Origin of the sequence: Thiohalobacter thiocyanaticus (assembly GCF_002356355.1) — a bacterium.
In the GTDB taxonomy this organism is placed as follows: Bacteria; Pseudomonadota; Gammaproteobacteria; order Thiohalobacterales; family Thiohalobacteraceae; genus Thiohalobacter; species Thiohalobacter thiocyanaticus_A.
The window spans coordinates 2,401,633-2,458,223 of sequence record NZ_AP018052.1 but is presented as its reverse complement, the minus strand read 5'-3'; the positions used below and the strand labels follow the sequence as shown (position 1 = coordinate 2,458,223).

Genomic DNA, 56,591 nt, shown 5'->3' with positions numbered 1-56,591 from the left:
AATGATGAACTGGTCGGCGTCGACGCGCTCGAAGGTCCAGGGCTGGGTGTTGTCGCCGCTCGGCGCCCAGCGGGCCAGGTCCAGGACCCGGTCCAGAGTGGCCTCGGGAGGCGCGGCGGCCGGCGGGCTCGGGGCGTCTGCCAGACGCTGCATCTGCCGCCGCGCCAGGGTCAGGGTCAGCCGCTGCAGCGGATGCCGGTTGCCGCCGGGCCGCCAGGTGCGTCGGGCGCGGTTGCGGTAGGCGTCGTACTGGATGCCGTGAGGAGCGGCCAGGACCGGACCGCGGTTGAGCAGGAGCTTCAGCGCCTGGCTGGCGGCGGCGCCGGCGGCCAGTTCGCAGCCCATGCTGGTCGAGGGGCCGCGGTGGCGGGCCAGGTCGATACTGCGCGGATCCACCAGATAGGCCCGATGCAGGCCGGCCGGGGCCAGTCCGACCAGGAAGCGCAGCAGCTGTTGGGTCTCGTCCCGGCCTTCGAGGCAGAAATAGTCCTCGAAGCTCATGCCGCCGGGCAGAAAGCACAGCACCGCCGTGCCCATGCCCAGCGGGGCGGCGGTTACCGCCGGGATGCCCAGCCGGTGGCAGGCGGCGAACATGGCCCGGCGGATGGCCATGGCAAAGAAATCCAGGCCATCGATATACAGATCGCAATCATCCAGAAAGGCCTCCAGGTCGGCCTCGCCGATGCCGGCCGGGAACCGGCGCAGATCCACTTCCGGGTTGATGTCGGCGGCCATCCGGGCCAGCACATCCACCTTGGGCTGTCCCAGGGTGGAGGACATGGCCCCGGCCTGGCGGTTGAAATTGGCCAGTTCGAAGTCATCGAAATCGGCGATGGAGAAGGCGCCCACGCCCAGTCGGCTGAGGGTGAGCAGGTGGCTGCCGCCGACGCCACCCATGCCGGCGATGGCCACGCGCCGGTCGCGCAGGACGGCCTGCTCCCGGGGCGTGACCCAGCCGAGGTTGCGTGAAACGGCTTCCTGATAGTCGTACGCGGGTGGCGTCATTTGTTATATCCGTTGTCCAGCTGCCGGCCGCGGGGCGGAAATGGCCTATTGTATTCTCTTTTGCGGGCTTTGTGACCCGGTTCACGGTTCCGGCTCAATGAATGCGCCTGTCGGGCCGATTTTGACATCAAAGTCTGGTAGGTTTGGCTGTGACCCGTGACACTCCGGGCTGGCCGATGGGCGTAAATGTGAACGATTTAACGGTTGTCCGGCGTCAGAGGGCGTATGTAGTGCTTGTGACAGGTGTTTGATTTTTTTATTTGAATTTTGGGGGTTGGGCATGGATCTGTTAACCAGTTTTTACCGCTATCTCGAAGGAATGGAAGCCACCACCGAGCCGTTGCGCGAACGGGCCCACCGGGTGCGCTACGAGGTCTACTGCCTGGAGCGCGGCTTCGAGGACCCCGCGGCCTTCCCGGACGGGCAGGAGCGTGACGCCTACGATGCCCGCTCGCTGCAGGCCCTGGTCCAGCACCGCAGCACCGGCTATCCCGCCGGCGTGGTGCGTCTGATCCAGCCGGACCCGGATGACATCGAGACCCCCTTCCCGGTCGAACTGCAGTGCGCCGGGATGCTGGACCAGAAGGTGATTGACCGCTTCGGTGTCGACCGGGCGCACCTGGCGGAAGTCTCGCGTTTCGCGGTTGCCCGCGGATTCAAGCGCCGCCCGGGCGAGTCGGGCACGGTCGCCGGTGTGAGCGGCGAACTGGAATATGCCACCGAACAGCAGATCGAGGATGCGCGACGCATCTTCCCCCACATCTCGCTGGGTCTGATTGCGATGCTGTTCGTCATGAGCCGCCGCCGAGGCATCACCCACTGGTACGCGGTGATGGAGCCTTCACTCAGCCGGCTGCTGACCCGGTTCGGCATCAATTTCACCCCCATCGGTCCGATTGTCGACTATCACGGCCGGCGTCAGCCCATGATTGCCCGGCCCGAGCAGCTGCTCGAGACCATCCAGCGCAAGCGCCCTGACTTCCGCGCCCTGATCGACTCCCTCTCCGGCGACCAGCCGACCCTGCGGGTCCCTGCCTCCCGCAGCGCGGCCGGTTGACAGATTCCCGGTGTCAGCCTTGGCTGACACCGGGAATCTGATTTTCCCCTATACTTTCGCACTGTATTGCCGATGTTCTTTACAGTCCGCCGGTACAGCGCCGGCGGCCGCTCCGGGTAGCCCGTCCACGGGCGAGTCGTTACACTGGCCGGGGTGTCAACAAGATCGCCGGTTCCACCGGGAGGGTGGGCACTGCGGCCTGGACATCGGTTGCTTGATAAATAATCAGAATTCATGATGTTGAAAACGTCAACCTACCGCGTTAAGGGGATTCACTCGTGAAAATGGAACTCAGATCACTCGCCTGCAAGTTCATGGCCCTGGCGGCGGCTGCCCTGCTGGGCGTGGCCGGTTGCGCCACCAATTACGAGCAGCTCGGCGGCGAGCCGCCGGCCGTGACCCAGTCGCCCGATTATGTGATCGGCCCGGGCGATTCGGTCAACATCTTCGTCTGGCGCAACCCCGAGTTGTCCAGCACCGTGCCGGTGCGGCCCGACGGGCGCATCACCACGCCTCTGATCGAGGATATCCAGGCCAGCGGTCGTACCCCGACCGAGCTGGCCCGGGTGATGGAGGAGAAGCTGGGCACCTACGTGAAGAATCCGGTGGTGACGGTCATGGTCACCAGCTTCCAGGGAACCTACGACAGCCAGATCCGGGTGGTCGGCCAGGCCTCCGATCCCAAGATCATTCCCTACCGTGACGGCATGACGCTGCTGGATGTCATGATCGCGGTGGGCGGACTGACCGATTTCGCCGCCGGCAACCGCGCCACCGTGGTGCGCAGGGTCGATGGCGAGTCCAGACAGTTCAATGTGCGCATCGACGACCTGATCAACGGCGGCGATATCCGGGCCAATGTCGGCATGATGCCAGGCGATATCCTGATCATCCCCGAAGCCTGGTTCTGAGCCGAGAGAGAAGGTCGCAATCATGCAGGAGCTGCTCGATCAGCTGATCCGTTATGCGCGCGGTATGTGGCGTTACCGCTGGATGATGATGGCCGTGACCTGGCTGGTCTGCATCATAGGCTGGGCGGCGGTGCTGCGCATGCCGGACGTCTACCAGGCCTCGGCGCGGGTGCATGTGGACACCCAGTCCATGCTGCGGCCGCTGCTGCGCGGCCTGGCCGTCGATTCCGGCGCTGTCGAGCAGGTGGGGCTGATCACCCGCACCCTGCTCAGCAATCCCAACCTCGAGCAGCTGGCGCGCATGACCGATCTGGATCTGCGCGCCGAGAATCCGAAGCAGATGGAGGACCTCATCTCGGGCCTGCGCAGCAAGATCCGCATCGAGAGCACACGCAACGAAAACCTCTACACCATTTCCTACACCGACAGTGACCGCAACCTGGCCAAACGGGTGGTGCAGTCGCTGCTGACCATCTTCGTGGAGAATACCCTGGGCCAGAGCCGGGCCGATACCGATGCCGCGCAGGATTTTCTCGACCGCCAGATCGCGGAGTACGAGTCGCGCCTGCGCGAGGCCGAGGACCGGCTGGCCGAGTTCAAGCGTGAGCACGTCGGTATGATGCCGGGGGAGGGCGAGGACTATTACAAGCGCCTGGAGTCGGCGCTGGCCGAACAGCAGAACGCCCAGCTGCAGTTGCGCGAACTGGAGAACCGCCTGGCCGCCCAGCAGCGCCAGCTGCAGGACTTCGAGGAACAGACCAGTGAGTTCACCCTGTACGGCGCCGGCGAGTCGCCGGAACGGGCGGCGCTGGATGCGCGCATCCGGTCGCTGGAGCAGCAACTCGACGACCTGCTGCTGCGCTATACCAACAAGCACCCGGATGTCATCGAGATCCAGGGCCTGATCCGCAAGCTGGAACGGGAGCGCGCGCAGATCAAGCCGCCTTCGGCCGACAGCGGTCAGCAGGCCAATCCCGTCTACCAGCAGCTCAAGATCATGATCGGCGAGACCGAGTCCCAGATCGCCGGACTGCAGGTACGGGTGAACGAGTACGAGGAGCGCGTGGCCAAACTCCGGGAAATGATCAACACCATTCCCCAGGTCGAGGCCGAACTGGCTCGCCTGAACCGGGATTACAACGTCAACAAGGCAAACTACGAGGAACTGCTGGAGCGGCGCGAGGCGGCCAAGCTGTCCAAGCAGGCCGACATCTCGGCCGATGACGTCAAGTTCCGGGTGGTGGATCCGCCGCGGGTGCCGATCGAGCCCTCCGGCCCGCCGCGCGTGATGTTCATGTCGATCGTGCTGGGCCTGGCCTTCGGCGTCGGGGGCGGGATCGGCTTTCTCCTGTATCAGATCCGCCCGACCTTCGAGGATGCCCGCCTGCTCAAGGAACTCACCGGCCATCCGGTGTTCGGCAGCGTGTGCATGATCTACACCGACGACTATCTGAAGAAACGCCGGCTGGCCCTGGCCGGACTGGCCATGGCCACCGTGGGCCTCCTGTGCCTGTACGGTCTGGTGGTCACCGCCGAGATACTGAACCTGAACCTGTTGCGGGCCTGACGGGGAGAGCCGCATGAGCATAATCGAAAAGGCGATGGAGAAGCTGGGCGGTGCGGAGAAGGTCGATACCCCCGAGCTGATCGAAGACACCGCAGCCGCGCCAGAACCTGCGCCCCGGGAGTCGCGCCGATCGACCCCGCACCAGGATTACGCACAGCCGGCTGCGGAGGCGCCCGGTTTCAACGATACCCGCGACCCGGATGCCCAGATCCGGATCGATGCCCTCTATGCGCATGGTATCCTCGATCCCAGCGCCGATCCCAAGGATAACTACATGGCCGAGGAATTCCGGCGCATCAAGCGCCCGGTCCTGGCCCATGTGATGGGGGAGTCGGCCTCTCAGGTCGAGCATCCCAACCTGGTGATGGTCACCAGTTCGGTGGCCGGCGAGGGCAAGACCTTCACCGCCATCAACCTGGCCATGAGCATCGCCATGGAGATGGACAAGACGGTGCTGCTGGTGGATGCCGATATCGCCAAGCCGGAAGTGACCTCGCGCCTGGGGGTGTCGGCCCGTCAGGGCCTGACCGACGTGCTGCTCGGTGAGTGCCGGGTGCAGGATGCCCTGCTGCGCACCAATGTGCCCAGCCTGAGCCTGCTGCCGGCGGGCAAGCGTCACACCCATTCGACCGAACTGCTCGGTAGCAGCAACATGCGCCGGTTGGCCGACGAGTTGTCATTGCGCTATCCGGACCGGGTCATCATCTTCGATTCACCGCCGCTGATGCTGACCAGCGAGGCCCGGGTGCTGGCCGGGCTGATGGGGCAGATCCTGGTGGTGGTCGAGGAATCCAGGACGCCGCAGCGCATCGTCACCGAGGCCCTGGGCATGCTGAATGACTCCGAGATCGTCGGCCTGGTATTGAACAAGAGCCACCGCACATTCGGAGGGGACTACTACGGTTATGGTTATGGATACGGCCAATAAGAACAAACGTCCACAGGGATACGTGCTGGTTCCGGCCCTGGTCTCGCTCCTGCTCAGTCCGGCGGTTCTGGCCGAGGAGGAGGAGTTGGCGCAGGGCTGGCAGGTGACGCCGCGCCTGACCCTGAGCGAGACCTTCACCGATAACATCGAACTGGAACCGGACGGCGACGCCGACCTGGTGACCGAGGTCAGCCCCGGGGTGAACCTCAGCAAGCAGGGCGGCCGCTCCCGGGTGGAATTCGATTACGAGCTGCAGGGGCTGTTGTTCGCCGATACCAGTTCCAGTAACGACATCAATCACAAGCTGTTCGGGGCCGGCCAGTTCGAGCTCAAGCCGGACTGGTTCTATCTGGATACCCTGGCCACCTACACCCAGCGCAACACCAACCAGTCCGGACGCCTGTCGCTGGACACGGTGACCGGCGCCGGCGATCTGGACGATGTCGGCACCCTGCGCATCAGTCCCTATCTGGTGCACGATTTCGGCGGCCAGGTGGAAGTCCTGGCCCGCTATACCCGCGACGAGATCCGCTATGAGAGCGGCGGCGCCTCCGACTCCAGCGCCGACGGCGCCGATATCAACCTGGCCAGCGGCCGGTTCTGGCGCGTGGTGACCTGGTCCCTGAACCACAACCGCAACCGCATCAGCCGCAGCAGTGCACCCAACGCCAGCTTCGAGTCCACCCGTGCCGATGTCGCCTACCGGCTGACCGACAGCTTCCGGCTGCTGGCCCGCGCCGGCAACGAGGACAACGATTATCCCAGTTCCCGCCAGGTGGAGAACGGCAGCTATGTCGCCGGCGGTGCCCTGTGGCGTCCCAGCCGTTACTACGCCATGGAGGCCCTGTACGGCGAGGAGTACAAGACCGCCACCCTGCGGCTCAACCCCACCCGCCGCACCGATGTGGAGATCACCTATTACGACCGCGACGTCGGCACCCTTCTGGGCGCGGCCTGGGATGCGCGTATCCGCCACCGCGGGCCGGCGCTGACCCTGAGCGCCACCTATAACGAGGACACCACCACGGTGCAGCAGGCGGAACTGGAGCGGGGCTACCTGGATCTCTTCACCGGCGAGGTGAGTTTCGACCAGCCGCAGCCAGGATCGTTTTTCCTTCCCGTCGACGTGCTGGTGTTGACCGACGAGATCATCGAACGTAAACGCGCCAGCGGCACCGCCAGCTACGACACCGGCCGCAGCACCTTCACCGGCCGCATCTTCAACGAACGTCGGCTGTTCCTGACCAGCCGCACCACCGAGCGGGTCAACGGCGGCGACGCCGCCTGGCGCTGGGCCTATGACGGCACCACCGATTTCATCCTGCGCGGCGGTCTGGTCAACACCCTGCGCGCCAGCGGCACCCAGGACGACCGGCTCTGGTTCGCCCAGTGGTCGGTGGAACACGACTTCACGCCCCGGGCCCGGGGCTCGCTGGAACTGCGGCGCACCGAGCAGGAGTCGGATCGCGCCGCCAACGAGTACGAGGAAAACCGCATCACCGCCAGAGTGCGGATGGAGTTCTGATGTACGAGCGCTTCTACAATCTGAAATCCAAGCCCTTCCGGCTGAGTCCGGATCCGCGCTTCCTGTTTCAGAGCCGGGGCCATTCCAAGGCGCTGGCCTACCTGCGCTACGGACTGCAGCTGGGTGAGGGCTTCATCATCATCACCGGCGACATCGGCACCGGCAAGACCACGCTGGCGCGCGCCCTGCTCAACAGCCTGCAGCAGGAAAACATCATCGCCGCCCAGATCGTCACCACCCAGCTGGAATCCGACGACCTGGTGCGCGCGGTGGCCACCGCCTTCGGCCTGCAGAGCCAGGGTGCGGACAAGGCCCAGGTGCTGCGCAATCTGGAGACCTTCATGACCGCCCGCGCCCGCGAGGGCAAGCGGCTGCTGCTGCTGGTGGACGAGTCGCAGAACCTGCCGGCGCGCTCGCTGGAGGAGTTGCGCATGCTGTCCAACTTCCAGGTCGGCGAGAAGGCGCTGCTGCAGAGCTTCCTGCTCGGACAGGGCGAGTTCCAGTACACCCTGCAGTCGCCCGGCATGGAGCAGTTCCGCCAGCGCGTGATCGCCTCCTATCACCTCGGGCCGCTGGAGCAGGAGGAGACCATCGACTACGTCAAGCACCGGCTGCGGCTGGTCGGCTGGCAGGACGATCCGGTCATCACCGAGCCCGCCTTCGCCGCCATTCATGAATTCAGCGATGGCGTGCCCCGGCGCATCAACAACCTCTGCGACCGCCTGTTCCTCTACGGTTGTCTGGAGGAGATCCACGAGTTCAATGCCGATACGGTCCAGTTCGTGGTCGAGGAGCAGCGCCAGGAAACTCCGGACCTTGACCGCATCGCCCGCACCGCCCAGCCGGCCCCGCACAACCGGCTGGCGGAGCCCGCCCCGGAAGCCGACCGTCCCAGCAACACGGTCACCGACACCGAGCGGCGCCTGATCGCGCTGGAGAAGAAGGTCGAGGCGCTGGAGGAACGGGTACGCAAGGACCGCGACCGGATGCAGAAACTGATCATGATGGCCATGCTCTCCGGCGACGACGTCGATTATTCCGAGGCCCTGGAACAGTTGAAGAAGGCCGACAAGGCCTGATCCCTGCGTCGTTCATCCGCCACTGACAGGTCCTGCATCCATGAGTGCCAACGCCCGTCCCAAACTGCTGTGTGTCGTCGGTGCCCGACCCAATTTCATGAAGATCGCGCCCCTGATGGCGGCTTTCCGCAGCGGTCCGCAGCCGCTCACCGCCACCCTGGTGCATACCGGCCAGCATTACGATGCCGCCATGAAGACCGCCTTCTTCGATCAGCTCGGCATCCCGGAGCCGGACATCGACCTGGGGGTCGGCTCCGGCAGCCACAGCCAGCAGACCGCCGAGATCATGCGCCGCTTCGAGCCGGTGCTGGAGGCCGAGGCGCCGGACGCCGTGCTGGTGGTCGGCGATGTGAACTCCACCATCGCCTGCGCCCTGGTGGCGGCCAAGCAGGGCGTGCCGGTGATCCATGTCGAGGCCGGGCTGCGCAGCTATGACCGCGGCATGCCGGAAGAGATCAACCGCGTACTGACCGATCAACTCTCCGAACTGCTGTTCCTGACCGAGGCCGGCGCCCGCGACAACCTGCGGCGCGAGGGCATTGCCGACGAGCGCATCCATTTCGTCGGCAATGTGATGATCGATACCCTGCTGGGGCATCTGTCCCGGGCAGTGCCGGCCGAACAGACCCTGGAACGTGCCGGCGGCATGGGCTTTCTGCAGGATGGCCGCGGGTTCGGCGTACTCACCCTGCACCGGCCCTCCAATGTCGATGAACCGGTCGTGCTCAGACGTCTGCTGGGGGTGATCCGTGAGCTCAGTACGCGCACGCCCATCGTCTTCCCCATGCATCCGCGCACCCGTGCCCGCGCCCGCGATATGGGCCTGATGGAACTGCTCGAGACCCCGGACATCCTGACCCTGGAGCCGCTGGGCTACCTGGAACTGCTGGGGCTGATGTCCCGTGCCCGCCTGGTCCTGACCGATTCCGGCGGCCTGCAGGAGGAAACCACCGCCCTGGGCGTGCCCTGCATCACCCTGCGCGAGAACACCGAGCGGCCCATCACGGTCAGCCAGGGCACCAACACCATCGTCGGCACCGATGTGGCGCGCATTCGCGCCGTGGTCGAGGAGACGCTGGCCACCGGCGGCAAGCGCGGCCGGGTGCCCGAGTTGTGGGACGGTAAGGCGGCCCAGCGCATCAAGCAGATCATCCTCGACTGGCACGACCGACGGGAGGCCGCCAGGGCCGTTTCATGAGTACTGTTCGCTCTGCCTGTGCCAACGCCATGACCGTGGACGTGGAGGACTACTTCCAGGTCTCGGCCTTCGAGCCCTTCATCCGCCGCGACGACTGGGAGCAGTTGCCGCGCCGGGTCGAACGCAACACCGCGCGCATCCTGGACCTGTTCGGCCGGGCCGGGGTGCGCGCCACCTTCTTCACCCTGGGCTGGGTGGCCGAGCGCCATCCGCAGCTGATCCGGCGCATGGTGGCCGAGGGCCACGAAGTGGCCAGCCACGGCTTCCAGCACACCCGGGTGACCCAGCAGGGACCGGAGGATTTCCGCGCCGACGTGCGCCGGACCAAGGCGCTGCTGGAGGACATCGCCGGCGTGCCGGTGACCGGTTACCGCGCCGCCAGCTATTCCATCGGCCGCGACAACCTCTGGGCCCTGGCGGTACTGGAGGAGGAAGGCTACCGCTACAGCTCCAGCATCTACCCCATCAACCATGACCTCTACGGCATGCCCGAGGCGCCGCGCTTCGCCTTCCGGGTCAACGGCGGCGACTTCGTCGAGGTGCCCGTCACCACCCTGCGTCTGGGCGCGCGCAACCTGCCCTGCGGTGGCGGCGGCTATTTCCGGCTGCTGCCCTACCGGATCTCGCGCTGGGCCATGCGCCGGGTCAATCAGGATGACGGTCAGCCGTGCGTGTTCTATTTCCATCCCTGGGAGATCGACCCGGACCAGCCGCGTCAGCCGGGGCTGAATGCACGGACCCGGTTCCGGCACTATCTCAATCTGCGGCGCATGGAGGCGCGCTTGCAACGGCTGCTGACGGATTTCGCCTGGCAGCGCATGGACGAGACCTTCACCCCGGCAGCGAGGTTCCCCGCATGGAACGCGCCGTGAGCGACACCGTACAGATCCGCGAACTGGATGACGCCAGCGCCGGGCGCTGGGACGCCTTCGTGCAGCAGTGTCCCGAGGCCACCTTCTTTCATCGCGCCGGCTGGAAGCGCGTCATCGAGCGCACCTACGGCCACCCCATGACCTGCCTCTACGCCGAGCGCGACGGCGACATCCAGGGCGTGCTGCCGCTGGGGCAGCTGAAGAGCCTGTTGTTCGGCAATTCGCTGGTCAGCACCCCCTTCTGCGTCTATGGTGGGGTGGCCGCCGCGGATGAAGCCGCGCGCCAGGCCCTGATCGCGGCGGCGGTCGAGCGGGCGGAACGCCTGCAGGTCGATTTCCTGGAACTGCGCCACCCGCGCGCGACCTGCAGCGACTGGCCGACCAAGGATCTGTATGTCACCTTCCGCAAGCCGCTGGATCCGGATCCGGAGGTGAACCTGCAGGCGATTCCACGCAAGCAGCGCGCCATGGTGCGCAAGGGCATCCAGGCCGGTCTGGTCAGCGAGATCGACGCCGACGTGGAGCGGCTCTACGACGCCTACTCCGAGAGCGTGCGCAACCTGGGCACGCCGGTGTTTCCCCGCAGCTTCTTCGAGAATCTCAAGCAGGAATTCGGCGACGACTGCGAGATACTGACCGTGCTCAAGGACGGCGAGACCGTGGCCGCGGTGATGAGCTTCTATTTCCGCGACCAGGTGCTGCCCTACTATGGCGGCGGCAAGGCCAGCGCCCGCCAGCTCAAGGGCAACGACTTCATGTACTGGGAACTGATGCGCCGCAGCTGCGAGCGCGGCGTGCGTCTGTTCGATTACGGCCGCAGCAAGCAGGGTACCGGTTCCTACAGTTTCAAGAAGAACTGGGGCTTCGAGCCCGAGCCGCTGTATTACGAATACCACCTGGTCCGGGCCACGGACATGCCCAACATCAGCCCGACCAACCCCAAATACAAGCTGTTCATCGACCTGTGGTCGAAACTGCCGCTGGGATTGAGCCGTTCGCTCGGGCCCTATCTGGCCAAATACCTGGGATAGTGTGTCTCATGGAACGGATTCTCTATCTCGCTCACCGCATTCCCTACCCCCCGAACAAGGGGGACAAGATCCGGTCCTATCACGTCCTGCGTTATCTGGCCGAGCGCTATCAGGTCTATCTGGGCGCCTTCGTCGACGACCCGCGCGACTGGCGCTATGCCGAAACGCTGCAGCGCTGGTGCCGCCAGTGCCGGCTGCTGCCGCTGCCGCCGCGTCGGGCACGACTGCGCAGCCTGCGCGGGCTGCTTACCGGTGCGCCGCTGACGCTGCCGTACTACCGCGATGCGCGCATGGCGGACTGGGTGCGGCAATGCGTGGCGGAGCAGGGCATCGAGACCGCCTTCGTGTTTTCCTCTTCCATGGCCCAGTATCTTGACGCTGATGAGTTCACCGGCCTGCGGCGGGTGATCGACTTCGTGGACGTGGATTCGGACAAGTGGGAACAGTACAGCCGTGCCCAGCGCTGGCCCATGAGCTGGGTCTACCGGCGCGAGGGACGCCGGCTGGACCGCTACGAGCGCCGCATCGCGCAGTGCTTCGACGCCAGCGTGTTCGTCTCGGCCGAAGAGGCGGCCCTGTTCGCCCAGCGGGTGCCGGCCGCATGCAATATCGGCTATTACGACAACGGCGTGGACTGGGGCTATTTCACCCCGCGGCCGGAGATCGACAGCCCCTTTGATCCCGGGGCCCGGGTGCTGGTGTTCACCGGCGCCATGGATTACTGGGCCAACGCCGATGCGGTGAACTGGTTTGCCAGCGACATCTTCCCGGCCGTGCGCGAGCAGGTGCCGGATGCGCTGTTCGCCATCGTCGGCGCGCGGCCGACCGAGGCGGTCAGGCGGCTGGAGCGCCTGCCCGGGGTGCGGGTGACCGGGGCGGTGGAAGACATCCGGCCCTATCTCGAGCATGCCCATGCCGCGGTCGCGCCGCTGCGGATCGCCCGCGGGGTGCAGAACAAGGTGCTCGAGGCCATGGCCATGGCCCGGCCGGTGATCGCCAGCCCGCAGGCGCTGGACGGCATCGATTATCCCGTGGGCGCGGACCTGCGCCGGGCCGAGACCGAGGCGCAGTTCGTGAGCGCAGCGGTGGAGTTGCTGGGCGAACGCCAGACCGCGCCGGCTGCGCGCGACTGGATCCGGCGCCGCTACGACTGGGACATCAACCTGTCACGTCTGCAGGCGATGCTGGATCCGGGGACAGGGCGGGCAGCGGACGCGCTGCTCGCAGGGGCCGTACCGGGGGGATGATGAATCAGTCGACGAGCATGCAGATGCAGGCGTCGGGCGTGCAGCAACAGCTGCTGCTGTTCGTGGTCGCGCTGCTGTCCCTGCTGGCGTTCTATCACCAGACCCTGGCCGGGATGATCGATATCTGGTCGCGTTCCGAGACCTTCGCCCACGGCTTCCTGATCTTTCCCATCGTGCTGTTCCTGGTCTGGCGCCGCCGCGAGCACCTGGCCGTGACGCCGGTGGCGGCCGACGCCCGGGCGCTGTGGCTGCTGCCGCTGCCGGGGCTGCTGTGGCTGCTGGCCGAGGTGGTCGATGCGGCCGTCATCAGGCAACTCGGCTTCATTGCCATGATCCCGCTGCTGGTGTGGGCGCTGCTCGGCTGGGCGGTGGTGCGCCAGATCGCCTTTCCGCTGTTCTTCCTGATCTTCGCCGTGCCCATGGGTGAGGGCCTGATTCCGCCGTTGATGGACTTCACCGCTGTGTTCACGGTGAGTCTGATCAAGCTCAGCGGCATCCCCGTCTACGTGGAAGGAACCTATTTCAGCATTCCCAGCGGTAACTGGTCCGTGGTCGAGGCCTGCAGCGGCATCCGCTACCTGATCGCCTCGCTCACCATGGGGGCACTGTATGCCTATCTGAACTACACCAGCCTGCGGCGGCGGATCCTGTTCATCCTGTTCGCCATCGCCCTGCCCATCCTCGCCAACGGCCTGCGTGCCTACATGATCGTGATGATCGCCCATCTCAGCGACATGAAGCTGGCCCTCGGGGTGGATCACTTCATCTATGGCTGGGTCTTCTTCGGCATCGTGATGCTGCTGATGTTCTGGATCGGCAGCTTCTGGCGCGAGGAACCCGAGCCGGTACCGGCACCGGCCGGGCGTGCGGGGGCGGCTGCGGGCGGCGCTCCGCGTTATGGCCTGTTCGCGCTGCTCATCCTGCTGCTGGCCGCCTGGCCGGTGGCCGCGCAATTGCTGGAGCGCGATATCGGTCTGGAGCGGGAGCGCATCGCCCTGACGCTGCCCGAAGCCGCCGCGGGCTGGCAGCGGGTCGAGCCCTTCACCGATTGGCAGCCCGACTATCGGGGCATGGACGCCGAGGCCCTGGGCTTCTTCGCGCAGGGCGAGGCCAGCGTGGGCGTGTATCTGGCCTATTACGCCCGGCCGCGCCAGGGGGCGGAGCTGATCAATTCGCAGAATGTGATGATTGCGCAGAAACACCCGGTCTGGCATCAGGTGGGCGAATCCCGGGTCAGCGTCGAGGGCGGCCCCGGCCGGGTCATCCAGACCCGGCTCAAGTCCGCCGCCCAGCGGCTGCTGATCCACGACTGGTACCGGATCGGCGGCCACCACACGGCCAACCCCTACCTGGGCAAGCTGCTGGAGGCCTGGGAGCGGCTGCGTGGCAACGGCCGCCCCTCGGTCGGCATCGTGATCTTCACCGAGGAGGATCCGGCCGGCAGCACCGACCGCGAGGCGTTGCGCCGGTTCCAGCGTGACCTGCTGCCGCGGCTGGAGGCGCGCATCGAACTGGCCTGGCAGCGCAGCCGGGAGGGTGACGGATGAGTCGGGCGGCCATGCCGCCCACGTCCCTGACCATACTGCATGTCGTTTATCACTTTGGCGTGGGCGGTCTCGAGAACGGTGTGGTCAACCTGATCAACCGGCTGCCGCGCGAGCGCTTCCGGCACCATATCGTCAGCCTGACCGACTACACCGATTTCAGCCGCCGCATCGAACGCGACGACGTGCAGATCCATGCCCTGCACAAGCGTCCCGGCCACGACTGGCGCATGTATGTGCAGCTCCATCGGCTGTTCCGGCGCCTGCGGCCGGACATTGTGCATTCGCGCAATCTGGCTGCGATGGAGGCGCAGCTGCCGGCCTGGCTGGCCGGCGTACCCTGCCGCATCCATGGGGAACACGGTCGCGATGTGCTGGATGTGGATGGCACCAACCGCAAGTACATCCTGCAGCGGCGACTGCTCCGGCCCTTCATTCACCACTTCATCCCCCTGTCGCGCGATCTGGAGCGTTATCTCGACACGCGCATCGGCGTGCAGCCGGCGCGGCTGACCCGTATCATCAATGGTGTGGATATCGGGCGTTTTCACCCGGACGGCGCGCAGGCGCGGGCCCGGCTGCCGGCTGGTTTCGCTGCTGCCGACAGCATCCTCATCGGCACGGTCGGGCGCCTGGCCGCGATCAAGGACCAGCACAGCCTGGTCCGGGCCTTTGTCCGGCTGCAGCGGCTGGCGCCGGAGATCAGTTCGCGCCTGCGCCTGGTGCTGATCGGGGAGGGCGGTGAACGCGCCCGGCTGGAACAGGCACTGGAGGCGTCCGGCCTCCTGGCGCAGGCCTGGCTGGCCGGGTCACGCGACGACGTGGCGGAACTGCTGCCGGCGCTGGATCTGTTCGTGCTGCCCTCGCTGGCCGAGGGGATTTCCAATACGCTGATGGAAGCCATGGCCTGCGGCCTGCCGGTGATCGCGACCGATGTGGGAGGCAATGCTGAACTGGTGCTCGACGGCGAGACCGGCGCCCTGGTGCCGCGCGCCGATCCCGAGGCGTTGGCACAGGCATTGAAGCCTTATGTGCAGGATGCCGCTATGCGGGAACGGCACGGCCGCGCCGCCCGCCGGCGCGCCGAGACCGAATTCAGTCTGGAGCGGATGGTGGAACGCTACCGGGCTGTGTATGAGCAGCAGTGCCCGGGTAACTCATAATGAATGGATTGGAGTATTTCGTGGCGATTTTTTCAGGGTCAGCAACATGTGCGGCATAGCCGGTATATTCGATACCCGGGGAATGATGTCCATCGACGAGGGTCTGCTCTCGCGCATGAACGAGTTGCAGTTCCATCGCGGCCCCGACGAGGGCGGCGTGCATGTGGAGCCCGGCGTCGGTCTGGCGCACCGGCGCCTGTCCATCATCGACCTCTCCGGCGGTCATCAGCCGCTGTTCAATGAGGACGGCAGCGTGGCCGTGGTCTACAACGGCGAGATCTACAACTTCCACGAGTTGACCGATGAACTGATCAAGGCCGGGCACCGGTTCCGGACCCGCTGCGACACCGAGGTCATCGTGCATGCCTGGGAGGAGTGGGGCGAGGCCTGCGTCGAGCGGTTCCGCGGCATGTTCGCCTTCGCCATCTGGGATCGCAATCACCAGACCCTGTTCCTGGCCCGCGACCGGCTGGGCATCAAGCCGCTGCATTATGCGCTGCTGCCCGACGGGCGCCTGCTGTTTGCCTCCGAGATCAAATCGCTGCTGTGCGACCCGGTGCTGTCGCGCGAAATCGATCCCTATGCGGTGGAGGATTACTTCGCCTTCGGCTATATCCCCGATCCGCGCAGCATCTTCAAACAGGTCAGCAAGCTGCCGCCGGCGCACTGCCTGACACTGCGGCGCGGCGAGGCCCCGTCGGCGCCGCGCGCCTACTGGGACGTGCCGTTCCAGGACAACGGCCTGCGCAACCCGGAGGAGGCCAAACGCGAACTGGTCGAGCGGCTGCGCGAGGCGGTCAATATCCGCATGATCGCCGAGGTGCCGCTGGGGGCCTTTCTTTCCGGCGGGGTCGACTCCAGTGCCGTGGTCGCGCTCATGGCCGGCCTGTCCGACGGTCCTGTCAACACCTGCTCCATCTCCTTCGGCGATCCGGCTTTCAACGAAAGCGAGTATGCCGCCCGGGTGGCCGAGCAGTATCACACCCGGCACCAGGTCGAGGAGGTCAATCCGGACGACTTCGAACTGATCGACCGGCTGGCTACCCTGTATGACGAGCCCTACGCCGACAGTTCCGCCATGCCCACCTACCGGGTGTGCGAACTGGCGAAGCGGCGGGTGACGGTGGCGCTGTCCGGCGACGGCGGCGACGAGAACTTCGCCGGTTACCGTCGCTATCGCTGGCATATGGACGAGGAGCGCTTCCGCGGCCTGCTGCCGGGCTGGCTGCGCGGGCCGCTGTTCGGTACTGCCGGGCGCCTGTACCCCAAGCTGGACTGGGCGCCGCGCTACCTGCGGGCCAAATCCACCTTCCAGGCGCTGGCGCGCGACAGCCTGGAGGGCTATTTCCACAACTTCTCCATCCTGCCGGATGCGCTGCGCCGCCAACTTTACAGCACCGAACTGAACCGGGACCTGGGCGGCTATCGCGGCATCGAGGTGTTCCGGCGCTACCTGGACAACGCGCCCGAGCATCCCCTGTCCCGGGTCCAGTACCTGGACATGAAGACCTATCTCGCCGGGGATATCCTGACCAAGGTGGATCGGGCCAGCATGGCCCACAGCCTGGAGGTGCGGGTACCGGTGCTGGACCACAAGTTCGTGGAATGGGTCTCGGGCCTGCCGCCGCAGCTGAAGCTGCACAAGCGCGAGGGCAAGCTGATCTTCAAGCGGGCCATGGAGCGCTACCTGCCCGATGACATCCTGTACCGGAAGAAGATGGGCTTCGCCGTGCCGCTGGCGGCCTGGTTCCGCGGCCCGCTGCGGGAGAAGGTCCGCCGCAGCCTGCTCGGTCCCGACCTGCTGGACACCGGCCTGTTCAATCCGGACTTCATCCGCCGGCTGGTCGATCAGCACCAGTCGGGCCAGCGCGATCACAGCGCCGTGCTCTGGTCGCTGCTGATGTATGCCTCCTTCCAGCGCCAGGTCATGAACGCATGAAGATCCTGCATGTGCTCGACCATTCCATCCCGCTGCACAGCGGCTATACCTTCCGCACCCGGGCCATCCTGACCCAGCAGCACCGGCTGGGCTGGGAGACGGCACACCTGACCAGCCCCAAGCACAATGCCCCGGCCGGGGTCGACGGCGGCGAGGAGGACAGCGACGGGCTGCATTTCTATCGCAGCCGCACGCCGAGCGGGCCGCTCACACGCATCCCGCCGCTGGATCAGTGGGCGGTGGTGCAGGCGACCCTGGCCCGGCTGCGCGAGGTCATCCCGCGCGAGCGGCCCGATATCCTGCATGCCCATTCACCGGCCCTGAACGGTCTGGCCGCCCTGCGCGCCGGGCGCGAGTTCGGACTGCCGGTGGTCTACGAGATCCGTGCCTTCTGGGAGGACGCCGCGGTCGATCACGGCACCAGCCGCGAGGGCGATCTGCGCTATCGCCTGACCCGCGCCCTGGAGACCCATGTGGTGCGCCGCGCCGACGCCGTGACCACCATCTGCGAGGGGCTGCGCGGTGATCTGGTCGCCCGTGGAGTCGCAGCAGGAAAGATCACCGTCATCCCCAATGCCGTGGATATCGAACGCTTCGCGTTCGATCTGCCGCGGGACGCGGGACTGGCTGCCGAACTCGGCCTGGAAGACAAAGTCGTGCTGGGTTTCATCGGCTCCTTCTATGCCTACGAGGGCCTGGCGCTGCTGCTGGAGGCGATGCCGGGCCTGCTGCGGGCGCGCGCCGACATCAGATTGCTGCTGGTGGGCGGCGGACCGCAGGCGGAGAAGCTCAAGGCCCGCGTCGCCGGACTCGGACTCGAGGCGCAGGTCATCTTCGTCGGCCGGGTGCCGCACGACCAGGTGCATCGCTACTACAGCCTGGTGGATGCCTTCGTCTATCCGCGCCTGCCCATGCGCCTGACCGAGCTGGTCACGCCGCTCAAGCCGCTCGAGGCCATGGCCCAGGGCAAGCTGGTGGTGGCCTCGGACGTGGGCGGGCACCGCGAACTGATCGAGGACGGGGTGACCGGGCAGCTGTTCCGCGCCGGTGATCCGCAGGCCCTGACCCGCGCCGTGCTGGCGCTGCTGGATGACCGCCACAACTGGCCCGGAAGACGCCGGGCGGGCCGGGACTTCGTGGAGCAGGAACGCAACTGGGCCGTCAGCGTCGGGCGTTATCAATCCGTGTACACGCGCCTGCTCCAGGGTGCGGCGGGATGAGCGGGGGACCGCGGCTGCTGGTGTTCACCACCCTGTTTCCGCACCCCGGCCAGCCGCACGCCGGCCTGTTCATCCGCGAGCGCATGTTCCGGGTCGCCGCCCACTGCCCGCTCACCGTGGTGGCGCCCGTGCCCTGGTTTCCGCTGCAGGGGCTGATCCGCCGCTTCCGGCCGCATTACCGTCCGCCCGCCCCGCGGCACGAGATCCAGCAGGGCATCGAGGTGTACCATCCGCGCTTTCTGGCGCTGCCCGGAATCGGCCGGCGCTTCGACGGCCTGATGCTGGCGCTGGGCAGCCGCCGGCTGCTGCGCCGTCTGGACCGGCAGGGCCGGGTGGACCTGGTCGATGCCCATTTCGGCTATCCCGACGGCTATGCCGCCGTGCGTCTGGGACGCTGGCTGCGGCGTCCGGTGACCCTGACCCTGCGCGGCACCGAGCCGCGCCACAGCCGCACCCCCGGCCTGCGGCCGCGGCTGCTGCAGGCGCTGCGGGGGGCGAGCCATGTCATCAGCGTGTCGGATTCCCTGCGCCGGGTGGCGATCGGACTGGGGGTATCACCGGACAAGGCCACGGTGGTGGGGAACGGCGTGGACACCGACCGGTTCCAGCCGGTGGACCGGCACGAGGCGCGCCGCCGGCTGGGTCTGCCGGCGCAGGCGCAGGTGCTGGTTACCGTGGGCGGGCTGTGCGAACGCAAGGGCTTTCACCGGGTGATCGAGCAGCTGCCGCAGCTGCGCGAGCGGTTCCCCGGGTTGCGCTATCTGGTGGTCGGCGGGCCGAGCGCCGAGGGCGACTGGAGCGACCGACTCAAGGCGCAGGTGGCGACTCTGGGGCTGGAGGCGCAGGTGCAGTTTCTCGGCAGCCTGCCGCCGGAGCAGCTCAAGGGCGTGCTCAGCGCCGCCGATGTGTTCGTACTGGCCACCCGCAACGAGGGCTGGGCCAACGTGATCCTCGAGGCCATGGCCTGCGGCCTGCCCGTGGTGGCCACCGACGTGGGCGGCAATGCCGAGGTGGTCAATGCGCCGGAACTCGGCCGCATCGTGCCCTTCGGCGACGGCGAGGCGCTGCGGGCCGCGCTGGCGGCGGCACTGGAGCATGACTGGGATCGCCAGGCCATTATCGACTACGCCCGCGCCAATCGCTGGGAGACACGGGTCGAGGCCCTGCTCGGGATCTATGCCCGGGTGCTGGGGAAGGTGTGACAGGACGCTGGGGATGGGACGACGCGCAACAGCTTACTACCTCGGCCGGCTGGAACTGGAGTTCTGGCTGCGGCTGAAATGGCTGGTGCAGCACGCCTGGCACGGGCCGCGCCGGCGCGGCCCGGCGGCGGTGAGTTTCATCGCCGGGGTGCAGCGCTCGGGTACCAACATGCTGATGGATGTGCTGGAACAGAGCCTGCTCACCGATGTCTATCACGAGCGCGATCCCCGTGCCTTCGACAACTACAGTATGCGCGAGACCGATATCATCGCCGCCCTGCACGCGCGCTGCCGGGCCCCGCATTTCATCATCAAATCCCTGTGCGAACTGCAGCGGCTGCCGCAGCTGCGCCAGCGCTTTCCCGGGACACGTATCGTCTGGATCGTGCGTCACTACGACGACGTGGTCAATTCCATGCTGGTCTCCTTCCGCAATCACGCCAGCCAGATCCGGCGCCTGGCGCAGGACAAGCTCGCTGTCGACTGGCGCGGCGAGGGCATGTCCGATGCCACCCAGGCCCTCCTGCGGCGCTTTGCGGGTCCGGAACTCAGTGATGCCAGCGGTGCCGCCCTGATGTGGTATCTGCGCAATGTGTTGTTCTTCGAGCAGGGTTTCGACCGGGACGAGAAGGTGCTGCTGGTCAGCTACGAGCGACTGGTGGCGATGCCGCAGGCCGAGTTCGCCCGCATCTTCGCCTTCCTCGGGCTGCCGTACCGGCCCTGGCACAGCCGCCGGGTGGTGGCCAGTTCGGTCGGCAAACGCCAGCCGCCGGCGATCGAGCCCGCAGTGCGGGCGGAATGTGATGCCCTGCTGGCACGGTTTCACGCACTGCTGCCGGCTGCGCCCGGGGAGGCGGCATGAGCGGCGTCTACACCCGGCTGGTCTCCGGCCTGCTGTTTCCTTTGCAGGAACGGCTCAAGGGCCACAGTACGGTGGCGGTGCGCCGCGCGCTGGAGGCCTCGCAATGGTGGCCGACGGCACAATTGGCCGAATACCGGCTGGAGCGGCTGCGCGCGCTGCTGCTGCATGCCGGCCGCCGGGTGCCCTATTACCAGAGACTGTTCGCCGACCACGGTTTTGATCCGGCGACGGTGACCGATGTCGCCGACCTGCAGTCGCTGCCGCTGCTGGGCAAGGCCGACATCCGCGCCCATCTGGACGGGCTCAAGGCGCGGGATGCCCGCGGCCTGGCCCGGTTCAACACCGGCGGTTCCAGCGGTGAGCCGTTGATCTTCTACATCGGAACCGAACGGGTCAGCCACGATGTCGCCGCCAAGTGGCGCGCCACCCGCTGGTGGGACGTGGATATCGGCGATCGCGAGATCGTCATGTGGGGCTCGCCCATCGAGTTGGGCGCACAGGATCGCCTCCGCAGGCTGCGTGATGGCCTGATGCGCACCCGGCTGCTGGCGGCGTTCGAGATGTCGCCGGAGAAGGTGGCGGGCTTCATCGACCAGATCCGTCGTTTCCGTCCGCGCATGCTGTTCGGCTACCCGTCGGCGTTCGCCCATATCGCCCGCCAGGCCGAGGCCGATGGCAGCCGGCTCGACGATCTCGGCATCCGGGTCGCCTTTGTGACCTCGGAGCGCCTGTATCCGGATCAACGCCAGCTGATCGAGCGCGTGTTCGGCTGTCCGGTGGCCAACGGCTATGGCGGCCGCGACGCCGGCTTCATTGCCCACGAGTGCCCCGCGGGCGGGATGCACATCACCGCCGAGGACATCATTGTCGAGACAGTGGACGCGAACGGTGAGCCGGTCCCGCCGGGCACGGCGGGCGAGGTCGTGGTGACGCACCTTGCCACGCGGGATTTTCCCTTCATCCGTTATCGCACGGGCGATGTCGCCGTGCTCGGCAGCGCTGCCTGCAGCTGCGGCCGGGGACTGCCGCTGCTGGAGGAAATCCAGGGGCGGACCACGGATTTCATCGTCGCCCGTGACGGCACGGTGATGCACGGGCTGGCGCTCATCTACGAGGTGCGTGACCGGCCCGGCGTGCAGGCCTTCAAGATCGTGCAGGAGTCGCTCGATCTCACCCGGGTGCTGCTGGTCACCGATGCCGGTTTCGATCCGGCCGCGATCGGGCAGATCAGGGCCGCCTTCGGTCAGCGGTTGGGTGAAGGGGTCGAGATCCGGGTGGAGCAGGTCGACAGCATCCCGCCCGAGCGCAGCGGCAAGTACCGTTATGTGGTCAGTCAGGTGGACTCGCAACAGGGAAGGAACGTCTAGATGCCGATTCGCGATATCGCTGTCACCGTGGCCGTGCTGGCACTGCTGCCGTTGATCCTCCGGCGTCCTTACATCGGCATCCTGGCCTGGTCCTGGATCGGCTACATGAACCCGCACCGTCTGGCCTATGGTTTCGCCCGCGAGGCACCCTTCGCCATGATCATCGGCGCCACCACCCTGGTCGCCATGCTGTTCATGAAGGAGAAGATCCGCCTGCCCTGGAGCCGGGAAACGGCTGTGCTGCTGTTATTCGTGCTGTGGATGTGCCTGACCACCGTATTTTCATTGCAGCAGGAGTATTCCGTCCTGCAGCTGGAGAAGGTGGTCAAGATCCAGGTGATGACCTTCGTCACCATGATGCTGATGCTGCATCGGGACCGGCTCGATCTCCTGGTGTGGGTGATCGTGCTCTCGCTCGGATTCTACGGGGTGAAGGGGGGTATCTTCACCCTGATGACCGGCGGCGGCTATCACGTCATGGGGCCGCTGGGTTCCTTCATCGGCGGCAACAACGAACTGGGGCTGGCCATGATCATGACGCTGCCGCTGATGCGCTACCTGCAGCTGCAGCGGGACAGGAAATGGCAGCGCAACCTGTTCACCGCGGCCATGGCGCTGACCGTGATCGCCATCCTCGGGACCCAGTCGCGCGGTGCCCTGGTCGGGCTGGCGGTCATGGCGGTGGTGCTTATCCTGAAGAGCCGGCGGCGCTTCGCCCTGCTGCTTCTCGCGGCTCTGATGGTGCCGGTGGCGATGACCGTCATGCCCGAGAGTTGGTTCGAACGCATGCATACCATCAAGGAGTATGAGGAGGATCAATCCGCCCAGGGCCGGATCAATGCCTGGCACTTCGCCGTCAACCTGGCGCAGGACCGCCCCCTGGTCGGCGGCGGCTTCGAGGCCTTCCACTGGCGCAATTTCCGCTACTATGCCCCTGATCCGCACGACGTCAAGGATGCGCACAGTATCTACTTCGAGGTGCTGGGCGAACACGGCTTTGCCGGCCTGTTGATCTACCTGCTGCTGGGTTCCTTCACCTGGCGATCGGCGACCTGGATCATCCGCAATACCCGTGAGCGAGGGGATCTGCTCTGGTCGCGGGACCTGGCGGCGATGATCCAGGTGAGCCTGGCGGGGTATGCCAGCGCCGGCGCCTTTCTGGGGCTGGCTTATTTCGATCTTTATTATCACCTGATTGCGATGATCGTCATCCTCAGGGTGCTGGTGCGGCAGCAGCTGGCACAAGTACCGCAAGCGCAACCGGAGGCGCAATCGGCGAAAGGAGGGCGGCGCCGGCAACGCGCGGCCCCGTCAGGCGCATAGGAGACAGCGGATATCGTCGGCTGTCATGGGAGCTGCGCGGCCAGAGGGCGAATGGCATCTGCCAGCCGATCACCGTCATTCCGGCGCAGGCCGGAATCCAGTCACCGCCGCGATCCCTGGATCCCGGCCTGCGCCGGGATGACGGCAGCGGCGAGTTCAAGTGAGCGAGTTTCTGCTAAGGGCCCGACCTTCGCCACTTGTCGCGGAAGGCCCGGATCTGCTCGGGCGTATAGAAATGCCGCATGTACTCGGAATCGTACAGGCGCTCGATGTAATCCTGCGGCAGTCGGATGCGTGAGAGCATCTCGCGGTAGGCGGTGCCGGCCCGTGCATCGTCGCTGCTGATGTGGGTATGCACGGGCCGCGCCGGCGCCGGTCGGCCGAAGAAGGCCTCCAGCCCGGCCTTGAACACTTCGTCGAAACGCTCCAGCTGGAAGATCAGTACATGCACATTGTCGCGGTGCAGGATCTGGTAGCCCTGCGCCGGATCGAACGGCTCCCGATAGACATCAAGGCCGAAATTGGCGTTGAGTTCGTCGCGAATCCAGTCGGTGTGGGCGTCGTGGTTGAAGTCCCGGAAGAAGACCTCCAGCGCCTGGTCAACGCCGATCTCGCCCCGTTCATAGCGGCGGAAGAAACCGGGGATGTGGAAGCGTTCGATGTCGAGGATGAAGTTGGACAGGTTGCGCCCGACGGGTTCGCGTATGGTGGATACGATATACCACTGGCGGGCATCGAGACGATGGGTGATGGCCGCACTGAGCAGGCGGGCCACTCGCAGGTGTCGCTGCCAGACAAACCACTGCACCTTCTGCCGGCGCTCAATGTTGCGGGCGAGATTGTCCGGGTTCAGGTAATGAGTGTGATAGATCGGCCAGGGCAGCTGCATCGCGCGCAGCGTGTTGACCAGGGTCATGGAGCCGACCCGACCCATCTGATGCACCAGCAGCAGGGGGGTGTCGGTTGCAAGTTCGCGGCGCAGGCCGGACAGCAGCCGCCGGGTGTTCACCTCGGAGCGCAGTGAATACAGCAGCGACCGGAGCATGCTCAGGCGTGTTCCTGCAGCCAGAGTTCCAGCATCATGATGACCCAGATCATCACGCCGTAGTAGGCGGAATGGCCGTCGCGGTGGGCGTCGGTCAGGCGGTCCAGGTAGCCGGGATTGAGATAGCCGCGGCGGCGGAATCCGGCCAGGGAGTCATAGGCAAGTTCGCGCAGCTGTTGGTCCTCGGACATCCAGACGCCGAAGGGCAGTCCGAAACCGTGCTTGCTCTTCTCCAGCGTCGCAGCCGGCAGGAAGTCCCTCAGTGAACGTTTGTAGAAGGAACGCAGTTCCAGGCCCCGCATCAACAGCCGGTCGGGGATGCCGGTGCTGAATTCCACCAGTTCCTGGTCCAGCATGGGATAGCGGACCTCCACACCGGCCAGTTGGCAGGTATGGCTGACCTTGCGCAGGTCATTGTCGGCCAGGGTGATCTTCCAGTCCAGATGCAGCATGCTCTTGAGCATGGAGTCCGAGTCGGCGCGCTGGTAGGCCTCGCGGATGTTCCGGATCGGGTCGTCCGGGGCAATCCCCTCCAGGAAATCGGCGGTGAAGATTTCCTGCAGCGGGGTCCGATGCAGAAAGTTGTAGCTTTCCATGCGTTCGGGCATGGGCAGGCGGGCCTGTTCCACATAGCTGCGGAGCTTGCGCAGCGGCGGAACCCCCTGCGGCAGATGCAGCGCCAGCGGCTCGATCAGGGACCGCTTCAGGATGCCGGGCAGGGCATCATAGACGGCGAACACCTTCTGCTTGGCGTAGCGGGCGTTACCGGCGAACAACTCATCTCCGCCGTCGCCTGCCAGCAGGCAACGTATGCCCTCATCACGGGCGAAACGGGCGCAATAGTAGGCGCCGACGGCGGAGGCGTTGCCGAAGGGCTCGTCATAGGCGCGTGCCAGCAGGGGCAGGGCGCTGGTGACATCCTCCGGCGTGACGTAATAGGTGTTGAGCCGGGCGCCGAAATGATCGGCGCTGGTGCGGGCGAAGGGGGTTTCGTCATAACCCTCGGCCTCGAAGCCGATGGAATAGGCCTGCACCGGACTGTCGGTCAGACCGGCATAGACACCGGTCACGGTGCTGCTGTCCAGACCGCCGCTGAGAAAGGCGCCGGTGGGGGCGAGGGCGGGATCCAGACAGCGCTCGACGGCGTTGTGCAGATGCGTCTTGAGTTCCGTCGCCAGCGCAGCTTCCGGATCATGGCGGTCCCGGTACTCGGGATGCCAGTAGAATCCGGCATCGAAACGATCCGCCTCGATCAGCACGTACTGGCCGGGCAGGAGCTTGGAGGTATGGCGGTAGATGGTGACGGGGCTGGGCACCATGTGGAAATAGAGATAGTCGAACAGGGCCTGGGGATTGATGTCGGCGATGAAGTCCGGGTGCCGGCGCAGGCTGTTGAGGGAACTCCCGAACACCACGCCGTCGGCGGTGATCTGATAGGCCAGCGGATGGATCCCCAGCCGGTCAGTGGCCAACAGGACGGTGGCGCGGGCCGGGTCGATGATCGCGAGTGCAAAGTGACCATGCACCTGATCCAGACAGGCCGGGCCGCGCTCGAGAAAGGCGCCGGCCAGACGCTCGGCGAGGGCCTTCGCCTCCAGCGTCTCACGCTGCCAGCGGGGCTGGCCGGCCAGGGCGATGAGCAGTCCGCGGCTTTCCACCACCTGCCCGGCCGGTCCGGCCGTGGCGCAGAAGGCCGGCTCGCGGACACAACGATTCACAGGCGTCAGCGGACAGGCCGAGAGCATGGCCTCGGCCATTTCCGTGGTCTGGGCCCGGCCGGCCGTGAAGCCGATCCATCCGCACAGGTTGGTCATTCCGGAACAGGTCCTTCTAAGGTATGGTTGCAGTTGTTGCGGGCGTTCTAACCGGTCGAATGTCGATTGCGGTATGATCCTGGAACTGTTGACAAAAGTCCACTTGCCGCCGCCGCGGTCCGTATTGGGTTTTTTCGTCAATTCATTATGCTAAAGTCGATCGGCGCGATCTGTACAAACTTTAAAGGGCCTAGCATGCACTGGTTGAAATGCCTGCGGATTTTCCTTGCCGCGCCCCTGCTGCTGCCGGCGGGCGTCGGCGCCATTGGATCCTTCAATCCCTCGGCGGCGGAGCTCAGCCTGCTGCCGCCCTACTGCGTCCCGCGTGCCCAGCGCTGGGGCAATGACCTGGCGCATCCCGAGGTCCAGCGCTGGCGTTCCGTGTTCGGCAGTGACTATTTCCACATGCATCACTATTGCCAGGGCATGCTGCTGCTGCTGCGGGGCGATCGTCAACCCCTGGGCTCGCGTCAGGCCTCAGGTGAATACGAAGCGGCCCTCAACAATCTGGAATACATGGAAAGCCGGGCCTCAAGGGGGTTCGTCCTGATGCCGGAACTGTACCTGAAGAAGGCACGGGTGCTGCAGCGCCTCGGCCGCGACCACGAGGCACAGCGGGCCCTGCGCCATGCCATCGAACTCAAACGGGATTATGTGCCCGCCTATGCCGCGCTCAGTGATTTCTATCTGGATCGCGGCAAGGCGGAGCCGGCTCGCCAGGTGCTGCAGGAGGGGCTGGCGGTTGTTCCGGATGCCGTTATTCTGCAGCGCAGACTGGGTGAGATGTCCCGGCGCCAGGATCAGACGCCCGAACCCGGTCAGGCAGAACAGGAGGGAGCGGCTGCATCAGCGCCACCGCCGACCGTTCCGGGCATGGATGCAGCGCCCTAGGCCGCGCGGCCTGGACCCCGGGATGCAGGCATGAGCCAGTTACAGGACAAGGCCGCCTTGGTCATCAGTGAATTGTTCCTGCCGACCAAGGGCGGCACGGCGGTCTGGTTCGATGAGGTTTACCGGCGTCTGGGAGGGAAGAATATCCATATCCTGACGGCAGAGGTGCCGGGCAGCCGGGCGCATGATGCCGATCATCCCAACTCCATTCACCGTGTCAGCCTGACCCGGCACTGGTGGTTGCGGCCTGAATCACTGGCCATGTACGCCAAGCTGCTGTGGCGGGCCTTTGCGATCACATTGCGGCAACCGGTGGCCACGCTGCACGCCGGGCGGGTATTGCCCGAGGGGATGGTGGCGCTGCTGGTCGGTCGCCTGCTGGGCAAGCCGGTGGTGATCTACGCCCACGGCGAGGAGATCACCACCTGGAACACGCCGCTGAAGCAGCGCGTGCTGCGTTTCGTCTACCGCCATGCCGATACCGTGGTCGCCAACAGCCGTTTCACCCGGGATCTGCTGCTGGTCAGGGGAGTGGATGCGGCGCGCATCCGGTTGATCTATCCCGGGGTGGATACCCGGCGTTTCCGGCCCGGCCTGGAGATCGGAGATCTGCGTCGCGGCATCGGTGCCGAGGGCGCCAAGCTGATACTCTCAGTGGGCCGGCTGACCCGGCGCAAGGGATTCGACCAGGTGATCCAGGCACTGCCGGCGCTGCACGAGCGTGGCATCGACGTGCACTATGCCCTGATCGGGATCGGCGAGGACGAGGATTACCTGCGCCGTCTGGCCGCGGAACAGGGGATGAGCGAGCGGGTGCACCTGCTCGGGCATGTGAGCCCGGAGGATCTGCCGCGCTGGTATAACGCGGCGGATGTGTTCGCCATGCCCAACCGCGAGATCGGCGGCGACACCGAGGGCTTCGGCATGGTGTTCATCGAGGCCGCGGCCTGCGGTACGCCAGCCATCGCCGGTCAGGCGGGCGGCACCGGATCGGCGGTGCTGGACGATGAGACCGGGCTGCGCATCGAGGGTGCCGACCTCAATCAGGTGACCGAAGCGCTGGCGCGCATCCTCGGCGACGAGGCGCTGGCGCGTCGTCTCAGTCGCAATGCCCTGGAGCGGGTGCAGCGCGAATTCGCCTGGGAGGCGGTGGCGGAGAAGACCCGGCCGTTGTTGTGAGAGACAAGAGCGCCACGGAATACACGGAATACACGGAAAATATATTGGTAAAAACTGAACAGGGCCCGCCTGACTCGAGGCTCGTCATTCCGGCGCAGGCCGGAATCCATTGACCACAGTGGTTTCTGGATTCCGGCCTGCGCCGGAATGACAGGGAATCTCAAATATTGCCCTCCGACTTGTCATCAATTATGTCCGTGCTTTCCGTGTATTCCGTGGCGCTCTTGTTCTTGCCCCTGTTCCTGTTCAGATCAGTCCGCGAACTCCAGCCGCATCTCGTATTCCTTCACCGCATTGGCCGCGCATTCCTCGTCGATGTCGCCGCCCGGGGCGCCGCTCACGCCCACCGCGCCGATCAGGCTGCCGCCGGAGCGGATCTCGACCCCGCCGCGCATCATGATCAGACCGTCGATATGGTTGAGCTCGCGGGCGATGTCGCCGCGGTTACTGATCAGGGTACCGGTATCCACGCCACCCATGATGACGGCGTTGGCCTTCTCCTCCGAGATCTGCAGGGTGAAGCGCGGGGCCAGGTCGTCGCGCAGGGCCGCACGCAGGTTGCCGTTGCGGTCAACCACAACCGCGCTGACCTGGTAGCCCTTTTCGCGGCAGTCCATGACAGCGGTGTTGGCGATGTCGCGGGCCAGATCCAGGCCGATGTTCTTCTGGGTGAGCATGTCCTCGGCGCCGGCGCTGGCCGTGATGCCGAGACCGAGCAGCAGGGTGAGTCCCGTGGAATTCTTCCGCTTCATATCGACCTCCTGTATTGGTGGCGCTTGTATCAAGCCGTTTCGACGTACCTGACTGTCATTCCCGCGCAGACGGGAATCCAGTGTATCCGGATCCGGATGCAGTTCCGGCCCGTCTCTGTGACAGGGATCCCTGAAAGAAGGACACGCCGGCCTGGCATTAGTTCCGGCCTTCAACTGACTATAGTGACGGTGCAGGGGGGTGTCGATATTCCATTCGCCGCCCTTGCGGCGCCCGGTTCAGGCCGGGGTTGAGGCGTTCTGCTGAGCCGCCCTGGCCTGGTTCTTCATCATTTCGAACAGGGCATAGACGCCGATATGGCGGTTGGGGGAGAGCTGCTCGTCGAGCTGGAGTTTTTCGAAGATCTCGTCCATGTCGAGTTGATTGATCTCGGCGGCGCTGCGGCCGCTGGAGAGCTGGATCAGCAGGGCCAGAACGCCCTTGATCACGGCAGTGTCGCAGTCGCCATGGTACTGGATCGCACCCGGCTGTTCCGGGTCGGGGTAGGCATGTATATGCACGGTGCTCATGCAGCCCTTGACCCGGTTGTCCTCGGTCTTGAGTTCCCCGGGCATGGGCGGCAGCTGCTCGCCCAGTTCGATCAGGTACTGGTAACGCTGGTCCCAGTCGCCCAGCAGTTCGAAGGTGTCGACGAATTCCTGTAGGTCGGTCATGCCTGTCCCGTTACTGCCCGGTGTGAATGGCCTTCAGACGCTGAAGGATTCGCCGCAGCCGCAGCTGTCCTTGACGTTGGGGTTGTTGAACTCGAAACCCTCGTTCAGGGCATTCTGGCGGACATAGTCGAGCTCCATGCCGTCGAGCATGGGCATGCTCCTGCTGTCGACTACGACCTTCACGCCATGGCATTCGAATACCTGGTCGTCGTCACCGATCTCGTCGGCGTAATCGACCACGTAGGCGAAGCCGCTGCAGCCGCTCTTGCGGGTGCCCAGGCGCAGCCCGAGGCCTTCGCCGCGTTTGGCCAGCATGGTGCGGACGCGTTCGGCGGCCGCTTCGGTAAGCTGTATGGACATCAATTGCCTCCCGTCAAAACTCGTAGTGCGTAAACTGGGGTCAGAGCATGCCCAGTTCAAGCCGGGCCTCGTCGCTCATGCGGTCCATGGTCCAGGGCGGATCCCAGACCAGTTCCACGTTGACCTCGTTGACCTCTTCCAGGCGCCTGACCGCCTTGGCCACCATGCCCGGCATGCTGCCGGCGACCGGGCAGGCCGGGGCGGTGAGGGTCATGTCGATGTCGACCTTGCCGCTGGCCTGGTGGATCACGATCTTGTAGATCAGGCCCAGGTCATACAGATTGACCGGGATTTCCGGGTCATAGACGGTGCGCAGCGCGGCGATGACACGCTCCTCAAGGGTGTCGCCCTCGACCTCCAGCGGCGTGTCCTGATCCGGCTCGCTGTGGCCCTGACCGGCCTGGTCGAGTTCCTCTTTGTCGATGAAGCGGGCGATGCGTTCAAACATGGCCTTGTCTCCGTGTTTCCAGGTGGTTAACCGCTGGCGGTCGTGTCGATGTTCACATCGGCCAGCCGATGCTGCAGCTTCTGGTCGACCCGCTCGATGAAGGCAGGTACCGTACAGCTTTCCAGCACCTCGTCGGCAAAACCCAGGCACAGCATCTTGCGGGCGGTGTCGGCATTGATGCCGCGGGCGCGCAGGTAGAACAACTGCATCGGATCCAGCTGACCGACCGTGGTGCCGTGACTGCACTTGACGTCGTCGGCGAAGATCTCCAGCTGTGGCTTGGTGTCGACCTCGGCGCTGCGCGACAGCAGCAGGGTGTCGTTGGACAGGTGCGCCTCGGTCTGCTGGGCGTCCTGGATCACGCGGATGCGACCGTCCAGCACCGCCTTGCCCCTGCCGGCCAGGATGCCCTTGAACTTCTGCTCGCTGTTGCAGCGCGGCACCGGGTGGCGTACATCCAGATGGATGTCGGTGAGCTGGCCGTCGCCGGCGAAGTAGAAGCCGGCCAGTTCGCAGTTGGCTTCCTCGGCGCTGAATGCGGTGTGGTACTCGGTGCGCGCCCAGGTGCCGCCGAGGCTGGCCACCATGCCGCGATAGCGGCTGCGCGCGGCCTGGGCCAGGTGGATCACGCTCATGTGATAGGCCTGGGCGGCCTCGTCCTGCAGCCGGTCATGCTCCAGTTCGGCGTCCTCGCCGAGCATGATCTCGGTCAGGCCGTTGTTGAAGTAGGCCGCGTCGGTGGTACTGGCGTACTGCTCGACCAGCCGGGCGCTGGCGCCCTGGTCCAGCACGATCAGGTTGCGCGGCGTCATCACGCTGGGCTCGTCCAGGCCCACCGACAGGTACAGCACCTCGATGGGCTGTTCGATGGCGACCCCGGCCGGGATGTACAGGCACATGCCGTCGTTGAGCAGGGCCGTGTTCAGGGCCTCGAAGGTCTCCAGGTCATTGTCGATGATGGCCTTGCCCAGCCACTGATCGACGAAGTCGCTGTCACTGTCGATGGCATCGCGCAGGCTGATCAGGCTGACGGCGCTGTCCAGGCCGCCGGTGGCCGACAGGTGCGGCACCAGCCGACCGTTGGCGAACACCAGCCGGGCCGCGGGCTGTTCCACCAGCAGCAGCTCGTCGATGTCGGAGTCGGTCAGGGCCTCGAAGGCCTCGTCGCGGTAGCGGAACGGCTGTTCCAGCACCTGGCCGATGTTGCTGTAGCGCCACTCCTCGGCCTTGCGGGTGGGAAAGCCCTGTTCCTCGAACCGGGCGGCCGCGGCCTGGCGGCGCGTCTCCAGCCACTGCTGGCCGGCGCCCGGCAGCGTCGACCGCGCGGCGTCGATCAGCTCGCGGTAGTGCTCGACAGGCTTGAGGGCCTCGCTCATGCCGCGGCCTCCTCGAGGACCCAGTTGTAGCCCTTCTCTTCCAGTTCCAGGGCCAGCGACTTGTCACCCGAGCGGATGATCCTGCCGTTGGCCAGCACATGGACGAAGTCCGGCTCGATGTAGTCGAGCAGACGCTGGTAGTGGGTCACCAGGATCATGCCGCGCTCGGGGCTGCGCAGGGCGTTGACCCCGTCGGCGACGATGCGCAGGGCGTCGATGTCCAGACCCGAGTCGGTCTCGTCCAGGATGGCCAGTTTCGGCTCCAGCACGGCCATCTGCAGGATCTCGTTGCGTTTCTTCTCACCGCCGGAGAAGCCGGCATTGACCGAGCGCTTGAGCAGGTCGGGCTTCATCTCGACGATCTTGAGCTTCTCCTGCATCAGCTTCATGAAATCAACGGCGCTCAGCGCCGGCTCGCCGCGTTCGGCGCGGATGGCATTCAGCGATTCGCGCAGGAACACGGTGTTGTTCACGCCGGGCAGCTCCACCGGGTACTGCATGGCCAGGAACAGGCCCTTGCGGGCGCGCTCCTCGACCTCCAGGTCGAGCAGGTCCTGATCCTCGAACCTGACCTCGCCGCCGGTGACCTCGTAGCCGTCGCGGCCGGACAGGACATGGGCGAGGGTGCTCTTGCCGGAGCCGTTGGGGCCCATGATGGCGTGCACCTCGCCGGCGTTGACCTCCAGGTTCAGGCCCTTGAGGATGGGCTGGCCGTCGACGTCGACCGTGAGATCCTTGATAGAAAGCAGCATGTTGATAATCCTCCTGCGTTAATCCGGGTTCGGTTCAGCCGACAGCGCCTTCCAGGCTGACACTCAACAGTTTCTGGGCCTCGGCGGCGAATTCCATGGGCAGCTCCTGGAACACTTCCTTGCAGAAGCCGTTGACGATCATGGAGACGGCGTCCTCTTCCGACATGCCGCGCTGGCGGCAGTAGAAGAGCTGGTCCTCGCCGATCTTGGAGGTGGTCGCCTCGTGCTCGACCTTGGCGGTCGGGTTGCGCACCTCCATGTAGGGATAGGTGTGGGCGGCGCACTTGTCGCCGATCAGCAGCGAGTCGCACTGGGTGTGGTTGCGCGCGTTTTCGGCCTTCGGGGCCATGCGCACCAGGCCGCGATAGGCATTGCTGCTGTGGGCGGCCGAGATGCCCTTGGAGACGATGGTGCTGCGGGTGTTGCGGCCCATGTGGATCATCTTGGTGCCGGTATCGGCCTGCTGGCGGCCCTTGGTCACGGCCACGGAATAGAACTCACCGCGCGAGTCGTCGCCGCGCAGGATGCAGCTGGGATACTTCCAGGTGATGGCCGAGCCGGTCTCGACCTGGGTCCAGGAGATGTGCGAGCGGTCGCCGCGGCAGTCGCCGCGCTTGGTGACGAAGTTGTAGATGCCGCCCTTGCCCTGCTCGTCGCCCGGGTACCAGTTCTGCACCGTGGAATACTTGATATAGGCATCCTCCAGCGCGACCAGCTCGACCACGGCGGCGTGCAGCTGGTTCTCGTCGCGCATGGGCGCGGTGCAGCCCTCGAGGTAGCTCACCGTGCTGCGGTCGTCGGCGATGATCAGGGTGCGCTCGAACTGGCCGGTATTGGCCGCGTTGATGCGGAAATAGGTGGACAGCTCCATCGGGCAGCGGGTGTCCTTGGGGATGTAGACAAAGGTGCCGTCGGTGAACACGGCCGTGTTCAGGGCGGCGAAGTAGTTGTCGCGCGCCGGCACCACCGAGCCCAGGTACTGTTTGACCAGCTCGGGATGCTCCTGCACCGCCTCGGAGATGGAGCAGAAGATCACGCCGGCCTCGGCCAGCTTCTCCTTGAAGGTGGTCGCCACCGAGACGCTGTCGAACACCGCGTCCACCGCCACGCCGGCCAGGGCCTTCTGTTCCTCCAGCGGGATGCCCAGCTTCTCGTAGGTCTCCAGCAGGGTGGGGTCGACCTCGTCCAGGCTCTTGGGCCCGTCCTTCTTCTTGGGCGAGGAGTAATAGGAGATGGCCTGGAAGTCGATGTCCGGATGATGCACCGAGGCCCACTCGGGCTTGGTCATGGTCAGCCACTGCCGATAGGCCTCCAGCCGCCACTCGAGCAGCCACTCGGGCTCGTTCTTGCGGGCGGAGATCTGCCGGATCACGTCCTCGTTGAGCCCCGGCGGAATGGTCTCGGATTCGATTTCGGTGACAAACCCGTGCTCGTATTCCTGGCGGATCAGTTCGTCGACTTGTTCGGTTCCGGTACTCATCGATTGAGCTCCTCTCCCGGCAGACCCGATGCGTGTTCGGTGCTGCCTGCTTTAAGATGCTGGCCCGGGCCCGGCCTGGTTCAGGGGGGCCGTTGCGGTCGGCGGCGCGGTCCTGTCGTCTCGCGACGACGGTGAATCCCAGCCGGATTGTACAATTTTTGCCACTTTCCGGTGGGTTCCCGGGTGTCGGGCCCCGACGAATTTCCTTAGCTAATTGGTCGGGTATTCTAATAATTGTTGACCAAAATAGTCAACATTATTTCCGGTGGGGATTGGGTGTCGGAAAAACAGTGACTTGGACCTGCGGGAGACGGGCTTTCCCGGCTGGCTGGGAGTTTGTTACCCCTGAGCGGGCGGGACCGTGCCGGTAACTTTATTATATTAACGCTGTCAGCCGCAGTATCGCAAGCTGTCGGACGTCGGTCGGGGAGTTGATTGTCCGGTTTTCACCGGATGGGGTAGGATGGCCGCACGATCGGGTGCCCCGATCCCATTGTCCGAAAACCAGCGAAGGAGAAACAGCGTGGCGAACGAAGGTTACCATGAACCTGTCGAGGAACTGGATGACGAGACCCGCGATATGCATCGCGCCATCACCTCCCTGATGGAGGAACTGGAAGCGGTGGACTGGTACAACCAGCGGGTCACCGCCTGCAAGGACGACGAGCTGCGCGCCATTCTCAAGCACAACCGCGACGAGGAGAAGGAACACGCCGCCATGGTTCTGGAATGGATCCGCCGGCGCGATCCCAAGTTCGACGAGGAACTGCGCGACTACCTGTTCACCGACAAGCCCATCGCGCACGACTGATCCTGAATCCGCGGCGGCCCGTCCGGGCCGCTGTCATCCCTATCCGTTCCCCGCCGCCCGCGGCTGCAGCAACTGGCCGTCCCATTCCATACCGGGTTCCAGCGACATCCATTCGATCAGTTCCCGCTTCAGCCGGGCCGCGACCTGCGGATATTCGTCGATGACGTTGTCATAGCACAGCGGGTCGTTCTCGATGTCGAACAGCCAGTACTCGGCGCCGTCGCGCATGGGCAGGTAGACCAGTTTCCATTTGTCGGTGCGGATCATGCGGTCCTTGGCCTGAATCACCCGGCTCCGGTACTCCGGCTTGATCGCGAGCGTGCCGGTGTGCTTGTCCGGCACCTCCAGCATCTCCAGCAGCGGCGGATATTGCAGGTGATTGTCCTGCAGTCCGGGGATCTGTCCCAGCCAGACGCCGGTCTCGTGGAAGGCGGGCAGGTCGAGATCGAAATCCGCCTGCTGCAGGTAGCCGGCAAGCGAGACGCCGTCCACCGATTCAGGTACCGGAAGCTCAAGCAGTTCCAGCAGGGTGGGCATGAGGTCCACGCTGCGCACGGTGCGGTGTACCGCCCGGCCGTCGCGGTGGCGTGGATCCAGGATCAATATCGGGATGCGGGCGCTGGGGTCGTCCCCGACCACGCTGTTGCCCTGGCCCCAGGTGTGGCGCTCGAACAGGTCGGTGCCGTGATCGCTGTAGATGACGATCAGGGTGTTGTCGCGCAGGCCCAGTGATTCCAGGTGCTCGACAATGGCGCGGACCTGATCATCGAAGCTCCTGACCGCGCCGTCGTAGAGGTCGATCACCTGCTGGATATCGAAGGCCTCCTTGCCCTGCTCCTGGCGCTTGATGATGGAGGAGGGGTCGGTCAGGCCGGACAGCGCGAACTTGGAATCGCCGTAATAGTCCCCGGCCGCAAACATCTTGTAATAGGGGTATTCCGAGCCGAAGGGCGCATGGGTCGCACCCATGAACACGTTCAGGTGAAAGGGGCGATCCCCGGCGGCGTATTCGCTCAGCAGCTGCCTGGCCTTGTAGGTGATCTCGGTATAGATGGGAAAGCCGGCGAGGTAATAGATCTCGGGCAGCAGGCGCTTGCCCAGCGGGTTGTGGGCGAACAGGCTCAGGAACAGCCGGATGTCCTTCGGGCCCTGGCGGATGAGAAATTTGATATTCCACTGGTCCTCCGGCAGGTCGGTCTTCCGGTAGCCGAAGCTGAGCTTGGCCAGATCGCCGCCGGCCCAGTCGCCGACGGCGGCGGTATGGTAGCCGGCACGGCTGAGCAGTTCGGGCAGACCGGTCGCCGGAAGCCGGGTCTCGGGATCCCCGATGTAGTTGCTGCGGATGCCGGTGCGCTGCGGCCAGGCGCCGGTGAGCATGCTCGCCAGGCTGGGCGCGGTGCGGGCGACCGGGACATAGGCCTGGGTGAAGAAGGTGCCTTCGCGGGCCAGGTCGTCGATGTAGGGGGTGAGTTCGCGCGCGTAGCCGGTGACGCTGAAACGGTCGGCGCGCAGGGTGTCCGAGCCGATCATCAACAGGTTCATGCGCGGCGTCGTGGTGCCGGCCTGCAGGCCGTGGCTGACCGGCTCAGGGTGATAGTTCAACCCCAGGTACAGGGCGGCGCCGGCGATCGCGTAGGCGGTCAGAAAGCGTGCGGTGCCCACGGCACCGCGGCGGCGTCCGGCCATGATGCCGCTCAGCAGGGCCAGTCCCAGCAGCCCGATGATCAGGATCTGAAGCAGGGTAAGCCGCGTCGGGGTGAGCAGATCCCAGACCGGGTACAGCCTGGCCGGATCGTAGAGGAAGGAGGCGATGATCCCGGAGGGGTTGTAGAGCAGCAGATGCAGGAACAGGGCACCGGTGATGATGCTCCAGGCCAGCCCGGCCCAGATCAGTGCCGGCAGGAAACGGACCGGGCGGCCATGGCTCTGGCAGCGGGCGAGATGGATTACGCTGCCCACGCTGGCCAGGGCGAATGAGATCAGCCAGGTCCAGGCGGCCAGCCGCAGCATGGCAAGGGCGGCATAGCTACTGTAGGAGTCCAGGATCTCGCCGCGGATCTCGGGCCCGGTGCGGGTGAAATCGAGCAGTGACTTGGCTGTCAGGACCAGGGTGACCAGGGTGGCGACCACGGCCGCCGCCGCCAGCAGTTTCCAGTATTGTCTGTGTTCGCGCATATCTTGAGTACCAGCCGCGGCTCGTAACGGCCGCTTCCTCGGTCAAACCCTGAGCTTAGCGCCGCTCCGGTGTGGCCGGCAATAGCCGGAGGCTTACAAGGCCGGCTCAGAGACGCGCCACCGGGCGCTGGTGAAAGGTGCGGTTGAACCATTTGCGCACCCGGTTGTGCAGCCGGTAGCCGGCGCGCAGGGGCAGGGGCAGAGGCGCGACGGTTGCCGACAGCGGGTAAGCGTATGCGCGCAGCAGGTCCGGTACCGCCCGTTCGAAGGTGGCGATCTGGCGCGGCGTCATGCGCTCGCGCCACTTCCCGACGTTGCCCTGCTGCAGTCCCTGCGAGACCAGCGGCGTGGTCTTGAGCAGCTTGCTGTCCATCTGGCCGGGACGTTCGAAGTCGAGGATCTCCTCGCTGTAGGGTTCGTGCAGGAAATCGCACAGGCGTTCGAGCTGCTCCTGCGGCGCGTCCAGCAGGTCCTCGTAGCGCAGCTCCAGGTAGCGCTCCGGCCCCAGCCGGCGGCCGCTGCGCCGGCCCGCCTCGACGCATTCCTCCCAGTAGCGGGCGGCGTGATAGATGTTATAGACATCGAAGTCGTGGCGCCGCGCCAGCATGGACAGGGCCACGTCGCGGCCGTCGCGGATCAGATGCACCACCTGGCAGTTCGGGAACAGGGCGTCGATGGTGTCCAGGTGCTGGACATAATAGGGGGTCTTGTCACCCCAGCGCACCTTGCCGGCGCGCCGGGCCAGATGCCGGTAGAGAGCGTCGATGAGCCCGGCCAGGCCGACGGGCCGTTCTGCGGCCAGGGCCCGGGCCAGTCCGGCCAGCTGCGGGTCGCCGGCCTCGACAAACTCGCGGAAGAACACCGGCCGCAGCTTCTGCATGGCCTGGAGCAGGTCCTGAATCTGGTCGCTGCGGTCCAACGGCGGTTGCGGGCCGTAGCGGCGGTACAGGGGGATGAAGAAGTGCGATTCGTCCCCGGGCAGGAACAGCCGCGGATGCGAGCGCAGCATGTACAGCAGCAGGGTGGTGCCGGAGCGGGGCGCGCCGACGATGAACAGGGGCCTTTCCGGATTCATGGAGACAGCGATACCTCGGCAACGACACGACAGCCAGCGCGTAGGATGGGTGAAGGCGCTCTGCGCCGCAACCCATCAGCGGCGGGGATGATGGGTTGCGCCTCGCTCTGCCCGGCCGGCGATTCAGCCACGGCGCAGCAGCCAGCGCCGCCAGCGCTGCGCCTCGTCGCGGATACCCGCCAGTGGCAGCGCCAGAAACACCAGCAGATAGAACAGCACCGCCGCCGCCGCCATCCCGAACAGATAGGGCCAGCTCAAGGTGCTGCCCAGCTGCTGCTGCCAGAGGCCGTCCAGCCCGGCCAGGAAGCCGAACAGCAGCAGGTTCAGCAGCACCGGGGCGGCCAGGGCCGCCGGCAGATCCGACCAGCGTGCGTCCAGGCTGCGCCGGGCCAGGGCGAAGAAGCGCAGCGCGATCCAGGCCTGGCAGGGCACCATGGCCCAGGCCACGCCGACCATGCCCCAGCGCAGTCCGATCAGGCAACCCACGGCAATGACCAGCGCCGACTCGACCTGCAGCGCCAGTTCCCGCCCCAGCCAGTTGCGCGCCGCGGTCACCGCCCGCGACGGCCGGATGATGCACTGGCTGAGGCCGATCAGGGACAGGATCTGCAGCGGCAGCGCGGCCGGGCTCCAGTTGGGACCGTAGACCAGGGTGATGAAGGCCGGCGCCAGCCAGAACAGGCTGACATAGATCGGCAGCATGTACAGGGTGACCAGGCTGAGCGTGCGCCGGTACAGCCAGCGCGACTGGTCGGCGTTGTCCTGCAGCTTGGACAGGGCGCGGAAGGTGGTGGCGTAGGCCGGGGTGCCGATCATCTCGGCCGGGATCTGGAACAGGCTGCCGGCCTTGTTGTACAGGCCGAGGAAATGCTCGCCCAGGGTGCGGCTGATGAGAAAGTTTTCCACCTGGCGGTTGATGTGGAAGGCGACATTGTTGGCCTGGATTCGTACCCCGTAGCGGCCGAGGTCGCCCACTGCCCGGCGGTCCAGCTGCAGGGTCAGCGGCAGACGCACCACCCGTTTGCTCAGCAGGATCTGGATGAAGGTGCCGAGCAGACCGCTCAGCACCAGGCTCCATACGCCCATGCCGTGCCAGGCCATGGCGATGCCGGCCAGCCCCGACAGGAACATGCCGCCGAAGGAGACCAGGGCGAAGGCCTTGAAGCGCATCTCGCGGTGCATCCAGGCCGCCTGGGTGTTCATCAGCGGCCGCAGCAGGAAACCCACCGCCGCCGTCTGCAGCAGCGGCCGGTACAGCGGGTCGTCGTACCAGGCGGCGAAGGGCCAGGCCAGGAGGTAGAACAGCAGAAACAGGCCGGTGCCGATCAGCAGCTGCAGGGTGAAGGCGGTATTGTAGTGGCGCTGTTCCACCTCGCGGGCCTGGACCAGCGCCTTGGACATGCCGCCCACCGCCACCACCGTGGCCAGGCCGGTGAAGATCTGGATGGTGACCATCATGCCGAATTCTTCCGGCACCAGCAGGCGGGCCAGGATCACGCCGAACACGAATTGCACGGCGAAGCTGCCCGTGCCCTTGGTGATCAGCCAGGTGGTGCCGGAACGGAGCGAATCCTGCAGGGCCATGGTCAGCGGGTCAGTGGGCGTGACGGGCGGAGCCGTCGTTAACGGATGATGCGACGTTCAATCTCGCCTTCCTTGTCAAAGCGTACAAGCTCCACCTGCGAGCCGTCGCGCGCGAACCACCACTGGCTGCGGCGTTCGCCGCTGCGGATCTCGCAGCCGACGGCGTTGTCGCGATCGGGCAGGCGGCGGACCTCGGTCGCCCGCCCTGCATCCAGCAGCGAGGGCAGCATCACCACCAGATAGTGGTCCAGCCGGGCCGGTGCGGACGGGCTGACCTCCAGGCGCCAGGCGCCCGGCTCCAGGGTGCGGCCGCGCTCGTCGCGTTTGGCGATGCGCGTATAGACGGCGCCGTCGTCGTCATAGTTTCGGTCGCCCAACCGGAACTCTTGACCCTCACCGCCGATGCGCTGGATGCGCGGCTGTTCGGGCAGCAGGATATGACCTTCCAGGCGGCCGCCGGCGTGGCCGGGACGATCCTGCCCGGGTGGCAGTTCGATCAGGAACTCGCTGCCCTCGACCCGCGGCTCGGTCTGGCTGTGCAGCAGCCAGCGCTTGGTGAAGTCGGCGCGGGTGGCCTCGACCCGGTCGAACACGATGACGGCATCCTGCACCCGGTCGTAGACGAAGGCCCGGCGCAGCGATTCCACCCGCCGGGTGCGGTGGGCGAAGGTGCCCTTGCCCGACAGGCGGTTGGTGTAGGCCGGGGTGAGGTCGGCCAGTTTGACCGCTGCGCCGGCATCCCGGTACACGGCCAGGGTCTCGGCGGTGTGGTAGAGGTCGTACTGTTCCCGCCAGTGTTCCAGGTCGAGCGGAGCGGCCAGGCCCCAGCCGGAGCCGATGCGACGCTGGCCGCCGTCGTTGTGGATGTGGCGGATCCTGTCGCCCTGGTGCCGGGGCACGGTATCGGCCGGATCCGTCACCGTGATCACATTGTGGGCGATGCTCTGGTAGGCATAGTTCAGGTGATGATCGGAGCCGTACTGCTGCGGATAGATGCCGCTGTCGATGGCCAGGGCGCCGCCCTTGTAAATGGTGAAGGCGCCCTGGTCGAGGTGCATGTGCGACCAGTAGTTGTCGCCGGCCTTGAAGCTGACGAAGGTGGCCTCGGGCGACCAGTCGCTGCGCGCGAGCAGCAGGCCGACGCCGTCGGCGTAATGGCTCAAAGGCAGTTGCTGCCTGGCCCCGGGCCGGCACAGGCCGGTATCGGGCAGCGGTCCCCAGGGCCAGCTCAGGGGCTGGGGGCGTTTCGGGTTCGGGCAGCCGTCCAGGCTGTAGACCGCCGGATGGTTCAGTTCCACGCCCAGGGCGGCGGCGTCCGGCACGCTGTTCTCGTACAGTCCGCCATCGCCGAGATGGATGTCCTCGCCGTCGGGCCGCTTGCGGTGGACCAGAAAGTCGGCGAAGCCGCGCAGTCCGGACTCGCTGGCGAACAGGTCCTCGCCGGTGGCGGCGCGCCACATATTGGGCAGCTGGAACACGGCGTCGCCGATGCCGATGGCGACATACTCGGCACCCTCGTGCCAGCCGCCGTTCGCGCCCATCACCTGCCGCCAGACCGGCAGCACGCTGTCCTTCCAGTAATGGTGCGTAAAATTCATCACCGCCCCGGCGCGCGGGTGGTCGCCATGTACGGCGATGGCGCAGGCCATCAGGGCCTGGAACGGGCTGTTGTACAGATACACGTTATAGGGCGAGAGTTGGTTGCGGCGAATGAAGCGGATCTGGTACTCGCACGCATCCAGGGTCTTCTCCAGCAGACTGGCGCGCTGCGCCTCGCTCCATTTGTCATACAGCCAGTCGTAGGCCATGGCCAGCGGCTTGGTCTGCTGATTGCCGCGCCAGCGCAGTTCCAGTTCGAGCAGTTCGGCGTGCAGCTGGTCGAGATCCTGGCTGCCCGGGACCAGCACCTCGGCCATCACGGCGTCGAAGACGCGGTGATGGCGCCGGTTGGCGTCGCTGGCCCGGCGCTGCAGATGCTCCAGGTAGTGGGGGTTTTCCGCGCGGATGATCTTCAGCTGGTCGGGTGTCGGGTAGGGCAGGCGCGGATGCGCCATGCGGAAGCCGGGCAGTTCGGCCGCCGGCAGGCTCTCCGGCGCCGGGATCTCGCGCACCTGCAGTTCCTGCCCGGCGTTGCCGGCCTGGGGGCGGATCAGCAGGGTGGCGGCCAGGCTGGCAGCGAGCAGGATGCCGAAGGCGTACAGGGCCTGACTGGCGGCCAGCGGCCGGAGCGGGCGTGGGCGCGGCTGCGGGGCGCTCAGCAGCCAGGCCAGCAGCCAGCCGAGCAGGGCCAGGATCACGTCGGTGATATCGCCCTGGCGCCCGGGCAGGCCGCGCTGCTGCCACTCCAGTCCGAAGGAGAGGGCCGCGATGGCCAGCACCCCGGACCACAGCAGCAGACCGCCGGCACGGGCCAGCGGCGTCTGCCGCAGGAACAGGCCCAGGGCCAGAAACGGCCAGAGTTGGGCCGCGACATCGGTCAGCCCGAAGCCGTGGCTGATCTGCGGGGAGAAGGGCCGCCAGTTGAACGGGTGCAGCCGGGCGGCGCCGGGATCGACCTGGCTCTGGGCGAGGATGTAGCCGCACAGCGCCGCGGCCGCGCCGACCCAGGGCCACAGGGTTTCACGCCGCCGCAGCAGCAGCACCAGACCGAAGCCGAGCAGGGTGCCCAGCACCAGATCGAGTGACAGCTGACTGCCACTGATCAGTACCCGGGCGGCCAGCAGTGCCGGCAGCAGCAGCGCCAGCAGCCGCAGACGCGGCTGTTGCGGTTTCAGCAGCTGCAGCAGGGCCAGGGCGAAGGCCAGCACCAGGCCCAGCCGTGCCAGGGCGGCCGGCAGGTCCAGCAGTGCCGGGTTGCGCAGCCCGTTGTACAGCGGCAGCAGGCTGTGGCGGATGCCGCCCGGGCTGAGATCGGGCAGCAGGGGGCTGAGTTCGATGAACAGCCACAGCAGCACCGTCAGCCCGGCCGCCGCGGCGGGGGCGTCATCCCGCAGCCAGCGCAACCGCTGGCGTTGCAGCCAGCCCGGCAGGCCGGTCCGGGTGCCGGTGGCCAGCAGTGCGCCCAGCCCCGCGCCGGTGATATTGAGCAGGCTGTCCAGGCCCGAAGTGGTGCGCCCGGGCAGAAAGTGCTGCAGGGCTTCCAGGCCGAGACTGGTGCCGGCCGCCAGCAGCAGCACGGGGGCCAGGCCCGTGCGGCCGCGGCGACGCCGGTGGCCGGCCCAGAGAAAGCCGAACGGCATGTAGACCAGCAGGTTCAGCAGCGCGTCGGCGCCGTTGAATCCCGGCAGCAGACTGTCGGGCAGCCAGCCGGCGGCCGGCAGCCGCCAGCCGCTGAGCGGATACAGGCTGCCGTAAGCGATCAGCAGGGTATAGCTGAGTGCCAGGACAAGAAGCAGGCGTATGTCGCTGCGTGAACGCATGAGGGCATCGCGGGATCGTTGTATTTGTCGGCCGTTTGGGTATTGTAACGCCTAAACCTCATCCGGCTCGATAACAACAAGGCACAGTGACATGCGGTTTACCTGGCTGAAGCTTCTGGCCGTGCTGACCCTGTTATGCAGCGCTCCGCCAGCGCTCGCCGCCGCGGACTATGCCGACATCATCGATCGAACCAAGCCGGCCATTGTCGGGATCGGCACCTTCCAGAAGACCCGGCGGCCGCCGGTCCGGCTGCTGGGGACCGGCTTCGGCGTGCTGGACGGGCGTCACGTCCTGACCAACCTGCACGTGATCCCGGACGAACTCGATGCCGTGCACCATGAGTATCTTACCGTGATGGTCGGCAGCGGGCGTCGTCCGGAACTGCGCCGGGCCAGGCTGCATGCCTCCGATCCGAAGCATGACCTGGCCGTGCTGCGGATCGAGGGCGCCCCGGTCCCGGTGCTGGAACTGGCCCCGCAGGCGCGGGTGCGCGAGGGCGGCATCTACCTGTTCACCGGGTTCCCCATCGGCGCCGTGCTGGGGCTGTATCCCGCCACCCATCGGGCCATGATTGCCGCCATCACGCCCATCGTGATCCCGGCCGACCGCTCCAGCCAGCTCGATCCGGCCACGGTGCGGCGTCTGCGGGCTCCCTATGATGTCTATCAGCTCGATGGCACCGCCTACCCGGGCAACAGCGGCAGTCCGCTGTATCAGCCGGAGTCGGGCAGGGTTGTCGGAATTATTAACAAGGTATTCGTCAAGGAGACCCGGGAATCGGCCCTGAGCGATCCCAGTGGCATCAGCTACGCCATTCCGGTCACGCATGCCGCGGCCTTGCTGCAGCGCATCCGGCAGGCACAGAACTGAACCGGAATCATGCGCCTGTGCTATCTTTCCAGGAACGCGCAAGACAGACCGGCCGCGAAACCGCCGGTACCGGGAGGCGTCAAAGAATTTTACATATCCGGGATGACTGCCGCTGTCCTGCGGACACGGGGCTTCGTGTCGGACCACAGCTGTTTGATTTGGCAATGATAAATTCTGTATGGCATGGCATGTGCTTAGCTTAAGGTATGAATCTGCCCGTTCCAGTCCGGGCACTGTCCAGGATGCAGCTTAAAATGGCCACTGAAAAAGACACAGAAAAAACCGAAAATCAGATAGTTGAATCAGAATCTGCAACGCCCGTCGGCAGCGGGACCCGGCGCCGCATCCTCAAGGGTGCGGCCCTGACCCCGGTGCTGCTGAGCCTGAGCAGCCGGCCGGTGCTGGGCGCGGAGTGCACCATCTCCGGCTTCATGTCCGGCAACGTGTCCGATCACGGCCACGACGACTGCGCCTGCGGTTTCACCCCCGGGGCCTGGAAGACGCCCGACAGAGGCGACGGCAACTGGAACCACACCCCCTTCGATCCGGGCACCTGTGCCAACAGTAAGGGTAAGGGGAAGGGTCAGTGCAACAGCTACAACAGCGACGGCACTCCCTTCTTCGGCCCCAGCACCTTCAGCGGCAGCGACCCGCACTACGCCGGCAAGACCCTGATGCAGGTGCTGTGGCTGCAGGGCAACCAGGACCCGCACCAGTTCGGCGCCCATATCGTCGCCGCCCTGCTCAATTCCTATGCCATCCCGGGCTACGGCATGAGTCCGGCCGATGTCCAGGCCATCTACGCCAACGTCGATGCCAACGGCGGTGCGGCCGCCGGCTACTACATGGGCAACAATGGCAAGATCCTCACCGTCGAACAGGTCGTCGCCTTTATCCAGAGTACCCTCTGCGCCTATCAGTGATGTCCGACCGCCGTTGGCAGGTCTGCGGTCCGTCCGGGCTGGCCCGGGTGGACTGGGACGGAGAGGTCGCGATCTATCACCGCGGCAGCGGTGACACCCATCTGCTCGATCCCCTGGCCGCCGAACTGCTCCGGGCCCTGGAGCAGCAGCCCCGCAGCGACGCGGATTTGGTTTCCCTCCTGAGTGAGTTAGTATCCCCGGAACCGGCGCGGCCGCCGCAGGCGCTGGTTGAGACCATCCTGGGAGAACTCAAGCGATTGAACATTATCGAGCAGGTCGAGCCTTGACCCTGGCCGCCATCGCCCCGGGGCGGCTGCCGGGGCAGCTGGCCGGTCCGGGGATCTGTGTCAGAACCGGCCCCTTCGTTTCGCGCATCCAGTCGCGCCTGCCCGCCGTGGCGGCCGGCCTGGCGCTGCTCTATCCCGATTATCCCCTGGCCGACCCCGACGGATTCACCGACTTCCGGGTGCGATTGTTCAGCCCGAACCCACTGCGCCGCTGGTGGCGGCCGCAGGTGCAGTTCGCCATGGACGGCCGGATTCCGTTCAAGCCGCTGCCCCTGAGCCAGGCCTACCCGCTGCTGGAATGGGGGCTGAACTGGTGCATCACCAGCCATATGCATCACTATCTGTTGATTCATTCGGCGGTGGTGGAGCGGAACGGCCTGGGCGTGATCCTGCCCGGCGAGCCGGGGGCGGGCAAGAGCACGCTCTGCGCTGCGCTGGTGCTGCGCGGCTGGCGGCTGCTGTCAGACGAGATGGCGGTGATCGATCTGGACCGCCTGGAACTGATCCCGGTGGTACGGCCGGTGAGCCTGAAGAACGCCTCCATCGAGGTGATCCGCCGCTTTGCCCCCGAGGCGGTCATCAGCCCGCCGGCGCTGGACACCCTCAAGGGCACGGTGGCCCACCTGCGGGTACCGCGTGCCAGCATCGAGGGCATGGACGAACCGGTCCGGGCCGGGGCCATTGTGTTTCCCCGCTACCGCCCCGATGCCGTGCCGGCGCAGGCCGCGTCCGAGACGCCGGGACGCACCCTGCTGCGCATCGCGCAGAACACCTTCAACTACAGCCTGCTGGGCGAGCGTGCCTTTCAGGCCCTCACCGCCGTGGTGCAGGGAAGTCGCTGTCACGACCTGAGCTATGCCGATCTCGACGAGGCCATCGCCTGGTTCGACCGCCTGAGCGGGGGCGCCCATGCCTGACACCGGCCTGCCCCTGCTGGTTCGGGTGCTGCGGGCGCCGGAGGTGGCTGCCACGCTGGATGCGCCCGCCTGGGAACGGCTCATCCGCCAGGCCCGGCATGCCAACCTGCTGGCCCGGCTGGCGCACCAGGTCGCCGCCGTCTGTGAGCCGGCGGCGCTGCCGCCGCCGGTGCAGCGGCATCTGGATTCGGCCCGCAATTTCGCTGCCGCCCATGCCCGGGTGGTGCGCTGGGAGGTCAACCGCATCCGCCGTGCCCTGGCGCCGCTGGGCGTGCCGGTGGTGCTGCTGAAGGGCGCCGCCTATCTCATGAGTGGGTCGCCGGTGGCGATCGGCCGGGTGTTCAGCGACGTGGATATCCTGGTGCCGCGCGCGCAGCTGGATGCGGTGGAGGAGTCGTTGTACTGGGCCGGGTGGTTGACCACGCATCACGACGCCTATGATCAGCGCTACTACCGCCAGTGGATGCATGAGTTGCCGCCGCTGCGCCATGTCCGCCGCAGGACGGTGCTGGATGTCCATCACAACATCCTGCCCGAGACGGCACGACTCAGCCCGGATCCGGAAAAACTGCTGGCGGCGGCCGAGTGCATCGACGCGCCCGAGCTGCATGTCCTGTCCGCCGAAGATCGTATCCTGCACAGCGCCACCCATCTGTTCCATGATGGCGAGTTCGAGCATGGGCTGCGCGACCTGGTCGACCTGGACGGACTGCTCCGCGCAGCGGCCGGGACGAGCCCGGATGTCTGGGAGCGCCTGCCGGTGCGCGCCGGGGAACTGCAGCTGTCACGTCCGCTGGCCTATGCCCTGCGCTACTGCCGGGAGATCCTGGGCACACCGGTGCCGGACGCGCTGCTGCAGTGGACGGATCGGGCTCTGCCCGGTCAGGGTGTGCGCGGTCTGATGGACGCCCTGATGGCACGCGCCCTGCGTCCGCCGCACCCCGACTGCGATGATGCCTTCAGCCCGCTGGCGCGCTGGTTGCTGTATCTGCGCGGCCATGCCCTGCGCATGCCGCCGCAGCTGCTGTTGCCGCATCTGGTGCGCAAGGCGGTGAGGAGTGAGGAGTGACGGGGTGTTCTCCACCCATCCTACCTGTCCGGGGCGGCAGGTCGTGCGGTGTGTAGGATGGGTGAAGGCGCGTGCGCCGTAACCCATCGTCTCCAGCGGTGTGATGATGGGTTGCGCTGAGCTTCACCCATCCTACCCGTTGCAACGCGAATTGCGTGGCTGTGTTCAGGCCCCGTAGGCCGTGCCGGCGGCGAGCTTCTTTTCCCACTCCAGCGAGGTCTGCACGATGAAGTCCAGGTCGTCGTAGCGCGGGGTCCAGCCAAGGACTTCGCGAGCGCGTTCGGAGCGGGCGATGAGGGTCGGCGGGTCACCGGGGCGCCGGTCGGTCTCTTCCACTGCAATGGGATGGCCGGCCACGCGTTCCACCGCCTCGATCACCTCGCGCACGCTGTAGCCGTGGCCGTAGCCGCAGTTGAGCGTGGCCGAGTCACCGCCGTCGCGCAGGTAGTCCAGCGCCTTGAGGTGGGCGTCGGCAAGGTCCTCCACATGAATGTAATCGCGCACCCCGGTGCCGTCAGGGGTGGGATAGTCGGTACCGAAGACGTACATGCGGTCGCGTCGGCCGGCGGCGACCTCGCAGGCGACCTTGATCAGCAGGGTGGCGCGCGGCGTTGACTGGCCGATGTCGCCGTCGGGGCTGGTGCCGGCGACATTGAAGTAGCGCAGCGCCACATGCCGCAGATCGCTGGCGCGACTGAGGTCGCGCAGCATCATCTCGCTCATCAACTTGGAGGCGCCGTAGGCGTTGATCGGATCGGTCGGGGTATCCTCGGTGCAATAGGGCGAATCGGGGATGCCGTAGACCGCCGCCGTGGAGGAGAAGATGAAATGCTTGACCCCGTGATGCTGGCAGCAGCTGAGCAGGCTGCGGGTGTGGCAGGTGTTGTTGCCGTAATATTTCAACGGATTCTCAACGGATTCCGGCACCACGGTATGAGCGGCGAAGTGCAGGACGGATTCGATGCCATGCTCGGTCAGCAGCCGGCCGACCAGGGCGGCATCGCCGGTGTCCCCCACCACCAGTTCGGCGCCCTGGACCGCCTCGGCAAAGCCGGTGGAGAGGTTGTCCAGCACCACCACCCGCTCCCCGCGCCGGACCAGCTGGCGTACCACATGGCTGCCGATGTAGCCGGCGCCGCCGGTGACCAGGATCGCACCTGACTGCATTGAATCATCTCCCATATCGCAATGTTTTCAATCTTTTGGTTTAATTTCCGGCAATCTTAACAGGATGCCGGGAACAAAACGACGCCTTCCCGCATTCCGCGGCCACCGAAAAGGATAAGCCATGCGAACACTACTCCTGGCGCTGGGACTGCTGCTGTGCATGACCGCCAGGGCTGCCGATCCCCGGATTCATTCGGGGGAGCAGTCACTGACCTTCGCGGATTACCTGGAACTGTACGAACGCTGCAAGGCCCGGGAGGAATTCACCCCGCCGCGCGGCGAGTACGAAACCCGGGAGGAATACCGGCTGCGACTGGAGCGGCTGCGCGTGGGCTGCGACCGCCACCGCCTGATCGAACGGGCGCAGCTGCAGGTGCCGGTATTCCTCGACTACCAGGCCGATCAGCAGCGGTTCGTGTTCGAGTTGCCGCAGGCGGAGGCCTTCCGCATTCATTACCAGCCGCTGATCTGGGACGATTTCCCGGCCTTTCTCGGCAAACTGCCGCGCGACAAGTGGCATGTGGACGACCCCACCGCCAAGGCCAGCGTCTACAAGGAGTGTCAGCCACGCCGGGTGGTACTCAACGAGGACTTCTTCACCGGGCTGGAGCCCTTCCGCGCCGATTCCTGGCGCGGCTGCATGACCTATTACGAACGCGGTGAGGAATTCGCCTGGCGGCGGGACGAGAACACCTTCTATATCGAGGATGTCACCTTCCATGTACAGGCATCGGTGGATCGGGCCCGCATGCTCAAGGAGCAGGAGGCGCAGCTGTACTTCGTCATCGACGGCCGGCTGAAGGTGCCGGAGCGGGAATTCGTGGCTCAGCGGGTGCGGCTGCGCAATACCGCCACCGGTACCGATTTCCTGCAACTGCTGCCTGAATGAGGTCGCCGGCCGGGCTGCGGTCAGTACTGCGGGACGGTCATTTCTGGCTGGCCCATCTGGCAGCGGTGCTGCTGTGGCTGGCCGGGCTGGCCTGGTTGCGGCCGGAACCCGATCCGCTGTGGCCGCTGCATGCCGTTCAGGCCTTCGTCCTGCTCGGGCTGGGCTATCCGGTGGTCGAGGAGGTCCTGTTCCGCGGCCTGCTGCAGGGCTGGTTGCGTGAGCGGCCGCGGCTGCGGGTGTCCCGCTTCGGCATCACCCCGGCCAATCTCATCACCAGCCTGGTGTTCACTGCGCTGCATTTCATCAATCATCCGCCGCTGGCCGCGGCCGCGGTGCTGGCGCCGTCGCTGGTGTTCGGTTATTTCCGCGACCGGCACGACAGCCTGATCGCGCCGATCTGGCTGCACTGCTTCTACAACATCGGCTATTTCTGGCTGTTCGCTGCGTAATTTTATAATGGCCACGGAAAACACGGAAAGCACGGAAAGCACGGAAAGCACGGAAAGCACGGAAAGCACGGAAAGCACGGACACCTTAATGCTCAAGAAGTCTGTGATATCCCTCTACCCGTCATTCCCGCGAAGGCGGGAATCCATAGACCTCGGTGGCTTCTGGATTCCCGCCTTCGCGGGAATGACGGGGAAGCGCTGTAGGTTGATTAGCCCGCAGGGCGTAACTCAACAGCCTTGACCGTATTCGTTGGGTTACGGCGCTGTCGCGCCTAACCCAACCTACAGGTTGCCATCACTAATCATTATCGTGGGGTTTCGTGGCCGACAAAAACTCAGGCCGTGTCCTTCGCCCGCTCGCGCACGCCGCCGGCCCACCAGATGCGGCACGCACCCTCGTCGGAGACCATGCAGGGGCCGATGGGGTGGCGCGGGGTGCAGGCCGCGCCATAGAGGATGCATTCATTGGGATAGATCTTCCCCAGCACCACCCGGGCGCAGTCGCAGCCGGGCGGCATCTGGCCGGCGCGCTTGCGCGCGCTGTCCTGCTGGGCGGGATACAGGCGGCGGGCATCCTGGGCAGCATAGGCCGCACGCAGGTGAAAGCCGGAGTCCGGAATCACGCCCACGCCGCGCCAGTTGGCGTCACCCACCTCCATGACCTGGTCGAGCAGCCGGCGGGCGGCCGTATTGCCGCCGGGGCGCACCAGTTCCGGATAGCAGTTGTCCAGGAAGGGCCGGCCCTCGCGGTACTGGCGCAGGGTGGAGTACATGGCCGCCAGCAGCGACTCCGGGCTGAAACCGGCCACGGCGGCCGGAATGCCGTGGCGCTGGACCACGAACTCCCATTCCTCCGGACCCATCACGGTGCTGACATGGCCGGGGGCGACCAGGCAGTCGAAGCCGGCCTGCTCGGAGTCCAGCAGCATGGCCACCGCCGGCCAGGTCAGTCGGCCCGAGAGCAGTACGCTCAGGTTGTCGGGCACGCCCTCGGCCAGCATGGCGGCCACCGGCGCGGTGGTGGTCTCGAAACCGGCGGCGAAGAAGACCACCGGCCTTCCAGGCTCGGCACGGGCGATGCGCACGGCCTCGGCGGGTGAGGCGATGGGGCGGATGTCGGCCCCGGCCGCCCGGGCCTGTTCCAGCGAGCGCGGGTCCTTCTTCGGGGCGTTGACCGGGACCCGCAGCATGTCGCCGAAGGCGACCAGGATGACATCCTCGTTCAGGGCCAGCTGGATGGCGTGATAGACGTCCTCTTCCGGGCATACGCACACCGGACAGCCCGGTCCGGGAATCAGTTCGATGTTCTCCGGCAGGGCGCCGCGCAGCCCGGCCTGGGTGATGGAGCGTTCGTGGCCGCCGCAGACGTTCATGATGCGCACCGGCTCGCGGATAGCCAGGTCGTGGATGCGCTGCAGCCAGCGGCGGGCGGCGGAGTCGCTCATGGTGATGGCCTCAGGGGTGTGGGCGCGGGCCGCTGTGCAAAGCCGCGCCCTCGGGCTGAATCGCCGGGCGCAGGGTTTCGCTGCGCGCGCGGCGTTCGCGCTGGGCGTCGACCTCGGCGCGCAGCCAGTCCAGCCAGGCGTCCAGACCCTGCCCCTTGCGGGCCGAAAGATTGAACACGGGCGCGGGATTGGCCAGTTCACGCAGGCAGCGGGTGGCGCGGTCGGGGTCGAAATCGTCCAGCACCGCCAGCAGGTCGGCCTTGGTCAGCAGCATCAGGTCAGCGGCGCGGAACATCACCGGATACTTGGCCGGTTTGTCGTCGCCCTCGGTCACCGACAGCAGGGTGACGTTGCGATGATGACCCAGATCGAAGCTGGCCGGACAGACCAGGTTGCCGACGTTCTCGATGAACAGGATGTCCAGGTCGTCGAGGTCCAGATGATGCAGGGCGTCATGCACCATGTGGGCATCCAGGTGGCAGGCGGTGCCGGTGGCGATCTGGAAGGCCGGCACGCCGCGGGCGCGGATGCGCTCGGCGTCGTTCTCGGTTTCCAGGTCGCCCTCGATGACGCCGATCCGCAGTTCATTGCCCAGCGCATCGATGGTCGCCTCCAGCAGCGCCGTTTTGCCCGAGCCGGGTGAGGACATCAGATTGACCGCCAGCACGCCGTGGCGGTCGAAGTGTTCGCGGTTGTGGGCGGCCTGGCGGTCGTTTTCCGACAGCAGGCCCTGCAGTACCTCCACGCTTTCGTGTCCCTGACGGGTGAATCTGAGCTTGCCGTCGATTTCCAGCAGGTGACGGTTGCCGGGAGTGAGGTTGCAGCCGCAGGTGTCACACATGGTGTAAGTTCCCGTTATGCGTTCAGTTCAGATAAGCGGATTCGGTTTCGGGCATGATGAACTCCACGCTGGCCAGCAGCAATTCGTCCCCGCTGATGAGCCGGGTCTGCCAGGAGCCGCATTGGTTGCACAGCAGCCGGTTGGGTCGGACCTCGGATTCGGTGCCGCATTCGTTGCAGTGCACGCGCAGGGCGTCCGTCTCCACGACCAGATCGGCACTCGCGGCCAGGGTGCCGGCGCTGGCAATGGGAAAGGCCTGGCGCAGCAGTTCGGGTTCCACCCCGGCAAGCGGGCCGATGCGTACCACGATGCGCGAGACCCTCTCGGCGCGGTGACGGCGGGCCAGGTCGCTGACCTGGCGCAGCATGCCCTGGCACACGGACAGCTCATGCATCGACGCCGCCGCCTTCCAGTTGCCCCAGCATCTCATCGTAGAGTTCCCAGGCCGAACGCGCCTCCTGTGCGCTCATCTTCTGGATGGCGTAGCCGACGTGCACCATCACGAAATCGCCCGGGGCCAGAGGTTCATCCTGAAGCAGGAACAGGCTGACATCGCGCTGTACCCCCTTGGCCTCGCACTGGGCGACGAAACCGTCGACATTGAGAACCTGCATGGGTATGCCCAGGCACATGGGCGGGCCTCCGTGATCGGGCGTTTGGGCCGGTGTTTCCCAGTATAGTCCTACGATTGGTTCATGCATGCAAGGCACCGCCTTGCGCCGCGTCATATGGCTGTCATACTCAGTCCATAACTTCGATAAGGGAGTGGCAGCGGTATGCACGACAGGCGAGTGGCGACGGCAGGCTCTGCCGCGCGGGCGTGGCTGGGACTGCTGATGCTGGGTGCGGGCGTCAGTGCCTGCTCGTCCGGGACGGCAACCGAAACGGGCAGGGCACTGTATGAGCAGAATTGCCAGTCCTGCCATCGATCCATATCAGTTTTTGCTGATATGGAGCCGGCCCGGCTGCAGGCCGAACTGGCCGCGCCCGCGCTGCGCAAACACCGTTTCCGGCTGTCGCTGGAAGAGCAGCAGGCATTGCTGGATTACCTGCGCAGTGGCCGATAGACAGGTATTTCACATTCTGCTATATCCTGTCCGCAGGGCGCTTGATATGCGTCAATCCATTACCTGTTGACCTGTGGCGCACAGGGGCAATAATAGGGTCCATGGAAGCGTCCATACAAAGACACGCTCAAGAATGAATAACAACTGCCTTGTACTTGGACTCGGCAATACCCTGCTCAGCGATGAAGGGGTCGGCGTCCATGTCGTAAAACGGCTGGAAGAAGCTGCCCTGCTCGACGGGAACGTGACCTGCATGGACGGCGGCACCCTGAGCTTCACCCTGGCCGAAGCCATCGAATCCACCAATCGGCTTATCGTTGTCGATGCCGCCGAACTCAATGCCGCGCCCGGTACCGTTCAGGTCTACGAGAACGAAGGCATGGACGAATTCATCGGCAGCAACCGCAAGCGCAGCGTGCATGAGGTCAGTCTGCTCGACCTGCTGGCCATCGCCCGCCTGACCGATTCACTGCCACAGCGCCGCGCCCTGGTCGCCATCCAGCCGGAGCAGGTCGACTGGGGCGATATGCCCACCGAAGCGGTGCAGGCGGCCATCGAGCCGGCCTGCGAGGCCATCCATTCGCTCATTCAACGGTGGCGTCAGTGGGCGGCCTGAACGATATCCCGGTCGTCACTGTTGCGGATGAGGTCGTGTCGGACACGGACATCACGCCGGCGGTACAGGCCCTGTTGATGGAACTGGCCGAAAGGCTGGAGATATTCCGCCGGACCGGCGAGACCCATGTCATCGACCTGCGCAGCCTGCCGATGCCGGTGGCCGAGCACGAACTGCTGCGTGAATGGCTGGGGGTGGGTGAGGTGCGTATCGAACTCGACTCCCTCGGCCCCACGGCCATCCACGAGACAGCCTATCCGGGGATCTGGTGGGTGGTGCATCGCAACCGCGACGGGGAAATCATGACCCAGCAGGTCGAAGTCACCGCCTGTCCCGAGATTATCCGTTCCCAGCAGGAAGACATCCATGAAGGGCTGCAGCGCCTGCACGAGGCGCTGCCCACAGGAGAATCCGCATGACACGACCGACGCTTGCCCAGCAGCTGGCCCGACAGGGCATCAGCCGCCGCGCCTTTCTCAAGTTCTGTGCGGCCACCGCCTCCATGATGGCGTTGCCGCCGACCATGGCGCCGGCCATCGCCGAGGCCCTGGGCAAACGCACCCGCCCCTCGGTGATCTGGCTGTCGTTCCAGGAGTGCACCGGCTGCACCGAGTCGCTGACCCGCTCGCACTCGCCGACGGTGGAGAACCTGATCTTCGACCTGATTTCGCTGGACTATCACCACACCCTGCAGGCCGCCGCCGGCGAAGCCGCCGAACTGGCGCGCGAACAGGCCATGGAGGAGGGCGGTTATCTGGTACTGGTCGACGGTTCCATTCCGGTTGCTGACGGCGGTGTCTACTCCACCATCGCGGGCATGACCAACCTGGACATGCTGGCGCATACGGTCAAGGATGCCGCGGCCGTGGTGGCCATCGGTTCCTGCGCCGCCTTCGGCGGTATCCCCAAGGCCGATCCCAATCCCACCGGGGCGAAGAGCGTCGCCGCCCTGATGGCCGACGGCAGCATCGCCAGCAAGCCGCTGATCAACGTCTCCGGCTGCCCGCCCATCCCGGTGGTCATCACCGGCGTGCTGGCGCACTACCTCACTTTCGGCAGCGTGCCCGAACTCGACGATCTGGGCCGGCCCAAGGCCTTCTTCGGCGACTCCATCCATGATCGCTGTTACCGCCGGCCCTTCTACGACGCCGGCAAGTTCGCCAAGACCTTCGACGACGAGGGCGCGCGCAAGGGCTGGTGCCTGTACGAACTGGGCTGCAAGGGCCCGACCACACACAACGCCTGTGCCACCGCCAAGTGGAACATGGGGACCAGCTTCCCCATCGAATCCGGTCACGGCTGTATCGGTTGCTCGGAACCGGATTTCTGGGATGCCGGCAGCTTCTACAAACCGCTGAGCGCGGCCACCGGCGACCTGTCCGGTCTGGCCGGCGGGGCGATCGCCGCCGGCGCTGTGGCCGGCGCGGCCGCCGGGCTGTATGCGCGTAGTCAGAAGCATAAGGCGGCCGCCAGCCGGGAGAAGATGACGGTGGATGATCTGAAGGACTAGATATTCATGGCCACGGAAGCACACGGAACAACACGGAATGCAATCAATTCAGTGAACAGGCTCTTGCCCCAGCCTCGTCACCCCCGCGCAGGCGGGGATCCAGTGTGTATCTGCTCTGCCGGACACTGGGTTCCCGCCTTCGCGGGAACGACGGATAAGCGGGTATCCGGGTTATGCGAGAGCCATTCAAACCATTGGATGAATATTTTCGGTTCCATACCATGTGTTTCCGTGGCAAGTAAACGAGCTGATTGAGTAGCAGGGCAGGTCTGGGGAGACCGATATGGAATTTCTCAACTGGGTAAGGGGTCCGGGCCTGGAATATGCAACTGTGATATTCCTGGTCGGGATCTTCATGCGCTTCATCGAAATGTGGCTGATCGGGCGCAAGCCGGATCTGTCCAGACCGCGCGCCAGCGCCTCGCGGGCCGGTTGGCGTGCCGTGTGGCGGCGCTCCCTGCCGAGCGAGGGCCTGATGAAGAACTCGCCGCTGGTGTTGATCGCCGGCTATGTGTTCCACATCGGCTTCCTGCTGGTACTGCTGTTTTTCATCCCCCACATCCAGTTCTTCAAGGACGTGCTGGGTTTCGGCTGGGCCGGGCTGCCGTCGCCAGTGATCGATTTTCTGTCCATTCTCACCATCGCCGCGCTGGTGGCGCTGCTGGTGCACCGGCTGGTCGACCCGGTGCGCCGCTTCCTGTCCACATCTCAGGACTACATCGCCTGGGTCGTTACCACCCTGCCGGTAGTGACCGGCTACATGGCCATGCACATGGACGTGGTGCCCTACACCACCATGCTGGCGCTGCATATCCTGAGCGTGGAGATCCTGATGGTGGTGTTTCCCTTCACCAAGCTGATGCACGCCTTCACCTTCGCGGTGTCGCGCTACTACAACGGTGCGGCCATGGGTCGCAAGGGAGTCCAGCTATGAGTCCCTCGCTCGAACGCGGTCTCAACGCCTTCGTCAACCAGATCGACGGGCCCATTGCCTCCTATTTCAACAGCTGCGTGCACTGCGGCATGTGTGCCCATGCCTGCCTGTTCTACACCGAGACCGGTGATCCGAAGTACACGCCCATCTACAAGACCGAACCGCTGCGCCGCGCCTGGAAGCAGAACTTCACCTTCTGGGGCCGGTTGCTGTCGAAGCTGGGTCTGGAGAAGAAGATCACCGACGAGGAACTGGCCGAGTGGGAGACGCTCATCTACGACGGCTGCACCCTGTGCGGGCGCTGCACCGCCGTGTGTCCGGTCGGCAATGACATCACCTACATGATCCGCAAGTCGCGCGAGGCCATGGCCGCTTCCGGTCATGCCCCGGAAGGGTTGAAGATGGCCACCACCCGCGCCATCGAGATCGGCAGTCCCATGGGGGTGACCATCGATACCCTCAAGGCGCAGATCAAACACACCGAGAAGGAGACGGGCCTCACGGTGCCGCTGGATGTCGAGGGCGCCGAGTACCTGATGCTGCTGTCCTCTGCCGAGATCGCCCAGTTCAACGAGATCATCGGGGCGGTCACGGAGATATTCGACCGTGCCGGCGTGTCCTGGACCCTGTCCTCGACCGCCTTCGAGGCCACCAACAGCGGCATTCAGATTGGCTCCAGTGATCTGGCCGCGGAGCTGGTGCAGCGCATTGTCGACAGTGCCGAACGGCTAGG

52 protein-coding genes (2 of these 52 only partly in view) are annotated in these 56,591 nt (G+C 65.8%); 33 read left to right on the top strand and 19 right to left on the bottom strand.

Annotated elements, in window-relative coordinates:
- Positions 1-1,005: the 5' portion of a ThiF family adenylyltransferase gene (locus tag CFK21_RS11410; RefSeq protein WP_096366777.1), read on the bottom strand. 963 nt of this gene lie to the left of the window's left edge; the window shows 1,005 of its 1,968 coding nt (coding positions 1-1,005); it begins with the start codon at positions 1,003-1,005; the stop codon falls past the left edge of the window.
- Between the two features lie 280 nt (positions 1,006-1,285).
- Between CFK21_RS11410 and CFK21_RS11405 the strand changes: the two genes are divergently transcribed.
- The 18 genes from CFK21_RS11405 (at position 1,286) to CFK21_RS11320 (ending at position 23,040) form a co-directional block, all read left to right on the top strand.
- Positions 1,286-2,062 carry a PEP-CTERM/exosortase system-associated acyltransferase gene (locus CFK21_RS11405; RefSeq protein WP_096366776.1) on the top strand — a complete coding sequence of 259 codons (777 nt, stop codon included), beginning with the start codon at positions 1,286-1,288 and terminating at the stop codon, positions 2,060-2,062.
- A gap of 284 nt (positions 2,063-2,346) precedes the next feature.
- Positions 2,347-2,973 (top strand): XrtA/PEP-CTERM system exopolysaccharide export protein, encoded by a 627-nt coding sequence (locus CFK21_RS11400; RefSeq protein WP_096366775.1) that lies wholly within the window; start codon positions 2,347-2,349, stop codon positions 2,971-2,973.
- 22 nt (positions 2,974-2,995) lie between these two features.
- Positions 2,996-4,540, top strand: a complete 1,545-nt coding sequence (locus CFK21_RS11395) for an XrtA system polysaccharide chain length determinant (RefSeq protein ID WP_096366774.1) — start codon at positions 2,996-2,998, stop codon at positions 4,538-4,540.
- A gap of 13 nt (positions 4,541-4,553) precedes the next feature.
- The gene (locus CFK21_RS11390) at positions 4,554-5,468 is read left to right on the top strand and encodes an XrtA-associated tyrosine autokinase (protein WP_096366773.1); all 915 of its coding nucleotides are present in this window, start codon (positions 4,554-4,556) and stop codon (positions 5,466-5,468) included.
- Entirely contained in the window at positions 5,452-6,993 is a 1,542-nt protein-coding gene (locus tag CFK21_RS11385; RefSeq protein ID WP_157745638.1) for a TIGR03016 family PEP-CTERM system-associated outer membrane protein, read from the top strand. The genes CFK21_RS11390 and CFK21_RS11385 overlap by 17 nt, the downstream gene beginning before the upstream one ends.
- Positions 6,993-8,072: an XrtA/PEP-CTERM system-associated ATPase gene (locus CFK21_RS11380; RefSeq protein WP_096366771.1), complete on the top strand. Its 1,080-nt coding sequence runs from the start codon at positions 6,993-6,995 to the stop codon at positions 8,070-8,072. The genes CFK21_RS11385 and CFK21_RS11380 overlap by 1 nt, the downstream gene beginning before the upstream one ends.
- 40 nt (positions 8,073-8,112) lie before the next feature.
- Positions 8,113-9,270 (top strand): non-hydrolyzing UDP-N-acetylglucosamine 2-epimerase, encoded by a 1,158-nt coding sequence (wecB, locus tag CFK21_RS11375; protein ID WP_096366770.1) that lies wholly within the window; start codon positions 8,113-8,115, stop codon positions 9,268-9,270.
- Positions 9,267-10,142: an XrtA system polysaccharide deacetylase gene (locus CFK21_RS11370; RefSeq protein WP_231971502.1), complete on the top strand. Its 876-nt coding sequence runs from the start codon at positions 9,267-9,269 to the stop codon at positions 10,140-10,142. The genes wecB and CFK21_RS11370 overlap by 4 nt, the downstream gene beginning before the upstream one ends.
- Entirely contained in the window at positions 10,127-11,173 is a 1,047-nt protein-coding gene (locus CFK21_RS11365) for a FemAB family XrtA/PEP-CTERM system-associated protein (protein ID WP_096366768.1), read from the top strand. The genes CFK21_RS11370 and CFK21_RS11365 overlap by 16 nt, the downstream gene beginning before the upstream one ends.
- 8 nt (positions 11,174-11,181) lie before the next feature.
- On the top strand, positions 11,182-12,420 hold the full coding sequence (locus CFK21_RS11360; RefSeq protein WP_096366767.1) for a TIGR03087 family PEP-CTERM/XrtA system glycosyltransferase: 1,239 nt from the start codon (positions 11,182-11,184) through the stop codon (positions 12,418-12,420).
- A 17-nt stretch (positions 12,421-12,437) separates the two neighbouring features.
- Positions 12,438-13,967 (top strand): exosortase A, encoded by a 1,530-nt coding sequence (xrtA, locus tag CFK21_RS11355; protein WP_172844296.1) that lies wholly within the window; start codon positions 12,438-12,440, stop codon positions 13,965-13,967.
- Positions 13,968-13,978: 11 nt separating this feature from the next.
- A complete protein-coding gene (locus tag CFK21_RS11350) occupies positions 13,979-15,127 on the top strand; it encodes a TIGR03088 family PEP-CTERM/XrtA system glycosyltransferase (RefSeq protein ID WP_096366765.1) in 1,149 nt (382 codons plus the stop codon).
- 46 nt (positions 15,128-15,173) lie between these two features.
- On the top strand, positions 15,174-17,066 hold the full coding sequence (locus CFK21_RS11345) for an XrtA/PEP-CTERM system amidotransferase (RefSeq protein ID WP_096366764.1): 1,893 nt from the start codon (positions 15,174-15,176) through the stop codon (positions 17,064-17,066).
- Positions 17,063-18,286: a TIGR04063 family PEP-CTERM/XrtA system glycosyltransferase gene (locus CFK21_RS11340; protein WP_096366763.1), complete on the top strand. Its 1,224-nt coding sequence runs from the start codon at positions 17,063-17,065 to the stop codon at positions 18,284-18,286. Before CFK21_RS11345 ends, CFK21_RS11340 begins: the two co-directional genes overlap by 4 nt.
- A complete protein-coding gene (locus CFK21_RS11335) occupies positions 18,283-19,488 on the top strand; it encodes a glycosyltransferase (protein WP_096366762.1) in 1,206 nt (401 codons plus the stop codon). The genes CFK21_RS11340 and CFK21_RS11335 overlap by 4 nt, the downstream gene beginning before the upstream one ends.
- A gap of 13 nt (positions 19,489-19,501) precedes the next feature.
- On the top strand, positions 19,502-20,350 hold the full coding sequence (locus tag CFK21_RS11330; RefSeq protein ID WP_157745636.1) for a sulfotransferase family protein: 849 nt from the start codon (positions 19,502-19,504) through the stop codon (positions 20,348-20,350).
- Positions 20,347-21,717: a phenylacetate--CoA ligase family protein gene (locus CFK21_RS11325; protein ID WP_096366760.1), complete on the top strand. Its 1,371-nt coding sequence runs from the start codon at positions 20,347-20,349 to the stop codon at positions 21,715-21,717. Before CFK21_RS11330 ends, CFK21_RS11325 begins: the two co-directional genes overlap by 4 nt.
- Entirely contained in the window at positions 21,718-23,040 is a 1,323-nt protein-coding gene (locus CFK21_RS11320) for a putative O-glycosylation ligase, exosortase A system-associated (RefSeq protein WP_096366759.1), read from the top strand.
- A 175-nt stretch (positions 23,041-23,215) separates the two neighbouring features.
- On the opposite strand, the gene CFK21_RS11315 is transcribed toward CFK21_RS11320, so the two are convergent.
- The gene (locus tag CFK21_RS11315) at positions 23,216-24,085 is read right to left on the bottom strand and encodes a putative capsular polysaccharide synthesis family protein (RefSeq protein ID WP_096366758.1); all 870 of its coding nucleotides are present in this window, start codon (positions 24,083-24,085) and stop codon (positions 23,216-23,218) included.
- Between the two features lie 2 nt (positions 24,086-24,087).
- Positions 24,088-25,899, bottom strand: coding sequence for an asparagine synthetase B family protein (locus CFK21_RS11310; RefSeq protein ID WP_096366757.1), 1,812 nt, complete (start codon positions 25,897-25,899; stop codon positions 24,088-24,090).
- 195 nt (positions 25,900-26,094) lie between these two features.
- On the opposite strand from CFK21_RS11310, the gene CFK21_RS11305 reads away from it, so the two are divergent.
- Together CFK21_RS11305 and CFK21_RS11300 are read left to right on the top strand one after the other, a co-directional pair.
- Positions 26,095-26,790, top strand: a complete 696-nt coding sequence (locus tag CFK21_RS11305) for a tetratricopeptide repeat protein (protein WP_157745634.1) — start codon at positions 26,095-26,097, stop codon at positions 26,788-26,790.
- 30 nt (positions 26,791-26,820) lie between these two features.
- On the top strand, positions 26,821-27,969 hold the full coding sequence (locus CFK21_RS11300; protein WP_096366755.1) for a glycosyltransferase family 4 protein: 1,149 nt from the start codon (positions 26,821-26,823) through the stop codon (positions 27,967-27,969).
- 251 nt (positions 27,970-28,220) lie between these two features.
- On the opposite strand, the gene CFK21_RS11295 is transcribed toward CFK21_RS11300, so the two are convergent.
- The 7 genes from CFK21_RS11295 to sufB all read right to left on the bottom strand — a co-directional run bounded on the left by CFK21_RS11295 (position 28,221) and on the right by sufB (position 33,809).
- A complete protein-coding gene (locus CFK21_RS11295) occupies positions 28,221-28,721 on the bottom strand; it encodes a GlcG/HbpS family heme-binding protein (RefSeq protein WP_096366754.1) in 501 nt (166 codons plus the stop codon).
- 237 nt (positions 28,722-28,958) lie between these two features.
- Positions 28,959-29,393 carry a SufE family protein gene (locus tag CFK21_RS11290; protein ID WP_096366753.1) on the bottom strand — a complete coding sequence of 145 codons (435 nt, stop codon included), beginning with the start codon at positions 29,391-29,393 and terminating at the stop codon, positions 28,959-28,961.
- Between the two features lie 33 nt (positions 29,394-29,426).
- On the bottom strand, positions 29,427-29,753 hold the full coding sequence (iscA, locus tag CFK21_RS11285) for an iron-sulfur cluster assembly protein IscA (RefSeq protein ID WP_096366752.1): 327 nt from the start codon (positions 29,751-29,753) through the stop codon (positions 29,427-29,429).
- A 40-nt stretch (positions 29,754-29,793) separates the two neighbouring features.
- Positions 29,794-30,201 (bottom strand): SUF system Fe-S cluster assembly protein, encoded by a 408-nt coding sequence (locus CFK21_RS11280; protein ID WP_096366751.1) that lies wholly within the window; start codon positions 30,199-30,201, stop codon positions 29,794-29,796.
- Positions 30,202-30,227: 26 nt separating this feature from the next.
- Complete coding sequence (gene sufD, locus CFK21_RS11275) at positions 30,228-31,577, bottom strand: Fe-S cluster assembly protein SufD (protein ID WP_096366750.1); 1,350 nt, start codon at positions 31,575-31,577, stop codon at positions 30,228-30,230.
- Positions 31,574-32,326: a Fe-S cluster assembly ATPase SufC gene (gene sufC, locus CFK21_RS11270; protein WP_096367595.1), complete on the bottom strand. Its 753-nt coding sequence runs from the start codon at positions 32,324-32,326 to the stop codon at positions 31,574-31,576. Before sufC ends, sufD begins: the two co-directional genes overlap by 4 nt.
- Before the next feature lie 37 nt (positions 32,327-32,363).
- A complete protein-coding gene (sufB, locus tag CFK21_RS11265) occupies positions 32,364-33,809 on the bottom strand; it encodes a Fe-S cluster assembly protein SufB (RefSeq protein ID WP_096366749.1) in 1,446 nt (481 codons plus the stop codon).
- A gap of 523 nt (positions 33,810-34,332) precedes the next feature.
- On the opposite strand from sufB, the gene CFK21_RS11260 reads away from it, so the two are divergent.
- Positions 34,333-34,620 carry an encapsulin-associated ferritin-like protein gene (locus CFK21_RS11260; RefSeq protein WP_096366748.1) on the top strand — a complete coding sequence of 96 codons (288 nt, stop codon included), beginning with the start codon at positions 34,333-34,335 and terminating at the stop codon, positions 34,618-34,620.
- 39 nt (positions 34,621-34,659) lie between these two features.
- Here CFK21_RS11260 and CFK21_RS11255 read toward each other — a convergent pair whose 3' ends face one another.
- From CFK21_RS11255 to CFK21_RS11240, 4 genes are all read right to left on the bottom strand, one after another.
- Positions 34,660-36,795, bottom strand: a complete 2,136-nt coding sequence (locus CFK21_RS11255; RefSeq protein ID WP_096366747.1) for a sulfatase family protein — start codon at positions 36,793-36,795, stop codon at positions 34,660-34,662.
- A 106-nt stretch (positions 36,796-36,901) separates the two neighbouring features.
- Complete coding sequence (locus CFK21_RS11250; RefSeq protein WP_096366746.1) at positions 36,902-37,870, bottom strand: sulfotransferase family protein; 969 nt, start codon at positions 37,868-37,870, stop codon at positions 36,902-36,904.
- Positions 37,871-37,993: 123 nt separating this feature from the next.
- Positions 37,994-39,454 carry a lipopolysaccharide biosynthesis protein gene (locus tag CFK21_RS11245; RefSeq protein WP_096366745.1) on the bottom strand — a complete coding sequence of 487 codons (1,461 nt, stop codon included), beginning with the start codon at positions 39,452-39,454 and terminating at the stop codon, positions 37,994-37,996.
- A 38-nt stretch (positions 39,455-39,492) separates the two neighbouring features.
- On the bottom strand, positions 39,493-42,873 hold the full coding sequence (locus CFK21_RS11240) for a VanZ family protein (protein WP_096366744.1): 3,381 nt from the start codon (positions 42,871-42,873) through the stop codon (positions 39,493-39,495).
- Between the two features lie 91 nt (positions 42,874-42,964).
- On the opposite strand from CFK21_RS11240, the gene CFK21_RS11235 reads away from it, so the two are divergent.
- From CFK21_RS11235 to CFK21_RS11215, 5 genes are all read left to right on the top strand, one after another.
- The gene (locus CFK21_RS11235) at positions 42,965-43,744 is read left to right on the top strand and encodes a S1 family peptidase (RefSeq protein ID WP_096366743.1); all 780 of its coding nucleotides are present in this window, start codon (positions 42,965-42,967) and stop codon (positions 43,742-43,744) included.
- A 254-nt stretch (positions 43,745-43,998) separates the two neighbouring features.
- Positions 43,999-44,667, top strand: a complete 669-nt coding sequence (locus tag CFK21_RS11230; protein ID WP_096366742.1) for a hypothetical protein — start codon at positions 43,999-44,001, stop codon at positions 44,665-44,667.
- On the top strand, positions 44,667-44,954 hold the full coding sequence (locus CFK21_RS11225; RefSeq protein WP_096366741.1) for an HPr-rel-A system PqqD family peptide chaperone: 288 nt from the start codon (positions 44,667-44,669) through the stop codon (positions 44,952-44,954). The genes CFK21_RS11230 and CFK21_RS11225 overlap by 1 nt, the downstream gene beginning before the upstream one ends.
- A complete protein-coding gene (locus CFK21_RS11220) occupies positions 44,951-45,871 on the top strand; it encodes an HprK-related kinase A (protein ID WP_096366740.1) in 921 nt (306 codons plus the stop codon). Before CFK21_RS11225 ends, CFK21_RS11220 begins: the two co-directional genes overlap by 4 nt.
- Positions 45,864-46,940, top strand: coding sequence for a nucleotidyltransferase domain-containing protein (locus tag CFK21_RS11215; protein WP_096366739.1), 1,077 nt, complete (start codon positions 45,864-45,866; stop codon positions 46,938-46,940). The genes CFK21_RS11220 and CFK21_RS11215 overlap by 8 nt, the downstream gene beginning before the upstream one ends.
- Positions 46,941-47,105: 165 nt before the next feature.
- On the opposite strand, the gene galE is transcribed toward CFK21_RS11215, so the two are convergent.
- The gene (galE, locus tag CFK21_RS11210) at positions 47,106-48,107 is read right to left on the bottom strand and encodes a UDP-glucose 4-epimerase GalE (RefSeq protein WP_096366738.1); all 1,002 of its coding nucleotides are present in this window, start codon (positions 48,105-48,107) and stop codon (positions 47,106-47,108) included.
- A gap of 121 nt (positions 48,108-48,228) precedes the next feature.
- Between galE and CFK21_RS11205 the strand changes: the two genes are divergently transcribed.
- Both CFK21_RS11205 and mrtJ read left to right on the top strand, forming a co-directional pair.
- The gene (locus tag CFK21_RS11205) at positions 48,229-48,996 is read left to right on the top strand and encodes a hypothetical protein (protein WP_096366737.1); all 768 of its coding nucleotides are present in this window, start codon (positions 48,229-48,231) and stop codon (positions 48,994-48,996) included.
- On the top strand, positions 48,993-49,445 hold the full coding sequence (gene mrtJ / locus CFK21_RS11200) for a JDVT-CTERM system glutamic-type intramembrane protease MrtJ (RefSeq protein WP_096366736.1): 453 nt from the start codon (positions 48,993-48,995) through the stop codon (positions 49,443-49,445). The genes CFK21_RS11205 and mrtJ overlap by 4 nt, the downstream gene beginning before the upstream one ends.
- 335 nt (positions 49,446-49,780) lie before the next feature.
- Here mrtJ and hypD read toward each other — a convergent pair whose 3' ends face one another.
- From hypD to CFK21_RS11175, 4 genes are read right to left on the bottom strand one after another with little or no spacing between them, the layout of a single operon-like run.
- On the bottom strand, positions 49,781-50,890 hold the full coding sequence (gene hypD, locus CFK21_RS11190) for a hydrogenase formation protein HypD (protein WP_096366734.1): 1,110 nt from the start codon (positions 50,888-50,890) through the stop codon (positions 49,781-49,783).
- 10 nt (positions 50,891-50,900) lie between these two features.
- Positions 50,901-51,731 (bottom strand): hydrogenase nickel incorporation protein HypB, encoded by an 831-nt coding sequence (gene hypB / locus CFK21_RS11185; RefSeq protein ID WP_096366733.1) that lies wholly within the window; start codon positions 51,729-51,731, stop codon positions 50,901-50,903.
- 22 nt (positions 51,732-51,753) lie between these two features.
- Positions 51,754-52,125: a hydrogenase maturation nickel metallochaperone HypA/HybF gene (locus CFK21_RS11180; protein ID WP_096366732.1), complete on the bottom strand. Its 372-nt coding sequence runs from the start codon at positions 52,123-52,125 to the stop codon at positions 51,754-51,756.
- Entirely contained in the window at positions 52,118-52,363 is a 246-nt protein-coding gene (locus CFK21_RS11175) for a HypC/HybG/HupF family hydrogenase formation chaperone (RefSeq protein WP_096366731.1), read from the bottom strand. Before CFK21_RS11175 ends, CFK21_RS11180 begins: the two co-directional genes overlap by 8 nt.
- A gap of 568 nt (positions 52,364-52,931) precedes the next feature.
- Here CFK21_RS11175 and CFK21_RS11170 point away from each other — a divergent pair.
- The 5 genes from CFK21_RS11170 to CFK21_RS11150 all read left to right on the top strand — a co-directional run.
- The gene (locus tag CFK21_RS11170; RefSeq protein WP_096366730.1) at positions 52,932-53,414 is read left to right on the top strand and encodes a HyaD/HybD family hydrogenase maturation endopeptidase; all 483 of its coding nucleotides are present in this window, start codon (positions 52,932-52,934) and stop codon (positions 53,412-53,414) included.
- A 35-nt stretch (positions 53,415-53,449) separates the two neighbouring features.
- Positions 53,450-53,833, top strand: a complete 384-nt coding sequence (locus CFK21_RS11165; RefSeq protein WP_157745632.1) for a hydrogenase expression/formation C-terminal domain-containing protein — start codon at positions 53,450-53,452, stop codon at positions 53,831-53,833.
- Complete coding sequence (locus tag CFK21_RS11160) at positions 53,830-54,924, top strand: hydrogenase small subunit (RefSeq protein ID WP_096366728.1); 1,095 nt, start codon at positions 53,830-53,832, stop codon at positions 54,922-54,924. Before CFK21_RS11165 ends, CFK21_RS11160 begins: the two co-directional genes overlap by 4 nt.
- Positions 54,925-55,207: 283 nt before the next feature.
- Positions 55,208-55,858: a hypothetical protein gene (locus CFK21_RS11155; protein WP_096366727.1), complete on the top strand. Its 651-nt coding sequence runs from the start codon at positions 55,208-55,210 to the stop codon at positions 55,856-55,858.
- A protein-coding gene (locus CFK21_RS11150) for a (Fe-S)-binding protein (RefSeq protein WP_096366726.1) crosses the window boundary here: on the top strand, positions 55,855-56,591 show its 5' portion. It continues 529 nt past the right edge of the window; 737 of the gene's 1,266 nt are visible here — the first part of the coding sequence; the start codon lies at positions 55,855-55,857; the stop codon falls past the right edge of the window. Before CFK21_RS11155 ends, CFK21_RS11150 begins: the two co-directional genes overlap by 4 nt.

Excerpts from the sequence above, each read along its gene's own strand:
- CFK21_RS11405 (WP_096366776.1), top strand. The coding sequence starts at position 1,286 with ATGGATCTGTTAACCAGTTTTTACCGCTATCTCGAAGGAATGGAAGCC.
- CFK21_RS11400 (WP_096366775.1), top strand. The coding sequence starts at position 2,347 with ATGGAACTCAGATCACTCGCCTGCAAGTTCATGGCCCTGGCGGCGGCT.
- CFK21_RS11395 (WP_096366774.1), top strand. The coding sequence starts at position 2,996 with ATGCAGGAGCTGCTCGATCAGCTGATCCGTTATGCGCGCGGTATGTGG.
- CFK21_RS11390 (WP_096366773.1), top strand. The coding sequence starts at position 4,554 with ATGAGCATAATCGAAAAGGCGATGGAGAAGCTGGGCGGTGCGGAGAAG.
- CFK21_RS11385 (WP_157745638.1), top strand. The coding sequence starts at position 5,452 with ATGGATACGGCCAATAAGAACAAACGTCCACAGGGATACGTGCTGGTT.
- CFK21_RS11380 (WP_096366771.1), top strand. The coding sequence starts at position 6,993 with ATGTACGAGCGCTTCTACAATCTGAAATCCAAGCCCTTCCGGCTGAGT.
- wecB (WP_096366770.1), top strand. The coding sequence starts at position 8,113 with ATGAGTGCCAACGCCCGTCCCAAACTGCTGTGTGTCGTCGGTGCCCGA.
- CFK21_RS11370 (WP_231971502.1), top strand. The coding sequence starts at position 9,267 with ATGAGTACTGTTCGCTCTGCCTGTGCCAACGCCATGACCGTGGACGTG.
- CFK21_RS11365 (WP_096366768.1), top strand. The coding sequence starts at position 10,127 with ATGGAACGCGCCGTGAGCGACACCGTACAGATCCGCGAACTGGATGAC.
- CFK21_RS11360 (WP_096366767.1), top strand. The coding sequence starts at position 11,182 with ATGGAACGGATTCTCTATCTCGCTCACCGCATTCCCTACCCCCCGAAC.
- xrtA (WP_172844296.1), top strand. The coding sequence starts at position 12,438 with ATGCAGATGCAGGCGTCGGGCGTGCAGCAACAGCTGCTGCTGTTCGTG.
- CFK21_RS11350 (WP_096366765.1), top strand. The coding sequence starts at position 13,979 with ATGCCGCCCACGTCCCTGACCATACTGCATGTCGTTTATCACTTTGGC.
- CFK21_RS11345 (WP_096366764.1), top strand. The coding sequence starts at position 15,174 with ATGTGCGGCATAGCCGGTATATTCGATACCCGGGGAATGATGTCCATC.
- CFK21_RS11340 (WP_096366763.1), top strand. The coding sequence starts at position 17,063 with ATGAAGATCCTGCATGTGCTCGACCATTCCATCCCGCTGCACAGCGGC.
- CFK21_RS11335 (WP_096366762.1), top strand. The coding sequence starts at position 18,283 with ATGAGCGGGGGACCGCGGCTGCTGGTGTTCACCACCCTGTTTCCGCAC.
- CFK21_RS11330 (WP_157745636.1), top strand. The coding sequence starts at position 19,502 with ATGGGACGACGCGCAACAGCTTACTACCTCGGCCGGCTGGAACTGGAG.
- CFK21_RS11325 (WP_096366760.1), top strand. The coding sequence starts at position 20,347 with ATGAGCGGCGTCTACACCCGGCTGGTCTCCGGCCTGCTGTTTCCTTTG.
- CFK21_RS11320 (WP_096366759.1), top strand. The coding sequence starts at position 21,718 with ATGCCGATTCGCGATATCGCTGTCACCGTGGCCGTGCTGGCACTGCTG.
- CFK21_RS11315 (WP_096366758.1), bottom strand. The coding sequence starts at position 24,085 with ATGCTCCGGTCGCTGCTGTATTCACTGCGCTCCGAGGTGAACACCCGG.
- CFK21_RS11310 (WP_096366757.1), bottom strand. The coding sequence starts at position 25,899 with ATGACCAACCTGTGCGGATGGATCGGCTTCACGGCCGGCCGGGCCCAG.
- CFK21_RS11305 (WP_157745634.1), top strand. The coding sequence starts at position 26,095 with ATGCACTGGTTGAAATGCCTGCGGATTTTCCTTGCCGCGCCCCTGCTG.
- CFK21_RS11300 (WP_096366755.1), top strand. The coding sequence starts at position 26,821 with ATGAGCCAGTTACAGGACAAGGCCGCCTTGGTCATCAGTGAATTGTTC.
- CFK21_RS11295 (WP_096366754.1), bottom strand. The coding sequence starts at position 28,721 with ATGAAGCGGAAGAATTCCACGGGACTCACCCTGCTGCTCGGTCTCGGC.
- CFK21_RS11290 (WP_096366753.1), bottom strand. The coding sequence starts at position 29,393 with ATGACCGACCTACAGGAATTCGTCGACACCTTCGAACTGCTGGGCGAC.
- iscA (WP_096366752.1), bottom strand. The coding sequence starts at position 29,753 with ATGTCCATACAGCTTACCGAAGCGGCCGCCGAACGCGTCCGCACCATG.
- CFK21_RS11280 (WP_096366751.1), bottom strand. The coding sequence starts at position 30,201 with ATGTTTGAACGCATCGCCCGCTTCATCGACAAAGAGGAACTCGACCAG.
- sufD (WP_096366750.1), bottom strand. The coding sequence starts at position 31,577 with ATGAGCGAGGCCCTCAAGCCTGTCGAGCACTACCGCGAGCTGATCGAC.
- sufB (WP_096366749.1), bottom strand. The coding sequence starts at position 33,809 with ATGAGTACCGGAACCGAACAAGTCGACGAACTGATCCGCCAGGAATAC.
- CFK21_RS11255 (WP_096366747.1), bottom strand. The coding sequence starts at position 36,795 with ATGCGCGAACACAGACAATACTGGAAACTGCTGGCGGCGGCGGCCGTG.
- CFK21_RS11250 (WP_096366746.1), bottom strand. The coding sequence starts at position 37,870 with ATGAATCCGGAAAGGCCCCTGTTCATCGTCGGCGCGCCCCGCTCCGGC.
- CFK21_RS11245 (WP_096366745.1), bottom strand. The coding sequence starts at position 39,454 with ATGGCCCTGCAGGATTCGCTCCGTTCCGGCACCACCTGGCTGATCACC.
- CFK21_RS11240 (WP_096366744.1), bottom strand. The coding sequence starts at position 42,873 with ATGCGTTCACGCAGCGACATACGCCTGCTTCTTGTCCTGGCACTCAGC.
- CFK21_RS11235 (WP_096366743.1), top strand. The coding sequence starts at position 42,965 with ATGCGGTTTACCTGGCTGAAGCTTCTGGCCGTGCTGACCCTGTTATGC.
- CFK21_RS11230 (WP_096366742.1), top strand. The coding sequence starts at position 43,999 with ATGGCCACTGAAAAAGACACAGAAAAAACCGAAAATCAGATAGTTGAA.
- CFK21_RS11225 (WP_096366741.1), top strand. The coding sequence starts at position 44,667 with ATGTCCGACCGCCGTTGGCAGGTCTGCGGTCCGTCCGGGCTGGCCCGG.
- CFK21_RS11215 (WP_096366739.1), top strand. The coding sequence starts at position 45,864 with ATGCCTGACACCGGCCTGCCCCTGCTGGTTCGGGTGCTGCGGGCGCCG.
- galE (WP_096366738.1), bottom strand. The coding sequence starts at position 48,107 with ATGCAGTCAGGTGCGATCCTGGTCACCGGCGGCGCCGGCTACATCGGC.
- CFK21_RS11205 (WP_096366737.1), top strand. The coding sequence starts at position 48,229 with ATGCGAACACTACTCCTGGCGCTGGGACTGCTGCTGTGCATGACCGCC.
- mrtJ (WP_096366736.1), top strand. The coding sequence starts at position 48,993 with ATGAGGTCGCCGGCCGGGCTGCGGTCAGTACTGCGGGACGGTCATTTC.
- hypD (WP_096366734.1), bottom strand. The coding sequence starts at position 50,890 with ATGAGCGACTCCGCCGCCCGCCGCTGGCTGCAGCGCATCCACGACCTG.
- hypB (WP_096366733.1), bottom strand. The coding sequence starts at position 51,731 with ATGTGTGACACCTGCGGCTGCAACCTCACTCCCGGCAACCGTCACCTG.
- CFK21_RS11180 (WP_096366732.1), bottom strand. The coding sequence starts at position 52,125 with ATGCATGAGCTGTCCGTGTGCCAGGGCATGCTGCGCCAGGTCAGCGAC.
- CFK21_RS11175 (WP_096366731.1), bottom strand. The coding sequence starts at position 52,363 with ATGTGCCTGGGCATACCCATGCAGGTTCTCAATGTCGACGGTTTCGTC.
- CFK21_RS11170 (WP_096366730.1), top strand. The coding sequence starts at position 52,932 with ATGAATAACAACTGCCTTGTACTTGGACTCGGCAATACCCTGCTCAGC.
- CFK21_RS11160 (WP_096366728.1), top strand. The coding sequence starts at position 53,830 with ATGACACGACCGACGCTTGCCCAGCAGCTGGCCCGACAGGGCATCAGC.
- CFK21_RS11155 (WP_096366727.1), top strand. The coding sequence starts at position 55,208 with ATGGAATTTCTCAACTGGGTAAGGGGTCCGGGCCTGGAATATGCAACT.